Genomic DNA, 40,869 nt, shown 5'->3' with positions numbered 1-40,869 from the left:
CCCCTGCCGGGGGCGGCGGCCTCGTCGTGTGTGCCGTTCTCCGTGGCTCAGACGGTGGTGATGACCTCGTCGAAGGCCAGGCGCGGGGCGCGCGGGCGGGAGGCGTCCTCGCCGGGCTTGCCGATGTTCACGACCATCAGGGGCGTGTGGTCGCCGTCCAGGAACTCCTTCTGGACGCCGGCGTGGTCGAAGCCGGTCATCGGGCCCGCGGCCAGACCGGCGGCACGGATGCCGACGATGAAGTACGCGGCCTGGAGCGCGGCGTTCATTCCGGCGTTCTGCTCACGCACCGGGCGCTCGGAGAAGAACGCGTCCTTGGCGGCGGGGAACACCGGGAAGAGATGGGGCAGTTCCTCGTGGAACTCGTTGTCCGCGGCGAAGATCGCGACCAGCGGGGCGGTGGACGTCTTGGCCTTGTTGTTGCCGCCCATGTGCTGGACGAGGCGCTCGCGGGCCTCGGCGGAGCGGACCAGGACGACGCGCAGCGGTGTCTGGTTGAAGGCGGTGGGGCCGAACTTCACCAGATCGTAGATCGCCTGAATCTGCTCTTCGGTCACCGGCTCGTCGGTGAACGTGTTGGCGGTGTGGGCCTCGCGGAAGAGGAGATCCTGGGCTGCGGGGTCAAGGACGAAAGACATGGGGGCGTACCTTCCGGGACGGACTGACCGACCAAACGATCGATCAAACGACGTCGCCAACGTACGCCTCGATGTATTAACTTTCAACTAAAACCAGGGCTGTCGTGACTCGCTTCACACACTGTTGATATTCGGGGCGTCCGATCGATCTTCCCGACGGCGGCCGATCTTCCCGGCGGCGGCCGACGGCCGCTTGCTCAGCCCCCGGCCATCAGCCCCGGCCCGTCAGGCCTCGGGGTCGGGATCCGGCGCCGGGTCGGCCAGCGAGGCGTCCAGACGGGCGCGCGCGCCGTCCAGCCAGCGGCGGCAGACCTTGGCCAGCTCCTCGCCGCGCTCCCAGAGGGCCAGCGACTCCTCCAGCGTCGTACCGCCGGTCTCCAGGCGCCGTACGACATCGATCAGCTCGTCCCGTGCCTGCTCGTAGCCGGGCGCGTCCGCGCCGGCGGCCGCTGCTGTCCCGCTGTCCGTCTTGGCCATGTGATCCACCCTATGTGCGGTCTACGACAACGAAATCCGACAACGCGATGCGCGAGGAACCGCGCGAGGAAGCGCGTGCGCGAGTACGGGCCGAACCCCCGTGCCCGCCGCTCATTCGGTGACCCGCACCGTGAACTCGCCCTCCGCCACCCTGGCCCGCAGCTCCTGGTCCGCCGAGACCTCCGCCGCGGCGCGGACCACCGCCCCGTCCGGCCGCTGCAGCACCGCGTATCCCCGCTCCAGCGTCGCCGCCGGCGACAGCGAGACCACCCGCGCCCGGGTGTGCGACAACTCCGAGTCCGCGCGGTCCAGCAGATGCCGCAGCACCCGCCGACTGCGGTCGACCAGCGCGTCGATCTCGCTCTCACGCTCGTCCACCATCCGATGGGGCCGCTCCATCACCGGCCGCGCCAGCGCGTGGGCGAGCCCGCGCTCCTCGCGGTCGAGCAGCCCCTGGACCGTCCGCAGCGCCCGGTCCCGCAGCGCCTGCACCCGGTCCAGCTCCTCACCCACGTCCGGCACGATCCTCTTCGCCGCGTCGGTGGGCGTCGACGCCCGTACGTCCGCGACGAGGTCCAGCAGCGGGGAGTCGGGCTCATGGCCGATCGCCGAGACGACGGGCGTACGGCAGGCGGCCACCGCCCGTACCAACTGCTCGTCCGAGAACGGCAGCAGATCCTCCACGCTGCCTCCGCCGCGCGCCACGACGATCACGTCGACCTCGGGCAGGTCGTCCAGCTCCTTGACCGCCTGGACGACCTGACTCACCGCGTTGACGCCCTGCACGGCGGTGTTGCGCACCTCGAAGCGGACGGCGGGCCAGCGCCGCCGCGCGTTCTCCAGGACGTCCCGTTCGGCCGCCGACGCCCGCCCGCAGACGAGCCCGATCAGCTGGGGCAGAAAGGGCAGCGGCCGCTTGCGGTCGTTGGCGAACAGCCCTTCGGCGCCCAGGGACTTCTTCAACTGCTCCAGCCTGACGAGCAGTTCACCGATGCCGACCGGCTTTATCTCGGTGGCCCGCAGCGACAGCTGCCCCCTGGGCGCGTACCACTCCGGCTTCGCGTGCACCACGACCCGCGCGCCTTCGGACACGACGTCGGCGATCGCGTCGAAGACCTGCCGGTAACAGGTGACGCTCACAGAGATGTCGTACGACGGGTCGCGCAGCGTCAGGAACACGACCCCGGCACCGGGCCTGCGCGACAGCTGCGTGATCTGTCCCTCGACCCAGATGGCGCCGAGCCGGTCGATCCAGCCGCCGATGAGGCGCGACACCTCGCCGACGGGCAGCGGGGTCTCCGCGGACGTGTTGAGAGCCATGCGGTCGAGCGTATCGGCCACCTCCGACAACGCGGCCCACGCCGGAGGGTACGGAGCCGGCTGAACCCTCGGCGCCTATGGCGCCTTCGGCGTCACCGCGCGCCGACGCCACTGGACCACCAGCACCACCAGCCCCACCGCCAGCCAGATCGCGCCCACCACCTGCGCCGTCTCCGATGCCTCCACGATCACCGCGACCAGCACGCCGGCGCCGACCACCGGCAGCACCACATGCGCCATGATCCGTGGCGGGCCTTCCATGCGTCGTACCGCGAACCACCCGACCACCGACGCGTGCAGCAGGATGAACGCCGTCAGCGCCCCGATGTCGACCACCGACACCAGATGGTCGAGCCCGTCGTCGCGCCTGGCCGCCCACACCGCGGCGATCAGCGTCACCACCGCCGCGAGCAGCAGCGCCACGCGCGGCGTCCCCCCGTCCGTACGGGACAGCAGGTGCGGCAGCCGCCGTTCGCGGCCCATCGCGAAGAGCAGCCGTCCGGCGGCCGCCTGTCCCGCCAGCGCGGCGAACGCGGCGCCGATCGCCTTGCTCACCGCGACCAGGTCGTGCAGCCACGTTCCTACGGAGGCGTCCACGGCGTCGTAGAACGCCGACCCCTGCTTGACCGGGTCGGCCGCCAGCTCCGCCGAGCTGAGCGGTTCGAGGAGCGCGACGAGATACGTCTGCGCGATGAACAGGACACCGGCGAGCGCCAGACAGAAGAGGACGGCCCGCGCCACCTTCCGCGAACCACCCGTCACCTCTTCGGCGAACGAGGCGATCGCGTCGAAGCCCAGATACGACAGCACGGCGACCGACACCGCGCTCAGCACCGCCGTCAAGGAGAAGCTCAGGTCGCCGGTGAACGGTGACAGCCAGCCGCGCGTCGCCCCGTCCCGTGCGAGCACCACGATCGCCGACACCACGAACACCATCAGCACCACGATCTCCATCGCGAGGACGAAGAAGCCGACACGCGCGGCCGCCCGTACACCCCAGAGATTGAGCAGCGTGGTGATGACGACGGCGATCCCGGTCCAGATCCACCGGTCGACGGAGGGCACCAGCGCCTCCATCGCGATGCCGGCGAAGAGATACGCCACGGCCGGGATCAGCAGATAGTCGAGCATCGCCATCCACCCGGCGATGAACCCCGGCCCCTCACCGAGGCCCTTGCGCGCGTACGCGAAGACCGAACCGGCCTGCGGCGCGACCCGGATCATCTGCGCGTAACTGAAGGCCGTGAAGGCCATGGCGACGGTCGCGAAGACATAGACGAGCGCCACGGCCCCGTGCGACTTGGCGTCGAGCGTGCCGTACACGCCGACGGGCGCCATGGGTGCGATGAAGAGGAGCCCGTAGACGACAAGGTCACGGAACCCGAGAGTCCGGCGCAGCCCGCCGACGGCGTCGGACCCGCCGCCGCCCCCGTCCGAGCGCACGTCCGGACCGTCCGGACCGTCCGGACGCGGCTTCTTACTGAAGCCGCCGTCACCCGCAAGTGGGTCCGTACCGTCCGCATCGCCCGCACCGCTGTCGGCCATCGCGTCCCTCCGTCGATCACGTAGGCCCAGTCTCGGCCCGACCGGTGATCTTCCGCCTCTTCTGGGCGGCCTTACGATGGTGGGCATGACTGCTACGCCCAGCCCGCCGCCCGCCGCCACCCCGAGTGGAGACGCCACGCGCCGCGCCGGCAAACGCGTCCTGCTCGCCGCGCCCCGTGGTTACTGCGCCGGCGTCGACCGTGCCGTGATCGCCGTGGAGAAGGCCCTGGAGCAGTACGGGGCGCCGATCTATGTCCGCCACGAAATCGTCCACAACAAGTACGTCGTGCAGACCCTTCAAAGGAAGGGCGCGATTTTCGTCGAGGAGACGGCGGAGGTCCCCGAGGGATCGATCGTCATGTTCTCCGCGCACGGCGTGGCCCCCGTCGTCCACGACGAGGCCGCCGACCGCAAGCTCGCCACCATCGACGCGACCTGCCCGCTGGTCACCAAGGTCCACAAGGAAGCCGTCCGCTTCGCGAGCGAGGACTACGACATCCTTCTGATCGGCCACGACGGTCACGAGGAGGTCATCGGCACCTCCGGCGAGGCCCCCGACCACATCACGCTGGTCGACGGACCCGACGATGTCGCCAACGTCGAGGTGCGCGACGAGTCGAAGGTCGTCTGGCTCTCCCAGACCACCCTCTCCGTGGACGAGACGATGGAGACGGTCGACAAGCTCAAGGAGAAGTTCCCGCTGCTCATCGCGCCGCCGAGCGACGACATCTGCTACGCCACGCAGAACCGGCAGATCGCGGTCAAGCAGATGGGCGCCGACGCGGACCTGGTGATTGTCGTCGGGTCGAAGAACTCGTCCAACTCCGTACGCCTGGTCGAGGTCGCCCTCGGCGCGGGCTCCCGCGACGCCCACCTCGTGGACTCCGCCGACGAGATCGACGAGGCGTGGCTGGCAGGCGTCACCACGGTCGGAGTCACCTCCGGCGCGTCCGTCCCCGAGATCCTGGTCGAGGGAGTCCTGGAATGGCTCTCGGGGCACGGCTTCGCGGACGTCGAGATCGTCAAGGCGGCCGAGGAGTCGATCGTCTTCTCGCTGCCGAAGGAACTCCGCCGCGACCTGCGCGCGGAGGCCGCGAGCCTGTCCGAGAAGTAGTTCAGCGTGGTCATCTCCCCGTAACGTTGCGTCCATGAACGTCTTCGGAGTGGACATCGGCGGCTCTGGCATCAAGGGCGCGCCCGTGGACCTGGAGCGCGGCGAGCTGGCAGAGCCGCGCCACAAAGTGCTGACCCCGCAGCCGGCCACGCCCGACGAGGTGGTCGGCTGTGTCGCCGAGGTGGTCGAGCACTTCAGCTGGTCCGGCCCTGTCGGCATCACCTTTCCCGGGGTCGTCACCGGCTCGGTGGTCCGCACGGCCGCGAATGTCGACAAGGGCTGGATCGACCTGGACGCCGGCAAGCTGCTCGGCGACCGGCTGGGCCTGCCCGTGACGATCCTCAACGACGGGGACGCGGCGGGCGTGGCGGAGATGACTTTCGGGGCGGGCAAGGGCCGTCAGGGCACCGTCTTCCTGCTGACCTTCGGTACGGGGATCGGCAGCGCGCTCTTCATCGACGGCAAGCTCGTACCGAACACCGAGCTGGGTCATCTGGAACTGAACGGCCACGACGCGGAGAAGCACGCGTCGACGAAGGCCAAGGAGGACCACGACCTGAGCTGGCACCACTGGGCACACCGGGTGCAGAAGTATCTGGCGCATATGGAGATGCTGTTCTCGCCGGAGCTGTTCATCATCGGCGGCGGCGTCAGCCGCAAGGCGGACAAGTTCATCCCGCTCATCGAGGGCATCAAGGCGGAGATCGTGCCCGCGGAGCTTCAGAACAACGCGGGCATCGTGGGTGCCGCGATGATGGCCGCGGAGAGCTGAGACGAGTTCAGGGATTCGACGGACTCGACGGACCCGACGGATGCAAGCGCCGGACAGCGGTACCGCTGTTCGGCGCTTGTTCTGTTCGGCGCTTGTTCTTTGTTCGGCGTCAGCCGCGGCGGGCGACCGCCCCGCCGGCGCCGGCCTTGGTCCCCGTACCCGCCTGCGCCCCCGCTGTCGCCTTCGCCCCGGCCGCCGGGCTCGTGCCGGCCCCGCGTGTAGCCACGTCGCGTGCGCGCTGACGGCGGCCCATCTGGCGCAGCTTCCGTACGGAGGCGATGACCCCGGCGACGAGCGTGCCGCCGTACAGCCAGCCCGCCTGCACGGCGAGCGCGGTGACGACGGCCATGGTCTGCCCGCCGAAGCCTCCCGTCCCGCCGGAGATCGGCAGGGTGCCGAAGGCGAAGGCGATCGGCACGCTGATCGGGGCGGTCACCAGATCGGCGGTCCGCACCCAGAGTGCGGTCAACGCGCTGACCGGCAGGAACAGCACCCCGTAGACCAGGGGCTCACCGTCGAACAGCAGCTCGTCCAGGCAGCCGATCACGAACATCGTGGCGGCGGCGAAAAGACCGGCGCCCAGCCCGGTCAGCCGGGGGTTCGGGAGTCTGCGCAGAGTGAGCACGACGGGTGGCACCCGGCGCGTGGTCGGCGCGGGAACCCGGTAGACGGCGGCGGCCTCGGCGACGGCGCCTCGCGGACGGAGAGGGCTCTGCGGCGGCCGCGGCCGGCGCTGGGGGGGGCGTGTCCTGTGCTGCTCCACCGGAACAACCTAGGTCGCGGGGGTGTCGGATACAGGCGATGGACACGCCCTTTGGGCGACCTTGGCGTTGCGTTCGACGGACGCTGGGCGTGTCGCGCCGGAGGATGCCGCCATCTGCCGTACGGACTGCCGTCGGCCGCCGGGCCCGCCCGCCCGTAAACTGGGCGATCGGCCCACGTCCGGGCCGCCCAGGCTCAGCCAGCCCTCACTTCAGGAAGTCGCCAACGTGTCGCTCACGATCGGAATCGTCGGTCTGCCGAATGTCGGCAAGTCGACCCTGTTCAACGCCCTGACCAAGAACGACGTGCTGGCGGCCAACTACCCGTTCGCCACGATCGAGCCCAACGTCGGCGTCGTCGGCGTCCCCGACCCGCGCCTGGCCGTCCTCGCCAAGATCTTCGACTCGCAGAAGATCCTCCCCGCGACGGTCGACTTCGTGGACATCGCGGGCATCGTGCGCGGCGCGTCGGAGGGCGAGGGCTTGGGCAACAAGTTCCTCGCGAACATCCGTGAGTCCGACGCGATCTGCCAGGTCATCAGGGCCTTCAAGGACGAGAACGTCGTGCACGTCGACGGCAAGGTCTCGCCGAAGGACGACATCGAGACGATCAACACCGAGCTGATCCTCGCCGACCTCCAGTCGGTCGAGAAGGCCGTCCCGCGGCTGACCAAGGAGTCCCGCCTCCAGAAGGAGAAGGTCGCCGTCCTGGCGGCGGTCGAGGAGGCACAGAAGATCCTCGAAGCCGGTACGACTCTCTTCGCCGCGGGCATCTCGGCGGGCACGGAGAAGGGCAGGCTCCTGCACGAGCTGCACCTGCTCACCACCAAGCCCTTCCTCTACGTCTTCAACGTCGACGAGGACGAACTGGTCGACGAGGACTTCAAGAACGAACAGCGTGCCCTCGTCGCCCCGGCCGAGGCGATCTTCCTGAACGCCAAGATCGAGTCCGAACTGATCGAACTGGACGACGACGAGGCACTGGAACTGCTCCAGTCCATGGGCCAGGACGAGCCCGGCCTCGCCACCCTCGGCCGCGTCGGCTTCGCGACCCTGGGCCTCCAGACCTACCTCACGGCAGGCCCGAAGGAGACCCGCGCCTGGACGATCAAGCAGGGCGCCACGGCCCCCGAGGCGGCCGGCGTGATCCACACCGACTTCCAGAAGGGCTTCATCAAGGCGGAGGTCATCTCCTTCGCCGACCTGGTGGAGGCGGGCTCGGTCGCCGAGTCCCGCGCCAAGGGCAAGGCCCGCATGGAGGGCAAGGACTACGTGATGCAGGACGGCGACGTGGTCGAATTCCGCTTCAACGTCTGACCGGCGTCCTCGAACCGAACGGATGGCACATGTCGTATCCGGAACCCCGGCACCACGGTGACAAGGGCGAGGTCAACGCGGTGTTCCGGCCCGCGAGTACCCCCGCCGACGTGCGCTCGCCGTCGGGCGCCGAGACGCACTTCGTGGCGTCCAGTGTGTCGACCGGCGGGGAGTTCGGGCTCTACCGGATGGACATGGTGCCCAGGGGCGGGGGCCCGAGCACTCATTTCCACAAGACGATCTCGGAGTCGTTCTACATCCTGGAGGGCACCGTCCGGCTGTACGACGGTGAGCGCTGGATCGACGCCGAGAAGGGCGACTTCCTCTATGTGCCGCCGGGCGGGCTGCACGGTTTTCGTAACGACTCCGACGCGCCCGCCTCCACGCTCATCCTGTTCGCGCCGGGGGCACCGCGTGAGGAGTACTTCGAGAAGGTCTCCACGGTCGGGCGGATGACGGACGAGGAGCGCACGGCGTTCTTCATCAAGCACGACACCTACTGGGTGGACTGACGGACGCCGTCCAACGGGCCTTGCCGGTCGAGCCGTTGCCGGCGGAGCCGAAGCTGCGGCAAAGTCCCTGCGTAAACCCCTAGTCATTACTTCGGGTGAAGCCATGGCCCATGCTTGCGGTCAACAACCAACGGTTGCCAGGGTGTTGCTGTCTGTCAACCTGTTGGGAGTGGCCCTGTGGCATTCGGTGAGCAGCCGGCCTATCTGCGTGTCGCCAGTGATCTTCGGCGGAAGATCATCGATGGTGCTCTGCCGCCGCACACCCGACTGCCGTCGCAGGCCCGTATCCGCGAGGAGTACGGGGTCTCGGACACGGTCGCTCTCGAAGCGCGCAAGGTGCTGATGGCCGAAGGTCTCGTCGAGGGTCGTTCCGGGTCGGGCACCTACGTCCGGGAGAAGCCCGTCCCGCGCCGTATCGCCCGTTCCGGCTACCGGCTGCCGTCCGGTGCCAACCCCTTCCGGCAGGAGCAGACCGAGGACGGGGTGCGCGGTACGTGGGAGTCGAGCAGTGACCGGGACGAGGTGGCGCCGGAGATCGCCACGCGGCTCGGGATACAACCGGGCGACCCCGCCATGCGCACGCGCTACGTCTTCCGGGACGCGGGGGAGCCGATGATGCTCTCCACCTCCTGGGAGCCGCTGGAGGTCACGGGGCGCACGCCGGTGATGCTTCCCGAGGAGGGGCCGCTCGGCGGGTGCGGCGTCGTGGAGCGGATGGCGGCCATCGGTGTCGTGGTGGACAACGTGGTGGAGGAGGTCGGCGCGCGCCCGGGGCTGGCGGAGGAGCTCCTGTCGCTCGGCGGAGTGCCCGGCCATGTCGTGATGGTCCTGGAGCGGACCTACTACGCGTCCGGCCGCGCCGTGGAGACGGCGGACATGGTCGTTCCGGCCGACCGCTACCGCATCGCCTATCACCTTCCGGTCAGATGACGGTCCGCTGAGGACCGGCTGACCGAAGCGTCGCCCCATCCGCCCGGGGTGGCGATGTACCTCCCCAACAGGGCGTCAGGCAAGGGGAGATGACAGGCGTTCACACGTCCGCGCCCTCGGAACCCCGAATCTTCTTGGCCAGATGTGTACCTCTTTGTGCAAACCCGCATCCGCTGAGTGAAGGTCAGGCGTAGGCTCGGGCATATGCGGATTGGGGTTTCCAGGAGGTCGTCCGAGTGGTGCGGGCCGTTGGTGGGAGGGGCACGATGACCGACAGCGGTGCTGTGCTGCCCTGGCTGGTCATACGTCAGGACGACAACGGAAACCGGTATCGCGTGGGCAGGTACGCCACGAAGGACGAGGCGCAGAAGACGGTCGACAGTCTCGACGCCAAGGGCCCCAAGCAGCTCTACTGGGTCGAGCGCCTGCAGCAGACCACCCGCTGACCTCACCGGTCGGCGGCGGTGCCCCTCGTGGGGAGCGCTCCGTCCATCACGTTACGCTCCGGCACATGAGTGACGGCGGAGCTGCAACGGTCTTGATCGACACGGTCGCATGGGTCCGAGTGGAGCAGGGCCGGATCCTCTGCGCACGTTCCCGCGGGAAGGATGTCTTCTACATCCCCGGCGGCAAGCGCGAAGGCGCGGAGACCGATCTGGAGACCCTGCTGCGCGAGGTCGAGGAAGAACTGGCTGTGGCCGTCCTTCCGGCCACAGCGACCCATCTGGGCACGTACGAGGCCCAGGCCCACGGTCAGCCCGACGGCGTCCTCGTCCGGATGAGTTGCTACTCCGGCGACTACCGGGGTACGCCGGCTGCCAGCAACGAGATCGAGGAGATCCGCTGGCTCTCCTACGCCGACCGGGGCCGCGTGGCCCCCGTCGACCAGCTTCTCTTCGACGACCTCAGGGCGTCGGGCGAGCTGACATGAGCCTCCGTCAAGATAGATCTTCTCGGATTACGGGTATGTGCTGATTAACCCCCCTATAAAGGGCATGGGCCTGCTGTCAGTCTGGGGAAGTGGTCGGCTTGATCGAGGCGGAGAGCACCTACGCCGAGTGGACCTTCCCTGCCGAGCCGGATGCCGTACGCACCGCACGCCACGCGGTACGCGACACCCTCCGCGCCTGGCGGCTCGACCACTCCGTTCGCGATACGGCCGTCCTGCTGGTCAGTGAACTGGTCACCAATTCCCTGCAGTACACACCGGGGCCGATCGGTGTCAGGCTGGCTGTCGTCCCCGTAGGCCCTGCGGACCTCACCGGTACCGCGCTGCTGGTGGAGGTGTCCGATCCACTCCCCGATCCGCCGACCGCACGGTCTCCCGGCCCCGATGACGAAGGGGGCCGTGGGCTCCAGCTCGTCGCCTGCTCCGCACGACGCTGGGGTACACGCCGGGGGAATACGGGTAAGACGGTGTGGTTCGAGCTGCCGCTCCCTGGTTAGGAGTGTGGAGGGACGACGATCACGTGGGTCTCGGCTCAAAAAGAACGAGACTGTGCTGTGATCGTGAACGCCGTACCGGTCAGGGCCGTAGTGCTGAATACTGCGGGGATGGCCGGTCCGGTGCGTGAGCTGGAGGGGACGGTCGCGTGAGCGAGATACCTGGAACGGCGGACGACGTCGTGTGGCAGAGCAGTCCGCCCGGCTCGATCTATGACTACATAAGGGTCGCTTCCTTCTCGATCGGCCCCGACGGGCTGGTCGACCAGTGGAGTCTGCGGGCCGCTGAGCTGTTCGGGGTCACCCCCGAAGAGGTCAGGGGCAAGGACCCGGTCGAGGTGTTCGTGCCCTCCGAGCTGCGTACGCGAGGTCACGGCAAGGTCGCCGAGATCCTCGACGGCAAGGAGTGGACCGGGCTCGTCCCGTTCCAGGTGCCCGGCGAACGTGGGCTTCACGGCCTCGCCGAGGTCTATGTGATGCCCAGCGAGACCGAGAACGGCGAACGGGCCGCGCTCTGCATCGTCGTGGACGTCCGCGCACTGCGCCAGATCGAGACTGAACTCGCCTCTTCGCAGGCCATTTTCGGCCAATCTCCCTTTGGCTTCGTGCTGTTCGGTCCGGACCTCACCGTCCAGCGGGCCAACCAGCGCTTCGCCGCGGTCTTCGGCGGCGCGGCGGACGACCACCGCGGACGTACGGTCCACGACTATCTCTCCCGCCCCGAGGCGGATCGGCTGAACGCCTCCCTCAAGCGGGTCCTGGAGACCGGCGAATCCGCCACCGACATCCAGATAGTCGGCGTCGCCCCCGGTGGCAAGGAGCGCCGGCACTGGTCGGTCAACCTGTACCGCGTGCTCAGCGGAGCCGGCCGCACCATCGGGGTCGCCGGGCTCGGCAGCGACGTCACACGCCGTCAGATCGCCGCCCGTGAGGCCGCGAGCGCCCGCCGCAACCTCGCGATCCTTAACGAGGCGAGCGCCCGAATAGGCAACTCCCTCGACCTGGAGACCACCGCCAGGGAACTCCTCGACGTCGCCGTCCCCGGCTTCTGCGACCTCGCGTCCGTCGACCTCTACCAGGGGCTGCTCACCGGAGAGGAGGCCCCGCCCGGACGTGGCGGCTCCTCCGGCTCCGAGTCCGGCGGTGGCAGCGCCACCCTGCGACGCGTCGCCGTCGCCAGCGCCGTCGCCGACGCGCCCCTGCTCGGCGCCGACCTGATGGGCGAAGACGCGGTCGAGCCTCCCGCGGCCGGCGCCGTCCACCGATACCCCTTCAACTCGCCCTGCGCGAACGCCCTGCGCACCGCCCGGGTCCAGACCGTGCCCGGCGGACCCGGCAGCCTCATCCAGTCCACCTTCGCCGTACCGATGGTCGCGCACGACACCGTCGTCGGACTCGCCCAGTTCTCCAGGACCAAGGGCAGCGAGCCCTTCGGGGAACGGGACCGGGCCCTCGCCGTGGAACTCGCCGCTCGCGCCGCCGTCTGTATCGACAACGCCCGCCTCTATCGCAGGGAACACGAACGCGCGCTGATCCTGCAGCGCAGTCTGCTCCCACCGGGCGACCCCGAGGCCGCCGGCCTGGACATCGCCTGCCGCTATCTGCCGGGCAACACCGCCACCGAGGTCGGCGGTGACTGGTTCGACGTCATCGAACTGCCGGGTCACCGGACCGCGCTGGTCGTCGGCGACGTCATGGGGCGGGGGTTGCGCGCCGCCGTCGCCATGGGTGAACTGCGCACGGCCGTACGCACCCTGGCACTCCTCGACCTGGAACCCGCCGAGGTCCTGTCCGCACTGGACGAGATCGCCCGTGGCCTCGGCACGCCGAGCGGTGCCCAGCAGGCTTCGCGCGTCGCCCACAAGTCGCGGGACGCCGACCTCTCCGAGGTGTATCTCGCGACCTGTGTCTACGCCGTCTACGACCCGGTCACCCGCCGCTGCACCTTCGCCAACGCCGGACACCCCCCTCCGGTGCTCGTCGAACCCGGCGAGGAGGCGCTGCTCCTCGACGTACCGCCGGGGATGCCCCTCGGAGTCGGCGGAGAGCCGTTCGAGCAGGTCGAGGTCGACCTTCCCGAAGACGCACTGCTCGCGCTCTACACGGACGGTCTCGTCGAATCCCGCGACCATCCGATCGACGAAGGGCTGACGGCCTTCCGCCGGGCGCTCACCAACCCCGTACGCCCCCTGGAAGACGTCTGCGACCACGTACTCAACACGCTCGACACCCGGCACGGTGAGGACGACATCGCGCTGCTCATGGCCCGCATCCAGGGGCTGCCCGCCGAGGCCGTCGGCGACTGGCAACTGCCGCGCGAGCCACGCTCCGTCGGCCGCGCCCGCGAGATGGCCCGCGCCCAGCTCCACTCCTGGGGCCTCGAACCACTGGTGGACACCGTCGAACTGCTCGTCAGCGAGCTGGTCACCAACGCGATGCGCTACGGCGAGGGCGAGATCAGGCTGCGGCTGCTCCGCGACCGCACACTCGTCTGCGAGGTGTGGGACGCGGGCCTCGTACAGCCGCGCAGGCGACGAGCGCGCGACACCGACGAGGGCGGGCGTGGACTCCAGCTTGTCGGGCTGCTCAGTGCGGCCTGGGGATCGCGGCGCACCCCGCGTGGCAAAACCGTCTGGTTCGAACTCGCCCTGCCCGACGGGGACTCGACGACGGAACCCACCGTCGAACAACTCCTCAGCATGTTCTGACCCCGGACCGTCCTCTCCGGTCGGCCCACACGAACGGGCCGGCCGGACCGGGCCCACCGCGCCCCTCTGCTGTGACAGCGGCAGCGGCGTGGGAGTCAGGCGCTCTTCAGCGCGGCCAGCCGCGCCTCGACCTCCGCCGTGTCCCCAAGGCTCTCCAACTGCTCGAACTGGGCGTCCAGCGACGAGTCGGCCAGCTCCTGCTTGCCCATCGCTCTGGCCTCCTCCCGCCGCACCTTCTCCTCGAACCGGCCCAGTTCGCTCGTCGGATCCAGCACATTGATGTTCTTGACCGCGTCCATCATCTGATTCCGCGCCTGAGCCGACTTGGACCGGGCCACCAACTCGTCGCGCTTCGAGTGCAACTGCGTCAGCTTGGCCTTCATCTGGTCCAGCCCGGCCTTGAGCTTCGCGACGACCTCCGTCTGGGACGCGATCGTGGGCTCGGCCGTCTTCGCCTCGCTCTCCGACTGGAGCTGACGGCCGAGCGCCACCTTGGCCAGGCTGTCGAACTTGTCCCCGTCCTCGCTCCGCCCGCCCGCGCGCAGTTCGTCGGCCTTCCTGCTCGCGGCCAGGGCCTTCTCGCCCCACTCCCGGGCCGCGTCCACATCCTCCTGGTGGTCCAGCTCCAGCAGGCGCAGATTCCCGATCGTGGCCGCCACCGCCTCCTCCGCCTCCGCGATGTTGTTCGTGTAGTCGCGGATGAGCTGGTCGAGCATCTTCTGCGGATCCTCGGCCTGATCCAGCAATTCGTTGATATTGGCCTTCGCCAGCTGCGCGACACGGCCGAGAATGGTCTGCTTCGTCATCGTGCTGCTCCTTCTTCGCCTGGTGGACAAGGGGAATCGCGTCAGAACCGGCCGCCCCCATCCATCCGGCCGCGAGTGCCACCGCCGCCGAAACTGCCAGGACCAGCGCCACGGCCACCCCCATGACCTCCGCCGAAACCCCCGCCAAAGCTCCCACCCCCACCACGTCCGCCTCCGCCGCCGAACAGGCCGCCGAGGATGATTCCGCCGAGCACGGCACCGCCGAGCCCATTTCCTGCTCCTGATACACCGCCGGGGCCGGACCGGTTCCCGAACGACCGCACATCCTGCTCGGCGAGGCTCTGCGCCTGCCTGGCCAGGCCGTCCGCGTGCTGGGCCTCGGCCAGCGCACCCTGCGCGTCGCCCAGCTCCGTCAGCGTCCCGGCCTGATCGAGCCGCCGCTGCGCCTCCACCAGCCGGGTGCGGGCCTCGCTGCCCACCGCCCCGCGATGTGTCGAGATGTAGTCCGCCGCCGCGCCGATCGCCGAGCGGGCGCCGAGCATCGCCTGATCGAGCAGCGCCCGCGCCCGGCGTCCACCCACTTCGCGCTCGCGCGCGCCCGCGAGGGCTTCGTCCAGCACCGCGTCCGCCTCCTCGACCCTGCGCAGGGCGTCGATCGGGTCGTACGGCCCGGCATCCTGCTCCTGCCGCACGTCGGCGACCACTGCCTCGGCACGTGCGATCCGGCCCTGGAGATCGGCCGTGGACGTACCTTCCGCCGTGCCTTCGAGCAGGCCGCGCGCGTCCGCCAGGTCGGTCTCCGTCTCGGTCAGCGAGCCGGGGAGTTTGCCGGCGGCCTCGGCGAGTTCGAGTGCGCGCCGCTCCACCGCCTCGACCAGCGTCGTGGCCTGGCCCACGGCGCTCTCCATCGCCCGTACATGCACCGCCGCGCGGCCGTTGTCGCCCGCCTCGATCGAGCGCCGGGCGTCCCCCAGATTCGTCGTGGCGAACACCAAACGGTCGTCGGCCTGTTCGACGGCGCTCCTGACCGGGGCCGATGCCGATTCCGCGTACCGCTCGCGCATCGCGGCGAGCGTGGCATCGGCCGTGACGGTCCTGCCGGTCAGCTCCCGGAACGCGGCCTCGGCGGCTGCCAGCGCCTCCGGGGCGTTGCGCTCCATGGCCCGCAGCCGGTCGAAGTCCGCCGACTCGGCGTCCAGTCGGCTGTTGGCGTCCGTACACCGGGCGACGATCTCGTCCAGCATGCGACGCCTGGTGTTCTCGTCCTCCGGGAACGCGTCGTCGAGCTGCTGCCGCAGCCGGAAGGCGGCCGCCAGCTCGCCCTTCGCGTATGCCACGGCGTCTTGGAAAGGCTGTGCCGCTTCCTCACCGAACTGTGCTGTGGCGAAGCCGAGTTCCTCCTGGCTGGTGCGCACGGCGTCGTCCGTGTCGACGAGGGCCACTCCCGCCCGCAGGTCGAGCTCCGGCAGTGGAGTCTGCGCCGGCCGCCCCGGATCTCCCCAGCCTTCCTGCCCGCCTTTCGGCGTCGTACGGGTCGAGGCCCGGCGCCCGCGCTTGATGTACGCGTACACGGCGAGGGCCACTACGGCGCCCACCAGGACGACAGGAAGGACGAGAGCGCTGCCCGCCCTGTTGGAGGACGCCTCTCCGTCGGGGTCCGCCGGGCCGGGCGTGACGGCGGGTGTCGGAACGGGTGAGCCGGCCGCGGTCGCCCTGTAGCCGTTCGCCGCTCCGATCGCCGCGCCCGCCCAGTCGTTCTGCCGGAGAGCCGGTTCGACGGCGGTCCGCGCCACTTCGGCGAGCTGGCCCTCCGTAAGAGGAGCGTCGGCCGCGGCGGAGTACGCGTACTGCCGGTCATGGGTGGCGACAGCGAGCAGGATGTCGTCGCGGCCGAGACCGCTGCGTTCGGCGGTCGCGTCGGCCCAGCTCTGCCCGGACCTGCCGGAGAAATCACGCACATAGGCGACGAAGAGCTGGATGCGGCTGTCGCTGTCCAGCCGGTCGAGGGACGCGGTCACCGCACCCACCCGGCCGTCGAGGGCACCGACCTTGTCGGTGATCTGTCCCTGACGCGAAAGAGTCAGCGGATCCTCCGCACGGGCTTCCGGCAAGAGGGCGGGCATCAGCAGCCAGCCGGCCGTCACCAGCAGGGCCAGGAGACTCCGGCCGACTGTACGAGTCCGGTTACGGCTTACGATCCGCGTCACATTTGGGAGGCTATGTCCCACCTTGGTGGTCCGCGACCGGACGATGCGCGGCCTGTGGAGGCGTGGGAAGCGACGGGCTCAGGTCCCGTTTCGACCGGCGCCGCACACGGGGCGGCGCCGGTCGGCCCAGGGATCCGGGGCGGGAATCAGATGCTGAAGCGTTCCTTGGCCAGCATCGGACGGATACGCGAGGCGAAACCGCCGGTGCGGAACGGGCGCTGCAGCAGACCCGGGCGGAGCTCCTGTGCGAGAGCGGCGGCGATCATGCCCTGGTCCAGGGCGAGAGCGGAGCCGCTGACGTGTCCGGTCCCCACATTGACCGAGTCCCGGAAGCCGTAGCCGTCGTCGTACGCGCCGAAGTCGTCCGCGATCGCCTTGAGATTGGCGAGGGCCTCCGACCGCGCGTAGGGGAGGGCGAGGAACGAGGCGTGCGGGGTCACGACGCCGTTGGTGTAGGCGGACGCGGGCGGCAGCGGCTCACCGTGCGTGACATAGGTACGGTCGGTGTTGGAGGCGTATCCGTCGATGTTCATGCCGATCGCGTCCACGCCGTACTCCTGGTAACCGCCTTCGGGCACCTCGGAGGGGGAGAATCCCCAGTAGCCGTACTCCGCCTCTTCCAAGCCGTGCTCGATCTGGGAGCGGACGAAGCGCCGGTGGGTGGTGCCCCACGAGCGGGGGGACCACTCGGGCTCGGGCACGAACAGCGGCACCATCAGGGCTTCGAACATCGAGCCGCCCCAGGTCGGGACCAGCTTGCGGCCCCGATAGGTGTAGTGCCCCTGCCAGAGCCGGACGCCGTCGACGGCGTCGTACGCCCCGCCGGGCGGCTGCTCCTGACCGTGCTCGGGAAGCATCGTGCGGAACATGTGCCAGTAGTGGTCCGAGGGAATGCTGCCGTCGGCGATACCCAGGTAACTGGCCATGCGCGGCTCGGTGTTGAGCGCTCCGTAGTGGTGGGCCGTCGGCTCGCCGGTGTCGGTCCAGAAACCGCCGCGGAGCTGGCCGGGGCCTGCCACGGGATCCGCCGCGTCGTACGGCGTGTAGAAGTACGACCAGTCGGCGGTGGCCAGCAGTTTGCCGATCCGGCGGCGCAGCCGGCTGTCCGCGTCGGCGGCGATGAGCAGGCCCGTCACCAGCCACGCGTTGTCGACGGACGAGAGGAAGGGACGGACCGGGTCGCCGGTGCCCGGCCAGTTGGTGAGCACCGAGCCGTCGTGGGCGTCGTACCAGTTGAGCCAGAAGCCGTGATGACGTTCGAGCTTCTCGACGGCCGTGACGGTCAGGTCGAGTCGGCGGCGCAGGGTGTCCTGGTCGATGACGCCGAGTCCGGCGGCGGCGACGGTGGACCAGATCCCGCAGCCGATATTGGTCGGCGAGGTGTTCTGCGAGGGGACGGGCCCGCCCGGCGCGTCGAGGTCGATCTTGTCGGCGGCGAGACCTATGTCGGTCGTCATCGCCTCGATCGAGTGATACGTGTCGCGGAACCAACGGAGCAGCAGCGGTGTATCAGAGGCATGAACAACACGAGCACGCGACGCGGCTGCGGCCGGCGCGGACACGGCAGTTGTGGTGACGGCTCCGAGGGACAGGGCGGTGGCCCCGGTTCCCGCGGCGGCGAGAAACGTACGACGGTCCATGAGAGTCCAGCTCCCCTTGGCAGATGCGGATTTGTGGCCAGGGCCGGTGCCTGGGCCAGGTCTTTGGCCGCCGCCATGGCCGGAAGTATGTCCGGAGGTCCGGCCATGGCGGCGGTGCTGGCACGGGGGCCGACGGCGGTCAGGTGCCGCCGGCCCCCGGGACTGTGGGGGGAATCAGGTGCGGGTGAGGCGCAGGAATCGGATGCCCGGGTTGGGCAGCGGGACGGTCAGCGTCGCCATGCCCGCGTCGTCGGCGACCACGGGTGCGAGGGGCTCCACGGGCAGCTCGTCCGCGGACCGCAGCTTCGCCCACTGGGGGTCGTCGGGCCAGTCGCCGCCGCCGAGGTCGTTCCAGACGGCCTGGATGTTGGAGTGCTGCTCGTCGACCCGGCGGGAGAGGGTGGTGTAGTCGGCTCCCGGCTCAAGTCCCTTGACCTGGACGGTCGCCGTGCGGTTCAGCGGCGCGGAGCCGTCGATCTTGGACTGGTCGAGCGTGCCGTTCCAGAGCAGGACGTCGACGGTGGAGCCTTCGTCGGCGCGGGTGGCCAGGGACTCCACGAGCGCCTCGGCGCCGTCGCCGCTCACCGCTGCGGGGATCCGCCCACCGGTCAGCTGGGAGAGGAGATACAGCGCCCAGAAGCGTGGCTTGCGGAGATTGCCGACCGTGAGCAGACCGAATCCGCCGTGGAAGAGACGGGGCGGCCAGCCCAGCTCCTCGAACTGGTCCGAGGCGACCCAGTAGGCGAGCGCGTCGGTGGACGACAGAGCGCTCTTCATACCGCGCAGGACGAACGGGGCGGCGAAGACGGAGTCGCTGACCCGATGGAAATGGGTGGGGGTGACACCCCACTCCGTCCACAGGATCTCCGGCTCCGGCCGGCCGGTCGCTTCCGCGAAGGCGCGGGTCATCGGACGGAAGTCCAGGGGAGCGTTGCCGTAGGTGTGAGTGGAGATGAAGTCGACGGGGACGTCGCGCTCCTGGCAGTACTCGAGGAGGGCGCCGACCCAGCCGGCGGCGGCGGAGGACGGGCCGCCGACCTTGATCCGTTCGTCGACACCCTTCACGGCGCGGGCGGCGACTTCGTAGAGCCGGTGGTAGTCGTCCTGGGTGCCGTTCCAGAAGACCTCCAGATTGGCCTCGTTCCAGACCTCGAACTCCCAGCCGGCGACGGTGTCTCTGCCGTATCTGTCCTGGAGGTGGACGGTCACCTCGCGGCAGAGGTCGCCCCAGTGCTCCCACACGGCGGGCTTGGACACCAGCGCCCGGTAGTCGAAGACCGTGTAGTCCGGGTCGGCGGCGAGTTCCTTGGGCATGAAGGAGAGTTCGACGACGGGCCGGAGTCCGGTGGCCAGGAAGCGGTCGTAGACCTCGTCCAGGCCGGAGAAGTCGAAGGAGCCGTCCGGCTGGACGGTCAGTGTCTCCGGGAGGAAGGTGCCATGCGCCCGGACGGAGCGGACGCCGATCTCGTCGCGGACGATCCCCAGGGCCTGGGCGTACTCCTTCGCGACGTCCGAACCGCCCGCACCCGGCCTGTCCCAGGTCAGCAGGGAGAAGTGCTCGGCGCCGATCATCCTGTTCCAGACCCCGGGCAGGGGAGTGGCGGGTGCCGCCGCGTTCACCGTGACGGTGACCGGGGCTGGGCTGGAGCCGGCGGCCTTGGCGCAGCCGGGGGCCGCCTCGGAGAGGGCGCCGGCTCCGCTGTCGGACCAGGTGGCGACCTTGTAGAAGTAGCCGCGGCCCGGCTCGGCGAGGGTGTCGGCGTACGGGGGATGGGGCACGGCGAGTACATCGCCGCCGAGGTGGTCGAGCGGTTCGTAGGGGCCGTCGACGGAGTCGGCGCGGTGTACGAGATATCCGAGCGCGCCCGCCACCGGCTGCCAGGTCAGCCGCACATGGCCGGTGCCGTCCTCGGCGGACAGGCCGCCGGGGGCGGGGAGTTCCCCGATGCCGGTGAGCCGCTGATCGCTGGGCTTCCCGATACGGGTCTCCCAGTCGGCGCGAGCGGTGGACTTCTCGGTCATGTCGGTACAAACCTTTTCGTCGATGAGTGCGCGGCGGTAGAGCGGCGGCGTCGGATCCGCGGTACGCGTCGGGAAGGCTGGGAGCGGCGGCTATTTCATGCCGGTGGTGGCGAGGCCCTGGGTGAAGTGCCGTTGCAGGACGATGAAGACCAGCAGCACCGGCAGGATGATCAGGAGGGAGCCGACCATCAACATGCCGTTGGAACCGTCCGATTGGTTGGGGTCGGTGGCGAAGGTGGCGAGGGCCACCGGGAGGGTGTATTTCTCCGGGTCGTTCGTCGCGATCAGCGGCCAGACGAAGTTGTTCCAGGAGCCCAGGAAGATGAGGATCGAGAGCGTTGCCAGCGCCGGCTTGACCAGCGGCATCGCGATCCGCCAGAAGATGTACCACTCGCGGGCGCCGTCGATCCGGGCCGCTTCGAGCAGTTCGTCGGGGATCGACTGCATGAACTGACGCATCAGGAAGACCCCGAAGGCCTGGGCGGCGAACGGCAGCATCAGCCCGGCGTACGAGTCGATCAGTTGGAGCTTGCTCATCAGGACGAAGAGCGGAAGGAGCATCAGGTTGCCGGGCACCATCAGGGCGCCGAGGACCAGCGCGAAGACCTTGTTCCGGCCGCCGAACCGCAGCTTGGCCAGTGCGTAACCCAGCATCGAGCAGAACACCAGATTGGAGGCCGTTACCAGGACCGCGACGGTCAGGGAGTTGAAGAAGTAGAGGGGGACGTCGAGGCGGTCGAGCAGTTCACCGAAGTGCTCGAAGGTCCACTCGCTGGGGATCCACACCGGAGGGTTGGCGGTCAGGTCGCGGTCCGTCTTGAAGGCCGACAGACCCATCCACAGGAACGGCGCCGCCATGACCAGCAGGCCGATCGAGAGCAGGACATACACGCCGGATTTCTTCAGCCGTCCGCCGCTCGACGTCGGGGCGCCGTCGCCCGGCTTCAGGCCGGACCAGGTCGGACCCTTGGAGTCCTCCGGACCGGTCGACGCGGAGGGCGGGGGTGGGGGCGTGGTGGTGCGCGCGGCGCTCATTTCGTGTTGTCCTTCAGCAGGCGGAGCTGGAGCACGGTGATCGCCATGATCACGACGAAGAGCACATACGCCATGGCGCTCGCGTAGCCCATGTGGAAGAAGTTGAAGCCCTCGCGGTACATGGCCAGCGACACCGTGAGCGTGCTGTCAGATGGCCCGCCCTGTGTCATCACGAACGGCTCCTCGAACACGTTGAGATAGCCGATGGTGGTGATGACCGTGGTGTAGAGCATCGTGGGCCGCAGCAGTGGCACGGTGATGCGGCGGAACTCCTGCCAGGTGCTCGCGCCGTCCAGCCGGGCCGCCTCCCGTACATCGGGCGGGATGGCCTGAAGGCCCGCGATGAAGAGCACCATGACCGTGCCGAGATTGCGCCACACGGCCATCACGATCAGCGAGGGCATGGCGAGCGCCTCGGAGCCGAGGAAGTCCGGTGACGTCAGACCGACTTCGGAGGCGAGGCCCGCGATCAGTCCGTCGGACGGGTCGAGGACGAAGCGCCAGACGACGGCGATCGCGACGATGCTGGTCACGACCGGGGCGTAGAAACCGACCCGGAAGAAGGTGCGGGCCCGGTCGATGCCGTTGTTGAGCAGGACGGCGACGAACAGCCCGAGTCCGACGGTCAGCGGTACGCCTACGACCACGAAGTACGCGGTGTTGAACAGGGCCTTGAGGAACTTCTCGTCGTCGAACAGCTTCGTGTAGTTCTCCAGGCCGATGAACTCCGCCGAGAAAGGATCGGTGACATTGCGCAGACCGAAGTCCGTGAAGCTCATCACGAGCGTCGCGGCGATCGGCAGAGCCATGAAGACGGCGAAGAGCACCAGGAAGGGGGTGGAGAACAGCCAGCCGGCCATGTGCTGGACGGCGACGGGCCGTTGTCGCCTGTCGCGGTTTCGGCCGCCGGGCGGGGGATGTGCTCCCGGCCCGGTCTTCACCGGGGCCGCGTCTGCGGCCGGTTCGGTCGTGGTGCTCATGACGACTACTCCACAAGCCCTTCGATCTCGGACTGGGCCTTCTTCGCGGCGTCCTCGGCGGAGGCCTTGCCCTGGGTCACCTGGGAGATGGCCTCATCGGCCTTCGAGGAGATCTCCGTCCACTGGGGCAGGACCGGCCAGGACTTGGCGGTCTCCATCTGCTCACGGAAGATCTTGAAGTTGGCGTCGTCGGCGAGTTCGCCGGAGTCCCAGGCGCTGGTGTTGGCCGGCAGGTCGCCCGAGCGCTTGAACCAGTCCTTCTGACCCTCGGTGCCCGTGAGGTAGCTGAGGAACTCCTTGGCGGCTTCCTTGTGTTCGCTGTCCTTGGAGACGACGAGGCTGGAGCCGCCGGCCATGGAGACGGAGCCCTGGTCGGCCGGGACCTTCGCGATGGCCCACTTGCCCTTGAGGTCCGGGTAGTTGTCGTTGATGCCCGCCATGGTCCAGGGGCCGGAGTAGAACATCGGGACATCGCCGGTGTTGAAGTCCGTCAGGACCTCGTAGCCGGGCTGGAAGCTCTTCTTGGAGAGTCCCTTCTCGAAGTACGTGCCGTACTCGTCGAGGGCCTTGACGGTCTCCGGGCTGGTCATCGCGGCCTTGCCGTCGTCGCCGACGATCGAGCCGCCGGCCGAGTACAGGAAGGGGTACCAGCTCTGTACGGCGTCCAGGCCGCTGGACTGGAAGTAGATGCCCCACTTGGTGCCGGCCTTGTCCTGGAAGGCGGTGGCCGCCTGCTGGAGCTCCGGCCAGGTGGTGGGGGGCTTGGTGATGCCGGCCTTCTTCGCCAGGTCGGTGCGGTAGTAGAGGACGCGGGTCTCGACGTACCAGGGGACGCCGTAGACCTCGCCCTCCGCCACGCCCTGGTCCCAGGCGGCGGGGAAGAAGGCGTCCTTCTTGAAGGTCTTGGTGTCGACCGGTTCCAGGACGCCGAGTTCGACGAACTCGCCCATGTAGCTGCTGCCCATCTGCGTCACGTCCGGCAGAGTGCCGGCGGCAGCGGCGGAGACCAGCTTCTGGTGGGCGACGTCCCAGCCGATGGGGGTGACCTTGACGGTGATGTGGGGGTTCGCGTCCTCGTACACCTTGGCCACCTCGGCGAGCTTCTCGCCCTCGGCGCCCATGGCCCACACGGTGAGGGTCTGCTTCTTGTCGGCGGCGACTCCCGCGCCCCCCGAGCTGCCGCATGCGGTGATCCCGGCGGCCATCGTGAGGGCGATGGCGGCAGAGGCGGTTCTGGCGGTGCGATGCATGGACGGCTCCTCCTTGAGCTCACCGATGTATGCGCTGCCTGTAAGCGCATACATCACTCTGCTGCAGGTATTCGGAGAACCGCAAGAGGGGCTTTGGTCACACTCGTGCAACATGTGGGACATCCGGAATCTCTGCCTCCGCAGGCTAGGTGGGCTGTTTGCGTTGCGGAAGTGGTTGAGTCGATTCCGGTTGTGGTCATCGATGGCGGGCCAAGGTTAATGTCGCGCTCATGTCTGAGTTCGAGCACGGCTATCCCTTCGACCCGGCCTACGGCCGGACCCTCGACGAGCTGCTCGACATCCCGGCGCCTGCCCCTCCGGACGGGTTCGACGCGTACTGGCAGGGCCGTTTCGCGGCCGCGGCGGGAGTGGCGACCGCGCCGGCCGTCGGGCCGCAGGAGGACGAGCGGGACGGCTGCCGGATCTTCGGGGTCTCCTACACCTCGGTCGGCGGGCTGCGCATCGGTGGCTGGCTGGTGCTGCCGGCCGAGGGGCCCGCCGAGCACGGTTTCGTGATCGGGCACGGCTACGGCGGGCGTCAGGAGCCGGGCGCCGAGGTGCCGCTTCCGCTGCCCCGTAGCGCCGCGATCCTGCCGTGCGTCCGGGGGATGGGCTCGCGGAGCCGGCGGCCCGGCATCCCCGGTGAGGCCGAGAAACATGTCCTGTACGGCATCGAGTCACGCGAGACGTATGTGATCGGCGACTGCGTGGCAGACCTGTGGTGCGCGGCGTCGGCGCTGCTGGAGCTGGTCCCGGAATTGAGGACCGGGGCGGAGACGGAGTCGGGGACGGGCGGGGACGCGGGCGCGCGGCTGGGGTATGCGGGGGAGAGCTTCGGGGGCGGGCTCGGGGCGCTGGCGCTGCCGTGGGACGGCCGTTTCGCCTGCGGGCAGTTGACCGTGCCGACGTTCGGGAATCATCCGTTGCGGGTGACGCTGCCGTGCGTGGGGAGCGGGGAGGCGGTACGGGCGTACCACGAGGAGCATCCGGAGGTCATGGACGTCCTCGCGTACTTCGACGCCGCGACAGCGGCGGGCCGGATCGAAGTGCCGATGATGGTCGCGCCCGCGCTGTTCGATCCGGCGGTGCCGCCGCCGGGGCAGTTCGCCGTGTACAACGCGCTGCCCGACCGGCGTGAGCTGCGTGTGCTGCGGGCGGGGCACTTCGAGTACGAGGGTGAGAGCGCGGATGTCGCGGCGCTGGCGGAAGCTCGCCGCGAGTTCTTCGCGGCCCGGCTCGGCTGACCTGGGGCCGGGCCCCGGGCCTGGGGTGCGCGTTGCTGATCTTGCCGGGCTCGCGAGGTCTGGTGCCGCGCCTCTCCCGAGAGGGGCACGGGAGGTGCCACCTCCGTTGCCGTCGGGCGGCATGGTTCCGCCGTGCCTCCCTCCTCCGCCTTGCGATCCACGGCACCAACGTGACACCGGCCGCTGCCGCAGCGGGCGCTCCCTGATCCGGCCTGATCGACAAGACACCCCTAAGCCCCTTCCGGTGGATCTTCGGGCCCGGGACGCTGATGAGGCACCTCTGCCCCGTGGGCCCTAAAATGCCGATCCTCAGCCTTGCGATGCGGCGCGCCGACGAGACCCCAGCCGCTCCGCGGCGGGCCCGGGCTGATCCCCGAAGATCCGCCGTACAGGACCTGGGCCGTGTCCGACCAATCGCGTCTGGCGCGCGGTGTCCGGGCCCCTGCGTTGTCGTCAGGCGCCCACGTGCGGCTGGGGCATGGGCAACGCTGATCCTCCGCCTTGCGATCGCACGCACCGGGGAGGCACCGGCAGGGCGTGCCCCGCCCTGCTGGCGGACAGCGCTATTTGCCAGACACGGCCTACAGGGTGTCCGACCAAATCCCGCTTGGCGCGCGACGTCCGGGCGCCCGCTCGTCTCCGTAGCCCTTCGGGCACGGGAGGTGCCCCCTGCGTTGTCGTCAGGCGCCCACGTACGGCTGGGCATGGGCAACGCCTGTCCTCCGCCCTGCGATCCCGCGCGCCGACGAGACCCCAGCCGCTCTGCGGCGGACCGTGCTACTTGCCAGACACAGCCCAGGCCAGGAGTGCAGCGAGTCCGAACGCCGGACCCGCCCCCCCCGCAGACCTCAGCCGCAGCCGCAGCTCGCGCGGCGGGCCACTGAGACCGGGAGCATCAGGGAGACCGGAGCGCGTGTTGGGTCGGCGAGGCGGTGGATCAGGAGTTCAACCGCCTCCTCGCCCAGGCGGCGCATCGGCTGGCGGACCGTCGTCAGGGACGGTCGGACGATCCGGCTCAGCGGGATGCCGTCGAAGCCGGTGACCGCGATGTCGTCGGGCACCCGCACTCCACGCCGTTCCAGCGCGTGCAGCGCGCCGATCGCCATCTGGTCGTTGGCGAAGAGGATGGCTTGCGGCCGATCGTGCCCGGCGGCACGGTCCAGGAGCGCGTCCGTCGTGCGCTCGCCCTCCGCCTGCGTCATCATCTCGGCGCGCAGATCGGGCTCGTCGGTCACCGGCAGACCCGCTTCCCGGCACGCCTCCTGGTAGCCGCGGAACCGCGCCTCCGCGTCCGGCGATTCCGGGTCGCCGCCCACGAAGGCGAGTCTGCGCAGTCCATGACCATGGATGAGATGACGGGCCAGCTCCCGTTCCCCGTCGGAGTTGGCCACCTCGATGTGGTCGAGGTGGTCGATCTCGCGCGGCCCGGCCAGCATCACCACCGGCAGCCGCCGCGAGATCACCTCAAGGTCCTCGGTGGGCACGGTCTTCGCCAGTACGGCGAACCCGTCCACCCGCCCCGCCACCTTGGCGACCAGGCTCTCCGGACCGCCCACCAGCGAGGCGGCGATCAGTAGCGCGTACCCGTGCCGCCGCGCCGCCCGCTCCATGCCGCGGATGATCTGGTCGGAGTAGAGCATGACGGCGGAGTCGTCGGCCTCGGCCTCCGCTTCCACCTCCGCGTCGGTCTCGGCGTCCGGGTCCGCGTAGTCGGGGAAGCACAGTCCGAGGACGCCGGTGGTCCGGCTGGCGAGGCCGCGGGCGTTGCCGCTCGGTACGTAGCCCAGGGCGCGGGCCGCTTCCAGTACGCGGTCGCGGGTCTGGGCGCGTACGGAGTCCGGATTCCGGTAGACCCGCGAAACCGTCGCAATGGAGACGCCGGAACGCTCGGCGACGTCGTACACCGTGGGGGCACTCAACCGATCCGACCGTCCGCTCTCGCCGCGCTGGTTGTGACTGGTCACTCTCCGCCGGGCCCGTTCCACCGGGCGCAGCCTCCTGTGTATGCGCATTCAAACGCATTCACTCTAGGCCGCCGGTCTGTGCAGGAGCAAGGTCACCCCTCTCGGGAGCGTCCCCGTCCGCGCTCGTCGCGCGCTCCGACGTGCCCCGCAGCACCACGAACGAGAAGACCGCGGCCCCCACCATGACGGCCGCCGCGCCGACCGACGCCAGTCCCATCCCGTGTGTGAAGGCGTCCCGGGCCGTCGCCAGCACGCGCGCGCCGGTCTCCTCCGGGAGCCGGGCCGCGGCGGCCGCCGCGCCGCCCAGTGTCTCCCGTACGGTGTCGGCCACCCCGCCGGGCAGTGCGGCGCTGACGTCGGCCGGCAGGGCGTCGGCCATGTCCCGGCTGTAGATCGCCGCCCCGACCGAGCCGAGAACGGCCATGCCCAGCGCCCCGCCCAGTTCCTGGCCCGATTCGAGTACGGCGGCGGCCGAGCCCGCGCGGTCAGGCGGGGCGGCGCCGAGGGCGAGTTCGTTGGCGAGGGTCATGGCGGCGACGAGACCGCCCACATAGATCGCGGCGGCCGTCAGGGAGAACCAGAGAGCCGAGTCCGTCCGGAGCTGGGTCAGCCAGCAGAATCCGGCCGCCGCGAAGAGGAAGCCGCCGCCCATGACGTACGCGCGGTCGGTGCGCTGCGCGAGGACCGCCGCCGTCGGCGCCGCCACGAGCACACCCGAAGCCGGTACGAGGCTCCAGAGCGCGGCCCCGAACGGGCTCAGACCCTGCACGGACTGGAGGTACTGGGTGAGGAAGACCGCCATCCCCACCGTGGCGAACATCGCGAGCACATTCGCGAACACCGGTCCGCCGAAGGCCCGTCGCCCCAGCAGTTCGAGGTCGATCATCGGGTGGGCGAGGCGCTTCTGGCGTCGTACGAAGGCATGGCCCAGCACCAGTCCCACCGCGACGGCCAGGGCGGGCTCCGGCGCGAAGCCGTGCCGGGCCCACTCCTTGACGCCGTAGATGAACGTGAGCAGGGCGGCCAGCGAGAGAACCGCGCTCACCAGGTCGAACGGCTCACGCGACGCCGCGGCCCCCACCGCCGAAGACGCTGAAGACCCCCCGGCCCCCGCGGCCCCCGCAGACCCCGAAGACGCCGACTTGGACTCCGGTACCAGGAACGGCACCAGCACCAGCAGCAGCACCATCGCCGGCAGGTTGATCAGGAAGATCGAACCCCACCAGAAGTGTTCGAGCAGCAGCCCGCTGACCACCGGCCCGAGCGAGATACCGGTGGTCATCACGCCCGTCCAGATCGTCACGGCCCGGCCGCGCTGCTTCGCGTCGTGGAAGAGATTGCGGATCAGCGCGAGCGTCGACGGCATGAGTGCGGCGCCGCCGAGCCCGAGCAGCGCCCGTACGCCGATGAGCGCGTCGGCCGAGTGCGCGTACGCCGCGGCGACCGAGGCCGCGCCGAAGACCGCCGCGCCCCCGAGGACCAGCTTGCGCCGGCCGATCCGGTCGCCGAGGGCGCCCATGGTGATGAGCAGCCCGGCGAGTACGAAGCCGTACATGTCGAGGATCCACAACTGCTGGGTGGCGCTGGGCTCCAGATCCTGACTGACGTACGGGATCGCGAAGTAGAGGATCGAGATGTCCATCGAGACGAGGAGCAGCGGCAGCATCAGAACGCCGAGGGCGATCCATTCCTTGCGGCCCGCGAGACCGGGCGTGTGTGACGCGTATGAGTTCTCCATGGCCGGTACGTAATCGGCTCCGCGCGTACGCCGCAAACAGCGGCCTAGTGCACCACCCCGGATGCCCTGCGCTCACGGGGATTTGGTGCCCTGGGTGCACTAGTACGGTAGGGCCCATGGCCGTTGATCCGCCCTACCCCCCGCCGTCTCCTCCGCCCCCTCTCCCGCCCCCTCTCCCGTCCCTTCCCCCGCCCCCTCTCCCGCCTTATCTCCGCATCGCGGCCGAACTCCGCCGCCGTATCGCCTCCGGGGACCTCCTGCCCGGCGACCGCGTGCCCTCCACCCGCCGTATCACCGAGGAGTGGGGTGTCGCGATGGCGACCGCGAGCAAGGCGCTCGCCGCGCTCAACCAGGAAGGTCTGGTACGGGCGGTGCCCGGCGTCGGCACGGTGGTCGCGGAGCCCGACCGCGACCAAAGCCGCGAACGGGCCCACGAACGGGGCCGCGACCGAGGCCGGGGCGCGGCTCCCGGCGAGGGACTCAGCCGTGAGCGCGTCGTGCGCGCCGCCATCGCGCTCGCCGACGTCGAAGGGCTGGGCGCGCTCTCGATGCGGCGCGTGGCGACGGAGTTCGGTACCTCCACGATGGCGCTCTACCGCCATGTCCCCAGCAAGGGCGAGCTGGTGCGCCTGATGTCCGAGGCGGTGTTCGGCGGCGCCCCGTCGGGCCCCGAGCCGGTCGGCTGGCGTCCGCGACTGACGCGGGAGATCCGCTGGTTGTGGACCCGGTACGAGCGCCATCCATGGCTGGCCCGCGCCATGGCGGGGCTGACCCGGCCGATGGTCTCGCCACACGCGATGAGTTACACGGAGCGGGTGCTGACCATCCTGCGCGGGCTCGGGCTCACGCCGCACGGGATGATCCACACCCATCTCGCCCTGTTCGGCTACGCCCAAGGTCTCGCGATGGCCGTCGAGTTGGAGTCACAGGCGCGGCAGGACACGGGGATGACGGCCGAGGAGTGGATGGCGGCCGGCGCGACGCGGCCGGATTCGATCCAGTTCGCCCATGACTATCCGGTCATGTCGACGCTCTTCGGGGACGGGGAGTTCGACCTCGAACTCGGCGCGCTCTTCGACTTCGGGCTCGAACGGATGCTGGACGGCGTCGAGTCGCTGATCGCGCGGTCGCCCGAGCCGTAGCAGCCCGCCCTCAGGCGGGGGACGGGCCGACCCGCGGCCCGTCCCCCGCCCGAGGACAGAGGACAGGGGGCAGAGACCCCCGGCCCTCAACTCGTCGTACGACGCCGGATCTTGTTGCCCAGCCAGACCAGCGGGTCGTACTTCTTGTCCACCACCCGCTCCTTCAGCGGGATCAGCGCGTTGTCCGTGATCTTGATCCCCTCGGGACAGACCTCCGTGCAGCACTTGGTGATGTTGCAGTAGCCGAGCCCGTGCTCGTCCTGCGCGGTCTGCTTCCGGTCCAGGCCGGTCTCCTCGGCCGCGTCCAGCGGGTGCATGTCCAGCTCCGCGACCCGCATCAGGAAGCGCGGCCCGGCGAACGAGGTCTTGTTCTCCTCGTGGTCCCGCACCACATGGCAGGTGTCCTGGCACAGGAAGCACTCGATGCACTTACGGAACTCCTGCGAGCGTTCCACGTCCACCTGCTGCATCCGGTACTCGCCCGCGGCGACCCCGGGGGGCGGTACGAACGCCGGTACCTCCCGCGCCTTCTGGTAGTTGAAGTTCACATTCGTCACCAGGTCCCGGATGACGGGGAAGGCGCGCAGCGGGGTGACGGTGATCGTCTCCTCGCGGGTGAAGGTGGACATCCGCGTCATGCAGAGCAGCCGCGGCCGGCCGTTGATCTCCGCACTGCACGAACCGCACTTGCCCGCCTTGCAGTTCCAGCGCACCGCCAGGTCGGACGCCTGCGTCGCCTGGAGGCGGTGGATGATGTCGAGGACGACCTCGCCCTCGTTCACCTCGACGGCGAAGTCCTTCAGATCGCCGCCCTCCGCGTCGCCCCGCCAGACCTTGAATTTGGCTTCGTACGAGGTGGACGAGGCGCCGGAGGCAGCGGGCGCGGGCGCGGTGGACGCGTTGGACGAGGCGGATGTGCTCTGCGTCGGAGTCGTGCTGGCACTCACTCGTGGAGCTCCTCTTCGGCGAGGTACTTGACCAGCTCTTCCTTGTCGAAGAGGTCGAGCAGGTCGGGACGGATGGGCTCGGTCGTCTTCCTGGAGAGGCTGATCCGGCCGAGCGCGGGGTCCGCCGACGGGTCCCGTGCCGAATCGTTCAGCCGGCAGTGCAGATTGACCCGCCGCCAGTCGAGAGCCATGCCGGGCCAGTCCTCGCGGGTGTGACCGCCACGGCTCTCCGTGCGCTCCAGTGCCGACAGGGCGATGCACTCGCTGACCAGCAGCATGTTGCGCAGGTCGATCGCGAGGTGCCAGCCGGGGTTGAACTGCCGGTGGCCCTCCACCCCGGCGCGCGCCGCCCGCAGGCGCAGCTCGCCCAGCTTCTCCAGCGCCTGCTCCATCTCGCCTTCGCGCCTGATGATGCCGACGAGGTCGTTCATCGTCTGCTGGAGCTCCTGATGGACGCTGTACGGGTTCTCGGGCGCGCCGCCGCCTTCCGGCTCCTCGGCGCCGAAGGGGCGCAGCGCCTCGGTGGCCGCCGCGTCGATCTGCCCCTCGTCGATGGCCGGCCGTGTGGTGAGCCCCGCCGCGTACTCGGCGGCGTGCAGGCCGGCGCGCCGGCCGAAGACCAACAGGTCGGAGAGCGAGTTGCCGCCCAGCCGGTTGGAACCGTGCATCCCGCCCGCGACCTCGCCGGCCGCGTACAGACCGAGGACCCCGGGGGCGGCGGCGGTCTCCGAGTCGACGGCGATGCCGCCCATCACGTAGTGACAGGTGGGGCCGACCTCCATCGCCTCCGCCGTGATGTCGACGTCCGCCAGCTCCTTGAACTGGTGGTACATCGAGGGCAGTCGGCGCTGGATGACCTCGGCCGGCATCCGGGTGGACACGTCCAGATACACACCGCCGTGCGGCGTGCCCCGGCCGGCCTTGACCTCGGAGTTGATGGCACGGGCCACCTCGTCACGGGGCAGCAGTTCGGGCGGGCGCCGGTTGTTGTCCGGGTCGTCGTACCAGCGGTCGCCCTCCTCCTCGGACTCCGCGTACTTCTCCTTGAAGACGTCCGGGATGTAGTCGAACATGAACCGCTTGCCCTCGGAGTTGCGCAGCACCCCGCCGTCGCCACGCACCGACTCGGTGACGAGGATCCCCTTCACCGACGGCGGCCAGACCATGCCAGTCGGGTGGAACTGCACGAACTCCATGTTCAGCAGCGGGGCACCGGCGAGCAGCGCCAGCGCGTGCCCGTCGCCCGTGTACTCCCACGAGTTCGACGTCACCTTGAAGGACTTGCCGATGCCACCGGTCGCGAGGACGACGGCGGGCGCCTCCAGCACGAAGAAGCGGCCGGACTCGCGCTCGTAGCAGAAGGTGCCCGAGACGCGCTCGCCCTCCTTCAGTACGGAGGTGACAGTGCACTCCTGGAAGACCTTCAACCGGGCTTCGTAGTCACCGAATTCGCGGAAGTCCTCCTGCTGGAGGGCGACGATCTTCTGCTGGAGCGTACGGATCAGCTCCAGGCCGGTCCGGTCGCCGACGTGCGCGAGACGTGGATACTCGTGCCCGCCGAAGTTGCGCTGGGAGATCTTCCCGTCCGCCGTGCGGTCGAAGAGCGCGCCCCAGGTCTCCAGCTCCCAGACCCGGTCCGGCGCTTCCTGTGCGTGCAGCTCCGCCATCCGCCACTGGTTGAGGAACTTCCCGCCGCGCATGGTGTCGCGGAAGTGGACCTGCCAGTTGTCCCCGGAGTTCACATTGCCCATGGAGGCGGCGATGCCGCCCTCGGCCATCACCGTATGGGCCTTGCCGAAGAGCGACTTGCAGATGACAGCGGTACGGGCGCCACGCTCTCGCGCCTCGATGGCGGCTCGCAGACCTGCTCCGCCCGCGCCCACCACCACGACGTCCCACTGCTCGCGTTCGAGTTGCGTCATTGCTGAAGGCTCTCCCTAGGACTAAAAGAGGCGCGGATCGTCGAAGACCCCGCTGGCGAGCAGATACACGTAGAAGTCGGCGAGGGCGACGCTGATCAAAGAGGCCCAGGCAAGCTGCATATGACGGTGATTCAGCTTCCCGACCCAGCTCCACAGCCGGTAGCGCACCGGATGCTTGGAGAAGTGCTTCAGCTTGCCGCCCATGACATGGCGGCAGGAGTGGCAGGAGACGGTGTACGCCCAGATCAGCACGATGTTGATGACCATCAGGATCGTGCCGAGGCCCATGTGGCCCCACTCGTAGTCCGAGTTCCGGAAGGCGAGCACCGTGTCGTAGGTGAGGATGACCGCCACCACCACGGCGGCGTAGAAGAAGTACCGGTGGATGTTCTGCAGGATCAGCGGGAAGCGCGTCTCACCGCTGTACTTCTTGTGCGGCTCGGCGACGGCGCAGGCGGGCGGCGACGCCCAGAAGCTCCGGTAGTACGCCTTGCGGTAGTAGTAGCAGGTCATCCGGAAGCCCAGCGGGAAGATCAGAATGATCAGCGCGGGGGAGATGCCCCACCAGCCGCCGAAGATCTCCAGGTTGGGGCCGCCCTTCATCGGCTCGCAGTTCTCCGCCAGACAGGGCGAGTAGAACGGTGAGACGTACGGCGCGGCGTAGTAGTGGGCGTTCCCGAACGCGCGCCAGGTCGAGTAGACGATGAAGGCGAGCAGCCCGGCCGCCGTGGCGGCGGGCGCCAGCCACCAGCGGTCGGTGCGCAGATGACGGGCGGTGATGGCGGCACGCGATGTGTCGTGCACGCCCGTATTCAGTTGGGGTCGTTCCGTGCCTGTTGCCAACGAAAACTCCGTATGGAGATGGAGTGGGATCAGGTGGGGGGTCGTAGGGCCGGTGCGATCGATGGTGGGTCGGTACGTGCGGTGACGGGGAGCGTGGCGGCGTACGGAGCCGCGCCCGGCTAGGGCGCGCGCCGGTCCCGTAGGCCGAGCCCCTCGTCGTCGGAGTCCGTCCACAGCGCCGCGTTGTACGGCGCGTCCGGGATGGTGACCACATCCGTGCGGTCCTGGGGCGCGGGCCTGGACGGGGCGGCCGGTACGGCTTCGTTCAGCCGGCCGACCGTCCGCTCCAGGTCCGAGACGCGTTGGACGAGCTCATCGATACGACGGTGGACTGCTGTCAGATCTTCCGGCTGGGACATGACGTGCCCTCACTTCCGCAGGGGAGCGATGCCATCGGTAATGCGCCTGCGAGTGTCGCTCCTCACATCCCCGCTTGTGAAGGGACGTGCAGGGATTCCCGGCGCATACGTGAGCCGTGCGCTCCGCGTCGTTGATGTCGCGCCCCGTTATTTTCGCCCCTCCGGCGGGCCTGTGTCCCGTTCCTCGCTAGGCCGTTCGGGTGGGCTTCGCGCCCCGGGCCGCCGTGTCGCCGCGATCGGTGGGAATCGGTCCACTTCAGTGGGCGGGCAATAGGTGTGATCATCTCTAAATTCCACAAACAGGACGAAGAGGTAGAAGCCATGTCCCAGGTCGGCGCCCCACGCGGGAGGACATGCTCCCGGACCATCCGCTCCGTCGCACTACTCACCACCGGCGTGCTCGCCCTGCCCGTGCTCGCCGCGTGCAGCTCGGGTGACGACGAGCGGAGCAAGGTCCCCGCCGCCGCCCAGGACGTCGGGCCGGCGGCGCGGGACCGGGTAGCCGACGGGGGGACGCTGCGCTGGGCGGTGGACACCGTGCCCACGACCCTCAACGCCTTCCAGGCGGACGCCGACGCCACGACGTCGCGCATCGCCGGAGCCGTACTGCCCGCACTCTTCACGCTCGACAAGAGCGGCCGTCCGCAGCGCAATCCGGACTATCTGGAGTCCGCGAAGATCGTCGAGCGCGAGCCCAAGCAGGTCGTGCTCTACAAGCTCAACCAGCAGGCGGTGTGGAGCGACGGTCGCGAACTCGGCGCCCCCGACTTCGTGGCCCAGTGGCGCGCGCTGAGCGGCAAGGAGTCCGCGTACTGGACCGCGCGCAACGCCGGGTACGAGCGCATCCAGAAGATCGAGCGCGGCGCGAACGACCTTGAGGTCCGCGTCACCTTCAACAAGCCGTACGCCGACTGGCGTGCACTGTTCAGCCCGCTGTACCCGAAGGGCGTGATGGGGGCGCCGAATTCGTTCAACGACGGCGCGCGCGCCAAGCTCAAGGCGACAGCCGGGCCCTTCCAGATCAAGGAGCTGGACCGCGCGGACCGCGAGATCACCCTCGTCCGCAACCCCCGCTGGTGGGGCGCGCGGCCGAAGCTCGACACGATCGTCCTGAGCGCCGTGCCGCGCGAGAAGCGCGCCACCGCGCTCGCCGCGGGCACGCTCGACCTCGCCGAGATCGACAGCCCGGTGGCGTCGCGGATCGACCAGGCGGCCCGCGACAAGAAGAGGGGATCCGGAGCGGGACCGCAGGGAACCGGACCGCAGGCGAGTGCGGGATCGCAGACGGGTGCGGGGTCGCAGTCCGGCGCGCACGGTCCCGGCGCCGAGATCACCCCGGCGTCGGCGATGCGCTCCTGGGCCCTGGCGAACGGCTCGGACGAGGAGAAGGCCGACGCCGCGCGGACGTCCCGCGAGCGGACGACCGAGGCGATCGCGAAGTACGCCAAGGAGCAGCAGGGCCTCGGGGGCTATGTCGTACGGAAGTCCCTGGAGCCCGCCTTCACGCAGCTGGCGCTCAACGGGGAGACCGGACCGCTCGCCGACGAGCGGGTACGGCGCGCCGTGGCGCGCGCGCTCGACCGGAAGAAGCTGGCCGAGGCCGTACTCAAGCCGCTCGGCCTGCCGGCGAACCCGCCCGGCAGTCATCTGGCGCTGGCCGGACAGCACGCGTACGCCGACAGCAGCGACGCGCTCGGGGACCAGAACACACGGGAGGCGCAGGCGCTCCTGGCCGACGCGGGCTGGACGCCCGGCGGCGCCCTGAAGAAGGACGACGGTACGAAGGCCGGGAGCGAGGCCGACGCCGACAAGAAGAAGGACAAGGACGACAAGGACGGCGAGGACAAGAAGAAGGACAAGGAATCCGACTCGAAGGACGCGAAGGACTCGGAGGCGGGTTCGGATTCCGGCTCCGGTTCCGGTTCGGACTCCGAGAGTGCCTCCGACGAGGGCGCGTACATCGTCGGTGACAACAAGCCGGGTCGCGGTGTCCCGCTCTCCGAGAGCGGCACCCGCGTCATCGCCCCGGCCCCCGCGGGCCGGGTCCAGTCGCTGAACGACGCGGACGTCAGCGCCCAGGACAGGCAGCCGGGCGGCATGGCCGGCGCGTATGCCCCGCGCGGCACGGCGGCACCGGCCTCCGACTCGGCGTCCCCCTCGGACTCCTCGTCGGCATCGCCCTCCGCCTCACCCCTGCCCGGCCCGCTCGGCAAGGACGGCAAGCCCCTCACGCTCCGCTTCGTCCTCCCCTCCGGTCCCGGCTCCGAGCAGCTGCGTACGGTCGGCGAGAAGATCGCCCGCATGCTCGACCGCATCGGCATCCGTACGGAGATCACCAAGGTCGCCGACGCCAGCTACTTCAAGGACCACATCGCGTCGGGGGACTACGACCTCGCCCTGTACTCGTGGCCCGCGACCGCCTACCCGGCGACCGACGGCCGTCCGATCTACGCCAAGCCCGTCCCCGCCTCCGACGGCTCGCTGTTGGTGGAGCAGAACTACACCCGCGTCGGTACGGACCACATCAACCAGCTCTTCGACCAGGCGGCCTCCGAGCTGGACGAGAAGGCGGCGCGCGATCTGCTCAGGCAGGCCGACGCCCGCATCTGGGCCGCCGCCGGGTCCATCCCCCTCTACCAGCGCCCGCAGCTCGTGGCGGCCAAGCCGGCCGTCGCGAACGCCGGTGCCTTCGCCTTCGCCGCCCCGCGCTACGAGGACATCGGCTTCAAGGACGCCGCCAGGAGCGGCCCGCAGCAGCCGGAGAAGTCCCCGGGCGCGAAGGAGAGCGGCAAGGAGAGCGGCAAGAAGAGCACTGACGAAGTCAAGAAGGAAGTTGAGAAGGAAGTTGAGAAGGAAAGCGTGAGGGAAAGCGCCGGGGAAAGCGACGAGTAGTAGAAGGACAGCGGTAGCACAGAAGAAGAAACGGAGAGAACCGGCAGGTCAGACCTTGAAAGCCGGACGATTCACTTGCCCGCCGGGCCCACCGGCGGGCAAGATCGTGTCCACCCCCTGACCCGGGCGATTCCACACCCCGCAGCACACCCCAGCAGCACGTCCCCAGCACCCCCGCCTCTTATCGGATCGGGCCCGGAAGCCCCGGCAGCGCCAGCCCCGTACGATGGGGTAGGCCGTGGCGTGTCCGCCCGGCAGGCGTACGAGGAAAACAACGCCGCATCCCACGATCGAGAGAAGCGCCAGCCAGCATGCCCACGCGCCACGACATCCGTAACGTCGCCATCGTCGCCCACGTCGACCATGGCAAGACCACTCTGGTCGACGCCATGCTGAAGCAGGCCGGCGCCTTCGCCGCGCACGCCGCCGAGCACCTCGACGACCGGATGATGGACTCGAACGACCTGGAGCGTGAGAAGGGCATCACGATCCTCGCCAAGAACACGGCGGTGAAGTACCACCCCAAGGAGGGTGGTACGGGTGACATCCCCAACCTGGTCACGATCAACATCATCGACACCCCCGGCCACGCCGACTTCGGCGGTGAGGTCGAGCGGGGCCTGTCGATGGTCGACGCGGTCGTCCTCCTGGTCGACGCCTCCGAGGGCCCGCTGCCGCAGACCCGTTTCGTGCTGCGCAAGGCGCTCTCGGCCAAGCTGCCGGTGATCCTGTGCATCAACAAGACGGACCGGCCCGACGCCCGTATCGCCGAGGTCGTCGACGAGACGTACGACCTCTTCCTCGACCTGGACGCGGACGAGGACCAGATCGAGTTCCCGATCGTCTACGCCTGCGCGCGGGACGGCGTCGCCTCGCTGACCAAGCCGGAGGACGGCACGGTCCCGGCCGACAGCACCAACCTGGAGCCATTCTTCACCACGATCCTGGGCACCGTCCCGGCTCCGGTGTACGACGAGGACGCGCCGCTCCAGGCCCACGTCACCAACCTGGACGCCGACAACTTCCTCGGCCGTATCGCGCTGTGCCGCGTCGAGCAGGGCGAGCTGAAGAAGGGCCAGACCGTCACGTGGATCAAGCGTGACGGCACGATGTCCAACGTCCGTATCACCGAGCTGCTGATGACCGAGGCGCTCACCCGCAAGCCCGCCGAGAAGGCGGGCCCCGGCGACATCTGCGCCATCGCCGGTATCCCGGACATCATGATCGGCGAGACCCTGGCCGACCTGGACAACCCGATCGCGCTGCCGCTGATCACGGTGGACGAGCCGGCCATCTCGATGACCATCGGCACGAACACCTCGCCGCTCGTCGGCAAGGGCGGCAAGGGCCACAAGGTCACCGCCCGCCAGGTGAAGGACCGGCTGGACCGCGAGCTGATCGGTAACGTCTCGCTGCGCGTCCTGGACACCGAGCGCCCCGACACCTGGGAGGTGCAGGGCCGCGGTGAACTGGCGCTGGCCATCCTGGTCGAACAGATGCGCCGCGAGGGCTTCGAGCTGACGGTCGGCAAGCCCGAGGTCGTCACCAAGGACATCGACGGCAAGCTGCACGAGCCGATCGAGCGCATGACGATCGACTGCCCCGAGGAGCACCTGGGCGCGATCACGCAGCTCATGGCGACCCGCAAGGGCCGTATGGAGACCATGACCAACCACGGCTCCGGCTGGATCCGCATGGAGTGGATCGTGCCGTCCCGCGGACTCATCGGCTTCCGTACGGAGTTTCTCACCCAGACCCGCGGCACCGGCATCGCGCACTCGATCTTCGAGGGCCACGAGCCGTGGTTCGGCGAGCTGCGGACCCGTAACAACGGCTCGCTGGTCGCGGACCGTTCGGGCTCGGTGACCCCCTTCGCGATGGTCAACCTCCAGGAGCGCGGTGTCATCTTCACCGAGCCGGGCACCGAGGTGTACGAGGGCATGATCATCGGTGAGAACTCACGCGCCGACGACATGGACGTGAACATCACCAAGGAGAAGAAGCTCACCAACATGCGCGCGGCCTCCGCCGACACCACGGAGAACGTGGTGCCGCCGCGCAGGCTGTCGCTTGAGCAGTCCCTGGAGTTCTGCCGCGACGACGAGTGCATCGAGGTGACCCCGGAGACGGTCCGGATCCGCAAGGTCGTCCTGGACCAGAAGGAGCGTGGCCGCGCGGCCTCCCGCGCCAAGCGCTGACCCACCGGCAGATCCACCGGCAGATCCACCGGCAGTTGTACGTTCCCCGGCCCGGCCCGAGAGGTGCCGGGCCGGAGGTCTGAGGGCTGCCCTCCGGATCGTGCCCTACCCCCGCGCGGTGGCCGGACAGTAGGCTGTTTTGCCCGAGGTGGGGAATTCTGTCAACTCGTTTTCCATGCCGAAACGTCCGGATACCGGGTACCGCTCACCGGAAGCTGCGTTAACAGTCCGTTTCGCGGGTGTCTGTCTGTGCTTACTTTGTCCGGATTTCGGGCGTAGGTGGTGGGTCGATGTTGTCAAAACGAGACGCTGCAGGTGTGGTTTACGGGTCGGGCGTACTTAATAGTTGGCTCCATTGAGCTCGGGTCAATGGGTCATGCGCTGTGGGGAGCGCCGACTCACGAGCACACACTCGGAGCACTGATCGACCGCCGTCAGGGGTGTCGGCGTAACGGTCAGTGCCCATCTTGTTGTGACAAGTGGACTCATGAGGAGGAACCCATGCGCGGTGCCAAGAGCGCCAAGTGGGTCGCGGGCGCGATAGTTATCGCCCTGGCTGCGACCGCCTGTGGCGGCGGGGACAGCGACAGCGGCGACGACATGAAGGCGGGGAAGGCCGACCCGAATGGCATTCTGACCGCACAGCTCGGCGAGCCGCAGAACCCGCTGCAGCCGGCCAACGCCAAGGAGAGCCAGGGCAGTCGTGTCCTGAAGACCATCTTCTCCGGTCTCGTCGACTACGAGCCCGGCACCGGCGAGCTCAAGAACGTGAACGCCGAGTCGGTCACCCCGAACGACGACTCGTCCGTCTGGACCGTCAAGCTCAAGCCCGGCTGGAAGTTCCACGACGGCACCCCGGTCACCGCCGAGTCCTACGTGGACTCGTGGAACTGGTCGGCCAACGTCAAGAACAACCAGACGAACTCCAGCTGGTTCCAGGACATCAAGGGCTACGCGGACGTCCACCCCGAGAAGGGTGACCCGAAGTCCGAGGCGATGTCCGGTCTGAAGGTGGTCGACGAGAACACCTTCACGATCACGCTGACCAGCTCGGTCTCGTACTTCGCGTACAAGCTGGGTTACGACGTGTGGGCCCCGCTCCCCGAGTCGTTCTTCAAGGACCCGAAGGCCGCCGGCGAGAAGCCGATCGGCAACGGCCCCTACAAGTTCGTCTCGTGGGACCACAAGAAGCTGATCAAGGTCCGCAAGTTCGAGGACTACACCGGGCCGAACAAGGCCAAGAACGGTGGCATCGACTTCAAGAACTACACCACCGCCGACTCCGCCTACTCGGACCTGCGGTCGGACAACCTCGACTGGATCGAGCAGGTCCCGACCACGGCTCTCACGAGCTACAAGGACGACCTGGGCGACCGCGCGATCGACGCCGAGTACTCGGCCGTCCAGTCGATCGTCCCGGCGTTCTACACGGACCAGTTCAAGGACATCGACCCCAAGGTCATCCAGGGTCTGTCCATGGCGATCGACCGTGACACGATCACCAAGACCGTGCTGCACGGCACCCGGTCCCCTGCGGACTCGTACGTCGCCCGCGGTGTGCTCGGCTACAAGGCCGGCTCCCTCGGTGACGTCACGAAGTTCGACCCGGCCGCCGCCAAGAAGCTCATCACCGAGGGTGGCGGCGTCCCCGGCAACAAGATCTCGATCCAGTTCAACGCCGACCAGGACCACAAGCCCTGGGTCGACGCGGTCTGCAACAGCATCCGCAAGAGCGTCGGTGTCGAGTGCACCGGTGACTCGAAGCCGGACTTCCAGGCCGACCTGAACGCGCGTGACAACAAGCAGGTCAAGTCCATGTACCGCGGTGGCTGGGTGCTCGACTACCCGGTCAACTCGAACTTCATGCGCGACCTGTACGGCACCACCGCCGCCGGTAACACCTCGGGCTACTCCAACAAGGAGTTCGACACCCTGGCCGCCAACGCGGACAAGGCTGCGACGCTTGAGGAGACGGTGAAGATGTACCAGGAGGCCGAGCAGCTCCTGAAGGCTGACATGCCTGCCATCCCGCTGTGGTTCTACAAGAACAACTCGGGTCAGTCCCGGAACGTATTCGGCAAGATCGTCTACGGCCAGGACGGCGACCCCATCTTCACCGACGTTCAGGTGAAGTCGAAGAAGTAGACAGCGGGACCGTAAGCCGGTGCCGCCGCTCCAGGGG

General features: G+C 69.2%; 32 protein-coding genes. 14 read left to right on the top strand and 18 right to left on the bottom strand.

Features of this window, described 5'->3' with window-relative positions:
- Positions 1-47: 47 nt before the first annotated feature.
- The 4 genes from ACFUN8_RS22245 to ACFUN8_RS22230 form a co-directional block, all read right to left on the bottom strand.
- A complete protein-coding gene (locus tag ACFUN8_RS22245; protein ID WP_383640288.1) occupies positions 48-638 on the bottom strand; it encodes a malonic semialdehyde reductase in 591 nt (196 codons plus the stop codon).
- A gap of 225 nt (positions 639-863) precedes the next feature.
- Positions 864-1,115 (bottom strand): exodeoxyribonuclease VII small subunit, encoded by a 252-nt coding sequence (locus ACFUN8_RS22240; RefSeq protein ID WP_383640285.1) that lies wholly within the window; start codon positions 1,113-1,115, stop codon positions 864-866.
- Positions 1,116-1,226: 111 nt separating this feature from the next.
- Entirely contained in the window at positions 1,227-2,435 is a 1,209-nt protein-coding gene (xseA, locus tag ACFUN8_RS22235; RefSeq protein WP_383640282.1) for an exodeoxyribonuclease VII large subunit, read from the bottom strand.
- Between the two features lie 75 nt (positions 2,436-2,510).
- Positions 2,511-3,980, bottom strand: a complete 1,470-nt coding sequence (locus tag ACFUN8_RS22230; RefSeq protein ID WP_383640279.1) for an APC family permease — start codon at positions 3,978-3,980, stop codon at positions 2,511-2,513.
- Between the two features lie 85 nt (positions 3,981-4,065).
- Here ACFUN8_RS22230 and ACFUN8_RS22225 point away from each other — a divergent pair, with 85 nt between their 5' ends.
- Both ACFUN8_RS22225 and ppgK read left to right on the top strand, forming a co-directional pair.
- Positions 4,066-5,094, top strand: coding sequence for a 4-hydroxy-3-methylbut-2-enyl diphosphate reductase (locus tag ACFUN8_RS22225; protein ID WP_383640276.1), 1,029 nt, complete (start codon positions 4,066-4,068; stop codon positions 5,092-5,094).
- Positions 5,095-5,128: 34 nt separating this feature from the next.
- The gene (gene ppgK / locus ACFUN8_RS22220; RefSeq protein ID WP_383640273.1) at positions 5,129-5,866 is read left to right on the top strand and encodes a polyphosphate--glucose phosphotransferase; all 738 of its coding nucleotides are present in this window, start codon (positions 5,129-5,131) and stop codon (positions 5,864-5,866) included.
- Between the two features lie 109 nt (positions 5,867-5,975).
- Here the strand turns inward: ppgK and ACFUN8_RS22215 are convergent, their stop codons facing one another.
- Positions 5,976-6,503: a DUF6542 domain-containing protein gene (locus ACFUN8_RS22215; RefSeq protein WP_383640297.1), complete on the bottom strand. Its 528-nt coding sequence runs from the start codon at positions 6,501-6,503 to the stop codon at positions 5,976-5,978.
- 352 nt (positions 6,504-6,855) lie between these two features.
- On the opposite strand from ACFUN8_RS22215, the gene ychF reads away from it, so the two are divergent.
- From ychF to ACFUN8_RS22180, 7 genes are all read left to right on the top strand, one after another.
- Positions 6,856-7,944, top strand: a complete 1,089-nt coding sequence (ychF, locus tag ACFUN8_RS22210; protein WP_383640270.1) for a redox-regulated ATPase YchF — start codon at positions 6,856-6,858, stop codon at positions 7,942-7,944.
- 29 nt (positions 7,945-7,973) lie between these two features.
- Positions 7,974-8,456: a cupin domain-containing protein gene (locus ACFUN8_RS22205; protein ID WP_356584182.1), complete on the top strand. Its 483-nt coding sequence runs from the start codon at positions 7,974-7,976 to the stop codon at positions 8,454-8,456.
- Between the two features lie 177 nt (positions 8,457-8,633).
- Positions 8,634-9,386, top strand: a complete 753-nt coding sequence (locus ACFUN8_RS22200) for a GntR family transcriptional regulator (protein ID WP_383640267.1) — start codon at positions 8,634-8,636, stop codon at positions 9,384-9,386.
- Positions 9,387-9,652: 266 nt separating this feature from the next.
- A complete protein-coding gene (locus ACFUN8_RS22195; RefSeq protein ID WP_383640264.1) occupies positions 9,653-9,832 on the top strand; it encodes an SPOR domain-containing protein in 180 nt (59 codons plus the stop codon).
- A gap of 65 nt (positions 9,833-9,897) precedes the next feature.
- Positions 9,898-10,317 carry an NUDIX domain-containing protein gene (locus ACFUN8_RS22190; RefSeq protein ID WP_382571728.1) on the top strand — a complete coding sequence of 140 codons (420 nt, stop codon included), beginning with the start codon at positions 9,898-9,900 and terminating at the stop codon, positions 10,315-10,317.
- Between the two features lie 89 nt (positions 10,318-10,406).
- Complete coding sequence (locus ACFUN8_RS22185; RefSeq protein ID WP_383640261.1) at positions 10,407-10,832, top strand: ATP-binding protein; 426 nt, start codon at positions 10,407-10,409, stop codon at positions 10,830-10,832.
- A gap of 146 nt (positions 10,833-10,978) precedes the next feature.
- The gene (locus ACFUN8_RS22180) at positions 10,979-13,537 is read left to right on the top strand and encodes a SpoIIE family protein phosphatase (RefSeq protein ID WP_383640258.1); all 2,559 of its coding nucleotides are present in this window, start codon (positions 10,979-10,981) and stop codon (positions 13,535-13,537) included.
- 95 nt (positions 13,538-13,632) lie between these two features.
- Here ACFUN8_RS22180 and ACFUN8_RS22175 read toward each other — a convergent pair whose 3' ends face one another.
- The 7 genes from ACFUN8_RS22175 to ACFUN8_RS22145 form a co-directional block, all read right to left on the bottom strand.
- Positions 13,633-14,343: a PspA/IM30 family protein gene (locus tag ACFUN8_RS22175; protein ID WP_383640255.1), complete on the bottom strand. Its 711-nt coding sequence runs from the start codon at positions 14,341-14,343 to the stop codon at positions 13,633-13,635.
- Positions 14,344-14,384: 41 nt separating this feature from the next.
- The gene (locus ACFUN8_RS22170; protein ID WP_383640294.1) at positions 14,385-16,427 is read right to left on the bottom strand and encodes a TPM domain-containing protein; all 2,043 of its coding nucleotides are present in this window, start codon (positions 16,425-16,427) and stop codon (positions 14,385-14,387) included.
- Positions 16,428-16,657: 230 nt separating this feature from the next.
- The gene (locus ACFUN8_RS22165; RefSeq protein ID WP_383640252.1) at positions 16,658-18,151 is read right to left on the bottom strand and encodes a glucoamylase family protein; all 1,494 of its coding nucleotides are present in this window, start codon (positions 18,149-18,151) and stop codon (positions 16,658-16,660) included.
- 174 nt (positions 18,152-18,325) lie between these two features.
- A complete protein-coding gene (locus ACFUN8_RS22160) occupies positions 18,326-20,173 on the bottom strand; it encodes a glycoside hydrolase (RefSeq protein WP_383640249.1) in 1,848 nt (615 codons plus the stop codon).
- A gap of 90 nt (positions 20,174-20,263) precedes the next feature.
- On the bottom strand, positions 20,264-21,208 hold the full coding sequence (locus ACFUN8_RS22155) for a carbohydrate ABC transporter permease (protein WP_383640247.1): 945 nt from the start codon (positions 21,206-21,208) through the stop codon (positions 20,264-20,266).
- Positions 21,205-22,188 (bottom strand): carbohydrate ABC transporter permease, encoded by a 984-nt coding sequence (locus tag ACFUN8_RS22150; protein WP_383640244.1) that lies wholly within the window; start codon positions 22,186-22,188, stop codon positions 21,205-21,207. Before ACFUN8_RS22150 ends, ACFUN8_RS22155 begins: the two co-directional genes overlap by 4 nt.
- 5 nt (positions 22,189-22,193) lie before the next feature.
- Positions 22,194-23,438 (bottom strand): sugar ABC transporter substrate-binding protein, encoded by a 1,245-nt coding sequence (locus tag ACFUN8_RS22145; protein ID WP_383640241.1) that lies wholly within the window; start codon positions 23,436-23,438, stop codon positions 22,194-22,196.
- 230 nt (positions 23,439-23,668) lie between these two features.
- Here ACFUN8_RS22145 and ACFUN8_RS22140 point away from each other — a divergent pair, with 230 nt between their 5' ends.
- Positions 23,669-24,682: an acetylxylan esterase gene (locus ACFUN8_RS22140; protein ID WP_383640238.1), complete on the top strand. Its 1,014-nt coding sequence runs from the start codon at positions 23,669-23,671 to the stop codon at positions 24,680-24,682.
- Positions 24,683-25,530: 848 nt separating this feature from the next.
- On the opposite strand, the gene ACFUN8_RS22135 is transcribed toward ACFUN8_RS22140, so the two are convergent.
- Together ACFUN8_RS22135 and ACFUN8_RS22130 are read right to left on the bottom strand one after the other, a co-directional pair.
- Complete coding sequence (locus tag ACFUN8_RS22135; protein ID WP_383640235.1) at positions 25,531-26,601, bottom strand: LacI family DNA-binding transcriptional regulator; 1,071 nt, start codon at positions 26,599-26,601, stop codon at positions 25,531-25,533.
- A gap of 103 nt (positions 26,602-26,704) precedes the next feature.
- Positions 26,705-28,384, bottom strand: coding sequence for an MFS transporter (locus ACFUN8_RS22130; protein ID WP_383640232.1), 1,680 nt, complete (start codon positions 28,382-28,384; stop codon positions 26,705-26,707).
- A gap of 215 nt (positions 28,385-28,599) precedes the next feature.
- Here ACFUN8_RS22130 and ACFUN8_RS22125 point away from each other — a divergent pair, with 215 nt between their 5' ends.
- Complete coding sequence (locus tag ACFUN8_RS22125) at positions 28,600-29,526, top strand: TetR/AcrR family transcriptional regulator C-terminal domain-containing protein (protein ID WP_383640291.1); 927 nt, start codon at positions 28,600-28,602, stop codon at positions 29,524-29,526.
- A gap of 86 nt (positions 29,527-29,612) precedes the next feature.
- On the opposite strand, the gene ACFUN8_RS22120 is transcribed toward ACFUN8_RS22125, so the two are convergent.
- From ACFUN8_RS22120 to ACFUN8_RS22105, 4 genes are all read right to left on the bottom strand, one after another.
- Positions 29,613-30,473: a succinate dehydrogenase/fumarate reductase iron-sulfur subunit gene (locus ACFUN8_RS22120; protein WP_383640229.1), complete on the bottom strand. Its 861-nt coding sequence runs from the start codon at positions 30,471-30,473 to the stop codon at positions 29,613-29,615.
- Positions 30,470-32,395 carry a fumarate reductase/succinate dehydrogenase flavoprotein subunit gene (locus ACFUN8_RS22115; protein ID WP_383640226.1) on the bottom strand — a complete coding sequence of 642 codons (1,926 nt, stop codon included), beginning with the start codon at positions 32,393-32,395 and terminating at the stop codon, positions 30,470-30,472. The genes ACFUN8_RS22120 and ACFUN8_RS22115 overlap by 4 nt, the downstream gene beginning before the upstream one ends.
- 21 nt (positions 32,396-32,416) lie before the next feature.
- Positions 32,417-33,238: a hypothetical protein gene (locus ACFUN8_RS22110; protein WP_383640223.1), complete on the bottom strand. Its 822-nt coding sequence runs from the start codon at positions 33,236-33,238 to the stop codon at positions 32,417-32,419.
- Between the two features lie 119 nt (positions 33,239-33,357).
- Entirely contained in the window at positions 33,358-33,597 is a 240-nt protein-coding gene (locus ACFUN8_RS22105; protein ID WP_383640221.1) for a hypothetical protein, read from the bottom strand.
- A gap of 321 nt (positions 33,598-33,918) precedes the next feature.
- Between ACFUN8_RS22105 and ACFUN8_RS22100 the strand changes: the two genes are divergently transcribed.
- The 3 genes from ACFUN8_RS22100 (at position 33,919) to ACFUN8_RS22090 (ending at position 40,832) form a co-directional block, all read left to right on the top strand.
- Positions 33,919-36,489 carry an ABC transporter family substrate-binding protein gene (locus tag ACFUN8_RS22100; protein ID WP_383640218.1) on the top strand — a complete coding sequence of 857 codons (2,571 nt, stop codon included), beginning with the start codon at positions 33,919-33,921 and terminating at the stop codon, positions 36,487-36,489.
- Positions 36,490-36,800: 311 nt separating this feature from the next.
- Complete coding sequence (typA, locus tag ACFUN8_RS22095) at positions 36,801-38,687, top strand: translational GTPase TypA (RefSeq protein WP_382571657.1); 1,887 nt, start codon at positions 36,801-36,803, stop codon at positions 38,685-38,687.
- 501 nt (positions 38,688-39,188) lie between these two features.
- Positions 39,189-40,832, top strand: coding sequence for an ABC transporter substrate-binding protein (locus tag ACFUN8_RS22090; protein ID WP_383640215.1), 1,644 nt, complete (start codon positions 39,189-39,191; stop codon positions 40,830-40,832).
- Positions 40,833-40,869 lie beyond the last annotated feature (37 nt).

Origin of the sequence: Streptomyces sp. NPDC057307, from assembly GCF_042667665.1 — a bacterium.
Lineage (GTDB): Bacteria > Actinomycetota > Actinomycetes > Streptomycetales > Streptomycetaceae > Streptomyces.
This window is presented reverse-complemented; position numbering and strand designations above follow the sequence as displayed.

What these genes read in the sequence shown, in the direction of transcription:
- ACFUN8_RS22245 (WP_383640288.1), bottom strand. Translation starts at nt 638, where the DNA reads ATGTCTTTCGTCCTTGACCCCGCAGCCCAGGATCTCCTCTTCCGCGAG.
- ACFUN8_RS22240 (WP_383640285.1), bottom strand. Translation starts at nt 1,115, where the DNA reads ATGGCCAAGACGGACAGCGGGACAGCAGCGGCCGCCGGCGCGGACGCG.
- xseA (WP_383640282.1), bottom strand. Translation starts at nt 2,435, where the DNA reads ATGGCTCTCAACACGTCCGCGGAGACCCCGCTGCCCGTCGGCGAGGTG.
- ACFUN8_RS22230 (WP_383640279.1), bottom strand. Translation starts at nt 3,980, where the DNA reads ATGGCCGACAGCGGTGCGGGCGATGCGGACGGTACGGACCCACTTGCG.
- ACFUN8_RS22225 (WP_383640276.1), top strand. Translation starts at nt 4,066, where the DNA reads ATGACTGCTACGCCCAGCCCGCCGCCCGCCGCCACCCCGAGTGGAGAC.
- ppgK (WP_383640273.1), top strand. Translation starts at nt 5,129, where the DNA reads ATGAACGTCTTCGGAGTGGACATCGGCGGCTCTGGCATCAAGGGCGCG.
- ACFUN8_RS22205 (WP_356584182.1), top strand. Translation starts at nt 7,974, where the DNA reads ATGTCGTATCCGGAACCCCGGCACCACGGTGACAAGGGCGAGGTCAAC.
- ACFUN8_RS22195 (WP_383640264.1), top strand. Translation starts at nt 9,653, where the DNA reads ATGACCGACAGCGGTGCTGTGCTGCCCTGGCTGGTCATACGTCAGGAC.
- ACFUN8_RS22190 (WP_382571728.1), top strand. Translation starts at nt 9,898, where the DNA reads ATGAGTGACGGCGGAGCTGCAACGGTCTTGATCGACACGGTCGCATGG.
- ACFUN8_RS22175 (WP_383640255.1), bottom strand. Translation starts at nt 14,343, where the DNA reads ATGACGAAGCAGACCATTCTCGGCCGTGTCGCGCAGCTGGCGAAGGCC.
- ACFUN8_RS22170 (WP_383640294.1), bottom strand. Translation starts at nt 16,427, where the DNA reads ATGCCCGCCCTCTTGCCGGAAGCCCGTGCGGAGGATCCGCTGACTCTT.
- ACFUN8_RS22165 (WP_383640252.1), bottom strand. Translation starts at nt 18,151, where the DNA reads ATGGACCGTCGTACGTTTCTCGCCGCCGCGGGAACCGGGGCCACCGCC.
- ACFUN8_RS22160 (WP_383640249.1), bottom strand. Translation starts at nt 20,173, where the DNA reads ATGACCGAGAAGTCCACCGCTCGCGCCGACTGGGAGACCCGTATCGGG.
- ACFUN8_RS22155 (WP_383640247.1), bottom strand. Translation starts at nt 21,208, where the DNA reads ATGAGCGCCGCGCGCACCACCACGCCCCCACCCCCGCCCTCCGCGTCG.
- ACFUN8_RS22150 (WP_383640244.1), bottom strand. Translation starts at nt 22,188, where the DNA reads ATGAGCACCACGACCGAACCGGCCGCAGACGCGGCCCCGGTGAAGACC.
- ACFUN8_RS22145 (WP_383640241.1), bottom strand. Translation starts at nt 23,438, where the DNA reads ATGCATCGCACCGCCAGAACCGCCTCTGCCGCCATCGCCCTCACGATG.
- ACFUN8_RS22140 (WP_383640238.1), top strand. Translation starts at nt 23,669, where the DNA reads ATGTCTGAGTTCGAGCACGGCTATCCCTTCGACCCGGCCTACGGCCGG.
- ACFUN8_RS22130 (WP_383640232.1), bottom strand. Translation starts at nt 28,384, where the DNA reads ATGGAGAACTCATACGCGTCACACACGCCCGGTCTCGCGGGCCGCAAG.
- ACFUN8_RS22115 (WP_383640226.1), bottom strand. Translation starts at nt 32,395, where the DNA reads ATGACGCAACTCGAACGCGAGCAGTGGGACGTCGTGGTGGTGGGCGCG.
- ACFUN8_RS22105 (WP_383640221.1), bottom strand. Translation starts at nt 33,597, where the DNA reads ATGTCCCAGCCGGAAGATCTGACAGCAGTCCACCGTCGTATCGATGAG.
- ACFUN8_RS22100 (WP_383640218.1), top strand. Translation starts at nt 33,919, where the DNA reads ATGTCCCAGGTCGGCGCCCCACGCGGGAGGACATGCTCCCGGACCATC.
- typA (WP_382571657.1), top strand. Translation starts at nt 36,801, where the DNA reads ATGCCCACGCGCCACGACATCCGTAACGTCGCCATCGTCGCCCACGTC.
- ACFUN8_RS22090 (WP_383640215.1), top strand. Translation starts at nt 39,189, where the DNA reads ATGCGCGGTGCCAAGAGCGCCAAGTGGGTCGCGGGCGCGATAGTTATC.